Origin of the sequence: Microlunatus endophyticus (assembly GCF_014646195.1) — a bacterium.
Taxonomy (GTDB): Bacteria; Actinomycetota; Actinomycetes; order Propionibacteriales; family Propionibacteriaceae; genus Microlunatus; species Microlunatus endophyticus.
Window position 1 is genome coordinate 230687 of record NZ_BMMZ01000004.1, and the last position, 55762, is coordinate 286448.

The following is a 55762-nucleotide window of genomic DNA, read 5'->3' on the forward strand; positions in this document are numbered from 1 at the left end:
CCTGCGATTCACACCAGGCTCCAACCGGGCAGCACACGGTCTCGGAGCAGGCGGCCCGGGCACGCCGCGCGGCCCGCATCCTCGCCCGGGCCAACCGGGGCGCCAAGGACAACGCGCTGCACGAGATGGCGGACGCTGTCGACGACGCAGTACGGCAGATCCTCACGGCCAACGCCGAGGACGTCGCAGCAGCTGAGCAGGGTGGTACCTCTGAGGCGCTGGTCGACCGACTTCGGCTCACCGAGGAACGGGTCGCGGGGATGACCGCGGGCCTGCGTTCCCTGGCGGGCTTGCCGGATCCGGTCGGCGATGTCGTGCGTGGGTGGACCAATCCCAATGGGGTTCAGGTCCGCCAGGTCCGGGTCCCGCTCGGAGTCGTCGGGATCATCTATGAGGCCCGTCCCAACGTGACGGCCGACGCGGCGGGTATCTGCCTCAAGTCCGGAAACGCCGCTCTGCTGCGGGGATCGTCGTCGGCGACCCATTCGAACGCGGCGATCACCGAGGCGCTGCGTCGGGGCCTCACCCAAGCCGGGCTGCCGGCCGACTCGGTCCAACTCGTACGAGGCCCGCGTTCGGTCACCGACGAGCTGATGGCCGCTCGTGGCCAGGTCGATGTTTTGATCCCGCGGGGCGGGGCCGGGCTGATCAGCCATGTGGTCGCCAACAGCCAGGTGCCGGTGATCGAGACCGGTGTCGGCAACTGCCATCTGTACGTCGATGCGGATGCCGACCTCAGCATGGCCATCGACATCCTGCTCAACGCCAAGACGCAGCGCCCGAGTGTCTGCAACGCGGTCGAGACTCTGCTGGTGCACCGCGAGATCGCCGAGGATTTCGTGCCCGAGGCGCTCAAACAGCTCGCGGACGCCGGTGTGACCGTTCACGGCGACGCTCTGGTCGCGATCCACGCGAGCCCGGCAACGCCGGTCGTGCCGGCGACCGACGAGGATTTCGCGACCGAGTACAACTCGCTCGACATCGCGGTCGCCGAGGTCGACTCCCTCGACCAGGCGATCGCCCACATCCGTCGCTACGGGACGGGTCACAGCGAGACGATCATCACCGACTCGCAGCCGGCGGCCCAGCGGTTCGTGGCCGAAATCGACGCGGCTGCGGTCCTGGTGAATGCGTCCAGCCGGTTTGTCGACGGCGGCGAATTCGGATTCGGCGCCGAGATCGGCATCTCGACCCAGAAGCTGCACGCCCGGGGCCCGATGGCCCTGCCGGAGATGACCACCACGAAGTACGTGGTCACCGGTTCGGGCCAGACCAGGGCGTGAGGATAAACTCGCTTTTCATGACGCATGCCCTGCAGCTCGTGGCGCTGGAGACGCACAACCTGCCTGTCCCGGCGATCATCTTCGGACTGATCGCCTTCCTCTGTCTGCTGTCGATGATGGCGATCGTGTTGTCGATCGGTAAAGGTCGCCCGCACAGCTGACATCCGCTGTGAGGCGAGGAAGACCGAGTGACTGAACGAAGTGACTGAACGAACTGCCGGACTGGCACGTACCCGCCGATTTCGATCGGGGCGCCGTTACCGTCTGGGCGTGATGGGTGGCACTTTCGACCCGATCCACCACGGCCACCTGGTGGCCGCCAGCGAGGTGGCCAGCCGGTTTGCTCTGGACGAGGTCGTGTTCGTCCCGACCGGGCGTCCCTGGCAGAAGGAGGACAAAGAGGTCTCCGAGCCCGAGGACCGTTATCTGATGACGGTCATCGCGACGGCCTCGAATCCCCGCTTTACGGTCAGCCGGATCGACATCGACCGTCCCGGCCCGACCTACACGATCGACACCTTGCATGACTTGCGCACCGAACGCGGCGACGATGTCGACTTCTACTTCATCACCGGTGCGGACGCGCTCTCGCAGATCCTCACCTGGCGCGGTGTCGAGGAACTCTTCGACCTGGCCCACTTCGTGGGCGTCACCCGTCCCGGGCACGAGCTCACCGAACCGCCGATCGGTCAGGTGCCGGACGGCCAGCTGACCCTGATGGAGGTGCCAGCCCTGTCGATCTCGTCGACCGCCTGCCGGGTGCGCGTCGCTGCAGGAGAGCCGATCTGGTATCTCGTACCGGACGGCATCGTGCAATACATCGCCAAGCGCGGCCTCTACCAGCATGACGACGATCGTCAACAGTTCGAAGGCCACAGCGGCGCGGGTACGCTTCCGGCAAACCGGCTACCGGATATCGGCAAGTTCTTCGACGATCCGTACCAGTAATCCTGATGACACGAATCCTGATGACGCCAATCCTGACGAAGGGGACATCCTGACTGCCACCGAACGGGCGCTGGAGCTCACACGCGCCGCCGCCGAGGCGGCCGCCGACAAACTCGGCACCAACATCGTTGCGTACGACGTGTCCGAGCAGCTGGCGATCACCGACGTCTTCCTGGTCATCAGTGCGAGCAACGAACGCCAGGTCGCATCGATCGTCGACGGCGTCGAGGAGAAGCTTCGCGAACTGGATGCCAAGCCGGTCCGCCGCGAGGGGGAGCGGGAAGGACGCTGGGTGCTACTGGACTATCTCGATGTCGTCGTGCACGTTCAGCACGTCGAGGAGCGGACGTTCTATGCACTGGAACGGCTCTGGCACGACTGCCCGGAGATCGAGCTCGACATCGACGAGGCCCGATGACCGCCCGCCGGGTGATCGTCTGGCGGCACGGACGTACGTCCTGGAACGCGACCGGTCGCTACCAGGGCCAGGCCGACATCCCGCTCGATGATCTTGGACTGCAACAGGCCTCGGCCGCTGCCCAGGTGATCAAGGAGCTGAAGCCGGTCGCGATCTACAGCAGCGATCTGTCGCGGGCCGCGCAGACGTCGCAGGCGCTCGCTGACCTGACCGGGCTGGAGATCAACTACGACCGGCGGCTGCGGGAGATCAGCGTCGGCAGCTGGGAGGGCCTGACCCACGACGAGGCCGCACAGGTCGATCCCGGACTGGTCGCGGCGGTCGACGCAGGGGAGGACGTACGACGTTCGCTGACCGGTGAGACCAGCGGCGAGGTCGCCCGCCGGGCGGCGGCAGCCTTCGTCGACATCATCCACGCCATCGACGATGATGCGACCGTCGTGATCACCATGCACGGGACTGCCGGCCGCGTCGGCATCGGTCAGTTCCTCGGATTGGACTGGGACCGGCTCGGCAGCCTGCGCAACTGTGCGTGGGTGGTCCTGGAGCGCCATCCTCGTGGTCATTGGTTCATCGGCGCCTACAACGCGCATGCCGAGTTCGTCGTACCGGATGACGACCGGGTCGCCTGACTATCCGAAGATCTTCCGGACCTCCGCTGCCAGTGCGACACCCAGATCACGGTTGTTGTCCGGAGTGAAGTGCACCCCGTCCACGCCGTCGGTGCTGATCACCGAGCCGGCGTCGAAGAAGTGGGAGCGCCGGTGAACGCCGCCAGCGCGCGATAGATCCGCGGCAGTTCCCGTGACCTCTCCTGGGCGCCGGCGAAGATCTCGGTGAACCGGGGATCGGCGAGATCGGCAACCGGAGGCGGGGAGACCAGCAGCTGTGGCGCGGGCACTGAGACCTTCCTCGACGATCTCGAAGTCGCTGCCCAACTCCGTTCGCCAGCACTCCGGTCCAGCGCTCGTCCGGGCCGTAGCGATAGCTCGGTGCGGCACCGGCCACCGGCACCCAGCCCCAAGTCAGCGAATCGCCGAAACACATGATCCTGGTGGTCCCTGCTGGCATCCTGTTCCTCCTCGAACACCGAGTGGTCCTGCCGATTTCGTTTCACCGGGCTCGGCACGCTAGTATCGCATCCGCTGTTCACGCAGGGTTTGACGCTCTGCGAGAGCTGCGATGAGGGGCTATGGCGCAGTTGGTAGCGCGTTTCCATGGCATGGAAAAGGTCAGGGGTTCGAATCCCCTTAGCTCCACTTTTGTGATGAGTCGGGTCATCGCTGATCGGCGGTTGGTGGCCGATGTGCCACGCTGCCAGATGCACCACGGCGACGCAGTCCTCGACGGTTGCTCGGACATCGGTGTACGTTCGGGTGTCGCAGCGGACGAGATCGCCGGAGGCCGGGAATGCGTCGGGATCGGGCGGCCTCCTAATCCGGAGGCTCCGGTGATCAACACTCGGGTCAGGTGTGTCCTTTCAGCAATCAGGTGCAGAACCACGTCGTGACGGACTCATCCAGCCCGGTCCGGCCTCGACGTCTCGAACGTAGGTGAGCGTTACCGTTCCCGTGCCGCACGGCCCCGCCGCCGCCGATGACCTCGGTGGACGTAGGAATCTCCTAGCGGACTAACAGGTTCAGCCCACGGGCCTGACAAGGTATCAAGCCAGCCTTGTCGCATGACATCGCCTACCATGCCAACTCGTGGAGCCTTGCCGAGTGCACTGACAATCGGTTCATCGGATCGCGCTGTGCCCGTTGTGGATATCGTGATTCCGGTCTACAACGAGGAAGCGGCGTTGGAGTCCAGCGTCCGCCGGGTGTGTGCCTGTGCTGAGGAGGTCCTGCCCGTTGGTTGGCGGGTGACGATCGCCGACAACGCCAGCACGGACAGCACCCAGTCGATCGGCGAACATCTGGCCAGCGAGATCGAACCCGTTCGGTATCTGCGTCTTGATCAAAAGGGACGCGGTCGGGCTCTGCGGACCGCTTGGCTGTCGTCGGAATCGTTGGTGCTCGTCTACATGGACGTCGATCTGTCGACCGACCTGAGGGCGCTGTTGCCGTTGGTCGCTCCGCTGTTGACCGGGCACTCGGCGATCGCCGTCGGTAGCCGGTTGAGGCGCGGTGCTCGCGTGGTTCGCGGTCCGAAGCGCGAATACATCTCCCGGATCTACAACCGACTGCTCCGGGTCTCGCTGCGGGTCGGCTTCAGCGACGCCCAGTGTGGGTTCAAGGCGATTCGACGTGACGTTGCCCGTCAGATGCTGCCATCGGTCGCGGATCAGGGTTGGTTCTTCGACACCGAGTTGTTGGTCCTCGCCGAGCGGCTCGGTCTGCGCATCTACGAGGTTCCGGTCGACTGGACGGACGACCCCGACAGCAGAGTCCACGTGGTCGACACGGCGATGAAGGATCTGCAAGGCATGTGGCGGATCCGTAACCGCCGGACGCAGGTCGACTATTTCCGGCGATCCGTTGCAGAGATGGAGGAACCAGCGTCGGCGCCGCCGGCTGGTGACGCTATCCCCGCCGGGCGTGATCATCGCGGCTCGGCTGCTTTGGACACCTTCGGAGAGGCGGCATGATCATGAGCCATTCCACCGTATTGGAAGCGCCGGCGACGGCCTCCATCAGCACACCGGGCGGTTCCGTGTCCGACAACTCCGTTACTGAATCTGTTCCCGCCCGGCGGCGAGACCCGCGCTGGGTGTTGCCGGCGCTGGTGATGCTGCTGGTGGGTACCGGCGTGCTCTACCTGTGGAACCTCGGCTCCGAGGGCAACGCCAACTCCTTCTACGCCGCGGCGGTTCAGGCCGGGTCGGAGAGTTGGAAGGCCTGGTTCTTCGGGGCGATCGACAAGGCTGCCTCGATCACGGTCGACAAGCCGCCGGCCTCGTTGTGGTTGATGGGACTGTCGGCGCGGATCTTCGGCTACAGCACCTGGAGCATGTTGGTCCCGGAAGCGCTCGCCGGGGTGGCGTCGGTGTGGCTGCTGTACGCGACGGTCAAACGTGTCGCAGGACCCGTGGCAGGGTTGATTGCCGGAGGGTTGTTCGCCCTGACGCCGGCGGCAGTGTTGATCTTCCGATTCAACAATCCTGATGCGGTCCTGCTGCTGTTGGTCGTCGCGGCGACCTACGCGATGACGCGTGCGATCCAGGATGGCAAGACTCGATGGCTGGTGCTCGCCGGAGTCGCGCTGGGTTTCGGATTTCTGACCAAGAGTGGCCAGGCATTGCTGGTGCTGCCCGCTCTGACCGCCGCCTACCTGGTCGCTGGCCCGCGTCATCTCGTACGCCGGATCTGGCAGCTCGGACTGGCTGGAGCGAGTCTGGTGGCGTCGGCCGGGTGGTGGATCGTGGTCGTGCTGTTGTGGCCCGCGTCGAGCCGTCCCTATATCGGAGGCAGCACGAACAACAGCCCGCTCGAGCTGGCCTTCGGCTACAACGGCTTGGGTCGCCTGTTCGGCGGCACGGGCAACGGTGGTGGCGGTGCCGCCCAGGGCGGAGGTCCCGGGGGAGGCAACTCCAGCTTCGGTGGCTCGAGTGGCCTGCTGCGGCTTTTCAGGGATGAGTTCGGCCTGGAGATCTCCTGGCTGATCCCCGCCGCGCTGATTGCGATCTTCGGTTTGGTGTGGCTGACTGCCAGAGCCCGGCGGACCGATCAGCTGCGTGCGGCCACCATCGTCTGGGGTGGATCGTTCCTGGTCACCGGATTGACGTTCAGTCTCATGCAGGGGACCATCCACCCCTACTACTCGGTCGCGCTGGCACCGTCCATCGCCGCGCTGGTGGCACTCGCCGGCCGCCAGCTCTGGGAGCGGCACGACACGGCCTCCCACCTCATCATGATCGGCATGGTCGCGGCCACCGCCGGCTACGGCGCCTACACGCTGGCGCACAACGACACCAGCAGCTGGTACGTGATCCTGGCTGCCGGATTGGGAGCCGTCGCCGTGGCGGGGTTGGTGCTGCGTTGGACCGGGCGGAACCGGATCGCTCGGCTGGCTCCTCTGGTCGCTCTGCTGGCGGTTCTCGCGGTGGCGGTGCCGGTCGGGAACTGGGGCGTACGGACTGCGGCGACTGCGCACACGGGAAGCATCCCCACTGCGGTGGCCACCTCGGGTTCCGGCATGAGTGGGGTGGGTAACGCCGGCGGCGGTGCTCCGGGCGGGATGCAGGGTGCACCCGGCGGCTCCGAGGGAACCAGGACCGGGAACCGGCAGACCGGTAACCCACCGGAAGGAATGACTCCGGGTAGCAACTCGGGGTCCCGATCTGGTTTTCCTGGCGGTACCGAGTCAAGCGGCGGCAACGACACCATGAGCGGCACCATGGGTGAGGGCATGGGCGGTGACATCGGCGGTGCGACCAGTAGCAAGCTGATCAGTGCACTGAAGGCCACGACCACCACCTGGTCTGCGGCTACCGTCGGAGCGCAGGGCGCGGCAGAACTGGAATTGTCGACCGACACCTCGGTGATGCCGATCGGCGGCTTCACCGGCTCCGACAACGCTCCGACACTCGCCCAGTTCAAAGCCTGGGTCAAAGAGGGCAAGGTCACCTATTTCATCGCCGGCCAATCGGGCGGTGCCGGTGGGCCGGGCGGTGGATCGAGCGCAGCCAGCGCGATCACCTCATGGGTCGAGAAGAACTACACCACCACGACCATCGGCGGCACCACCGTCTACGTCCTGACCAAATGACCGGCCCCTGGCTCCGCCAGGGCCCGAGTTGTTCCTGTGAGCCGTCGGCGAACTCTTGAACTCCCGTTGGTCGAGGGCATGATGGACAGGCCGGCAGCCTGGGCTTCCGACGGTCGACGACGACCAGCATCTGTACACGGCAACGCAGTAGAGGGCCTCGTCATCGAATCCATGGACAAATCAGACGCCACTTCTCCCGGATCGGATCGCCATCGCTCCAGTCTCGACTCCCAGGACAGAACCGATGACACAAGCCGCCCACAGCCGCATCACCCGGATGTGACGACCGAGAGACCGAAGCTCCTCGATGTGTCTATGCCGCAACTGTTCGGTGGTGCGTTGGCTGCCATGACAGCTGCGGTAATCGGGTCTCGTCTCGGCGTCGCCGGCACTGTCGTCGGCGCCGCACTGGCCAGCATCTGTGCTGCGGTGCTGGGTTCGGTCTACACCGCTTCTATACGGCGAACCCATCAGCTTGCCCGGATAGCACTCAGCAGGACGCCGGGTCGTAGCACCCGAGAGACGCAGCTGCCCTCCTCGATCACCTTGCGGGAAACGGACGCCACACCGCACAGGCCGGCCCGGCAAGTCGACGGCTCTCTGGAGTCCGACGAACCTGTTTCGCCGTCAGTCCGCAGACCAAGGTCGCGTCGGCTGCTGATCAGTTCGCTGGTCGGCGGGATAACTGTCTTCGTGATCGCCTTCGGGGCTATCGCCGGTATCGAGCTGGCGACAGGCCGCACACTCGACGGTCAGCACGGAACCACGACCGCCAGCGAACTCGTCCATCGCACGCATTCGCATCGACCCGGTCATGACGGGTCCAAGGAGTCAGACGATCCCGCCGGCTCGAGTGACAGCGGTTCGCCCAGCCCGCAGCCTCATTCATCCGCCAGCGATCAAGACCCGTCATCCGCTGACCAGCCTTCCAGCCAGCCGACCGGTGGATCAGATCCCTCGGGCTCCAGCACTTCGGAATCAACCGACGCCCCATCGGACGATCAGTCGGCCGACAGCGATCCCTCCGACCAGAGCTCCAGCGGCCAGGATTCGAGCGGTACGGGCTCCACTGGCCAGGCCAGCAACTCCAGTACTGCCGGCTCTGGTTCGGGCACCTCCGGCTCTTCCGAAGGCTCGTCCCAATCCGATGGCTCCGGATCGTGATCGGCACCGAGAAAGCTCGGCCTGCGACGAGAAGTTCGCCGAGTCGTGGCACTTGAGCCGCTGGGCGTCGGCCCGCACGAGTTCCAAGGAGGCCTCGTCCTCGTCCAGACCGAAGCCGCGCACGATGGTGAGGATCTGCGCGCTCGCCCGCGTCTTGTCAATGCGTGGCGCTTGTGTGAACGTCGCCGTTCACGCCGTCCGGGAAGAAGCCACCCTTGGTCGCCTTTCCCGGATTCAGGTACACCACGTTCAGGACGGCACCAGGCGTTCGGCTGTAGGCGATCGCATGTCCACTGGTCGGGGTGATGTTCGACCCGCCGCTCCAGTGGATGCCTTTGTCGTCATCAGTCTTGCCGTCGAGACTGTCGCGCGCAGCGGAGATCTTCCGAGCGGGCAGGTACATCTCGCGTTCGTACAGTGACGTACGGATCGTGGCCGCATGATATGCCTCGACCGCGAGAATGCCGGCCGCTGCCTCCAGATAGGTCTTGTTGTTGATCAATGGCGCCGCACCCTTGTATGCGGTCACGCCGACGTCCTCGAAGATGTAGGCGCCGAGGAGGAAGTTGTCCTCATTGGCGAACGGATCGAAGTCCTGTCCCTTCTTGATCAGTCCCGCGGCCTGGGCAGCGGCGCTGAAGCTGGACCTCAGGTCCAGCGTCGGTTGGGCGACGCCGGCCGAACCCAACGCCTTACGCAGGAACTTGACGTGGTGCAGCTCGTCTCCGGCGATTTCCTCAGCGTACTGGCGGATGCGTTTGGTTTGGAACGGCACCTTGTGGCCACCGATGACCTTGCCGTGGGTGCCCTTGCCGTGAGTGAGTGAACTGTCAATCCCGTGTCCGTGAACGGCATGGGCGTAGAACTGTGCCTCCAGGTATTCCAGGTTGAGCGCGAAGTTCAGAACGGTTCCGTCATTCGGCGCCGCCTCCGCCAGATCGCTGCCGCTGCGCACTACCGCTGCGGCCCCGACGGCTCCCAGACCGGCGAGTCCCGCCGCTCGGAGGAACTTCCTCCGCTCACTAGGGTTCTCTGCACTCTGATCGACCATCGTGATCATCGTCTTGCGTCCGAACACCTCACACCTCTTCCGAGTCGATGCCCTGGGGCGTCTCGTCCCAGAGTTGTGAGTGGTTCGACGCCAACCGCACCTTGGATGGGACGAATCAGCAACATCTTCCTGTCCGGACGGCGATTGGCGCGTTTCCCGGCGTCTTGTCTGAGCCCGAGCTCGGTGCGCTGGGTAGGGTCAGATGATGCAGGGATCAGTGACACTGCCGATGAACGCCGATCCGAACCGGATCTGGGAACTGGTGAGCGATCCGACACGAATCGGCCGCTACAGTCCGGAGACGTTCGAAGGCGAATGGACCAATGGCGCCAGCGGACCTGCGATTGGCGCCCGTTTTCGAGGTCACGTACGCAGAAACGGTCGCGGACCGGTGTACTGGACGCCCTGTGTCGTGACCGCTTGCGAACCTGGTCGGCGGTTCGAGTTCACGGTCGGGCGAATCGATAGACCCGTTATGCGCTGGGGCTATGAAATCACCCCGACATCCCAGGGTGCCGATGTCCGCGAGTACTTCGCTGCCGTGCCGTCGAGGGTTCTGCGGCTCTATTGGGCGGTAGCCGGCCGAGCCCGGACGCGAACCAACATGCGCAATATGCGCTCCACGCTGGAGCGCATTCGCGACGAGGTCGAGTGATTGGCGGAAACAGCGTTCCAACGCCACTGGGGAGTGAAGTGGTTCTGGTCGCGTCCGGCCCGTATCCCCCGCCCGGTCGGACCACAGTCGGGGGTCTGGATCGACGACCGGGCGGGAGACGGGACGAGACACACAAACAGTGACGGGGGAGTCGTGCTGTGTCTCGTCGCTCGGGGTCCCTCGGCCCCATATTGGAAAGATACAGGCTCGCGCGGGTCAAAGTTACAGAAAGTTGGTATTCACGGTCTGCCGGGTATGGCCTGTTAATCGATTTAATCGATTTAATCGATCCACAATCCATGTTTGTTGTGGTAGCCGCAACGATCGTGAGGTGTTCTCGGTGGAATGCCCGTCGATCTCGGACTGGGCAGAGCACAGATCAGGAGAGCCGGAAGCTCATCACGGGATTTCCGGTCGGAGTCGATGATCCGCCTTGCTTTTCCACTGTGACTGCAACGCTGCGGGCGGTCAGGGCCGCCTGTGGCAAGGTCACAACGACGGTGGAATCGGTCGACGTAATCAACCCTGCAGACTTCGGCACGTCCGTGATCGTCCACAGCTGATAGACCTGGCTACCCGATGGCGCAGGCAGATCGGTTCCCACGAAGATGGCCTTCTGTTGCATCTCGGAGAAGATCACAGCACCGCGGCCTCCGCCTGGCGTCGATGCCGTTCGCGAGACGCTGTCCGGTGAACTGATCAGCCGCGAGATGAGCTGCTGCTGGCGGTCGGCACGGGCTGCTGTCCGGTACGACTGCCAACCCCAGAGACTTGCGGTGAACGCGATGAGAAGTGCCACAGCGGCCACAAGATAAGGGATTCTCCGCACCAGGACTGGTCGGCGTGTTCGCCTCCGCAGTTCGACGACCGCTCTGTGCCCGGGTCGTTGATCAACGGTTTCGTCCGCCGCGAAGTTGTCGGACACGTCGACCGAGGACCGCAGTGCGCTCGCGTCGGTTTGGTGGGGATCAGGCTCTTCTTGCGGGGTGCTGGCGATCCTTGTGAGGATCGATTCGCGCAGGCGGGCGGGCGGCGCAACCGGAATGCTCTGGGTCAAGAGGGTCGTCGCGTCGCGGGTCGACTGGAGTTCCGCCCGGCATCGAGGACAGTCGCGTAGGTGTGCCTCGAATCGCTCAGCCTCGTCGGCAGGGAGTGCCCCCACAGCGTAGAGCGGGGCATCTCGGTGGAGATCAGTCATCAGGTGCTCCTCCCCTCCAGCTTCCGGCGTAATTGTCGTAGCGCATCGCGTATCCGGGCTTTGGCCGTTCCCAGTGGGATGTCCAGGAGTTCGGCTACTTCGCGGTGGGTGCAGCCGCTGAAGTAGACGAGCTCGATCGCCTGACGTTGGGCAGCGCTGAGGGTGTCTACGGCGGACCGTGCCCGCCGCCATTCGTCTTGAAGCACCACCAGGTCCGATGGGTCTTCCACGTCGATAGCGACGGTGGCCGCTCTCTCGTCCCTGCGTGCCGCGCGCTCTGTCGAACGTACCCGGTCAACGGCCTTTCGGCGGGAGATGGTGCTCAGCCAGGTCAGCGATGAGCCGCGAGTGGGGTCGAACCGGGTCGCCTGCCGCCAGGCCTCGACGTAGACCTCCTGTGTGACCTCTTCAGCCAGCGCCGGATTGCGTACGACCCGCAGAACGATCCCGTACGCGATCGCCGACGTCGCGTCGTACCACGTCGCAAACGCCTCTTGATCACCGGCTGCGATGCGAGGCATCAGAGCATCGAGTGCCGCTCCGGACCCCGTCACGACCATTCACTGTGCCACATCGGAACAAGATCAGCGGACCGCAGCGCGATCTTGCTGGCGTCAGCACCAGCCGATCGGGGACGGGGACGCGGTTTCTCCCGTGTGCCGTCTGGTCTGGATGTCAGCCTGCCATTCAACACTCGCAGGTCGAAGGCCTCTTGCCTCATGCACGTGCTGTGGCGTCTGTGCTTCCGGCCCTCACTCGGGTGCTGTCGTACGGACGTCGTCGGATTCGCGCTCAGCCAGGGCTGCGTCGATTTCCCGGCGAATGGCGCGGAATGGGTCGTACCCGGCGATCGCCTCGCGCATATCGGCGGCATGCTCACGGAATGATGGATCGGCGAGGACGGCTTGGATCGCCTTCCGGAGCTGCGCCGAGCTGGGGCGGCCGGTTCGGAGATCGATGCCGACCCCGAAGTACTCGACGCGAGCAGCGACCTCCGGCTTGTCCTCGGCGGCACCGGCCACGACGAGCGGGACGCCGGCAGACAGCGCATTCATCGTGCCGCCGTAACCGCCGTTGGTGACCATCACGTTGCAGAGCGGCAGCAGCCTGTCGTAGGGCAGGAATTCCGCGACACGTGTGTTGGACGGGAGCGGACCGACCGATCGGATCGGCGCCCTGCCCGTGGAGACGATGACGTGGAGATCAAGATCTTCCAGTGCGTCGATCGTCGGCCGGATCACCATGCTGAGATCATGGTTGTCGAGGGTTCCCTGCGTGACGTGAACGACGGGACGACCGTCTGCCAGTTCGTCCCACCAGCCGGGAAGCTCGGTCCGGCTGGCCGCCGAACGGTAGGCAGGTAGCGTGCCGACGAACCGGACGTTTCCGGAGAGGTCACGGCGCTCGTATTCGAACTCGCGCGGCCCCAGTTGCAGGTACCTGTCAGGAAGACGAGAGAAGTCGATCACGAACCCCTGGGGCTTGCGACCTCCGGCTTCTCGGATGAGTTGACTGGCCAGGTGTTGGGCGTGGGCGAAGAACACCCGCTGTGCCGCGACATTCAGGACGCGGTTGCGCAACCGTGCAAGCTGGCCGGGGGCCATCCGGATGCGCGAGTTTGCCGGCGGTGTGTCGACGCTGAGTTGGGCGAGCGGCCCGATGCCGATCGCGATGACCGGCAGCCGGTCGGCAACCGGCTGTTGCAGGAGTGGCAGGGCGCCCGCGAACAGGCTGTCGATCAGCACCGCGTCGACGGACTCCGTCGCGAGGGTCGCCGACAGCGCCTTCCATTGGTCGGGGATCGGGCGGATGAAGGTCGACTCGACCTGATACTGCGAGAGCTTGAGTCCGCGGTATCGGTGTGCATCCGGCACGAAGGTGGCGGGGTCGCGTTCGTCGAAGTCGGCGACGCCACCGAAGGACCGGAACTCCAAGCCACTGTCGGTCGCGGATTCCCGGAAGCGTGAACCGGTGAGGAGAATGACGCGATCGCCACGAGCGAGGAGGTCACTACCGATTGCGAGCATTGGATTGACGTGGCCGTAGAGCGGGTTGGCGCACAGCAGAAAGGTCGTCATGGTCTTCCTTGTTCGGTGGGACTCGATTCGGCCGGACGATCGGCGGAGTTGAGGATGAGCCGGTCGATCGCGGAACGCAGCCAGGCCGAATACTTGGTGACCGGCCAGCCGAACTGCACGACGAGGTGCTCATAGACCTCGTGAGAGACAAGCACGGAAAGACTCGCGACGACGTCGTCCGCCTCAGCAGGGGTGATCAGTCGGTGCGCGACCAGCCACGGTCCAGCCAGCTCCAGGTCGGATCGGCGGCGGGCGAGGACCTCATCGAAGAGTCGCCGGATCTCGGGCTCAACGTCTGCGGCCGCGCGTGCGGTACGCCAGAGCCCGACCGATCGGGCGATCGAGGCGGACACCAGCTCTACGTAGCGATTCAGGGCGAGGTTCGGATCAGGCAGGGCGAAGACGGCCGCATAGGCCGGGTCCTCCGCCAACGGCCGATCGCCCTCCCGTCCTGTGAACGCGACCGTCATGGCCGTCGCTAGCAACGACGACTTCGATCCGGCCAGATAGACCGACTCCACTGACACTCCGGCGGTGATGGCGATCGCTTTCATCGTCGTCCCGGTATACCCCTGCGCGCTGAATAGCTCGGCCGCCGCGGCGATGATCGCCTCCCGGGTTCGCGCTGCATGCGCGGATCGCTTCGGATACCGGGCTGCATCAGGCATCACGCCTCCTTCATTTAATTACAGTCTAACTGTAACGAAGTCGAGAGATACGTCGGAATGATGAATCCGTAGTCGCTAGTTTTTCTAGTTTTATGGGGCGAGGCTCGGGTACCGCCGGGACTGAATCGTTCCTGACCGAGTTGGGGAGTGAGATCTGATGGCCGCACTTCGAGTCGTTTCCGGAGTTCATGAGCGGGGCCGAGGAGGTCGGGCAGTTCGATGACGCACCCTGCACTGAAGAGCGATCTGGCCAGGTTCAAAGCCCTCATCGAGTCTGGCGGTGGTGAAACCGGTGGCTGGAGAGACGAGGTTGAGTGAGGTGCAGGGCACCGGGATGAGCAGGCATGCCGGTGGCGGTACCGGCGCTCCGAACCGGGGTGAGGTGGACAGGAAGCGGAGAAGGGCACGCGCAGTACTGGTTCTGGTGAGTGGCCTGCTGATCGCGATCGTGGCGTTCTGCATGGTCGAGATCGCGACCGGCGCGCACGCGACCACGAGTCCCAGCAGCGGCTACGGCGCTGACGGAAGCAGCTATGTGAACCTGCCTCACGCCGCAATCATCTGGCTGGCGATCGCGATGACCAGCTTGATCGCGATCATGGCGCTCGGTATAGCTGCCGCCTTCTCCGACCAGCAATAGCAGCCGCGGTACGCGGGTCATGAGTGACCCGTTCGATCCATCCGATTGTGTGCCGGTGCCGAACAGGTGACGGTCTGGAATTTGGACGTGCCAGACCTGTCGACCCGGCGCCAGGTGCTGATGCGTTCACCCGCAACGCATGTGGAGGCCACCTCTCTGTCCGGGTTGAGCACCGTCGCATCGCTGGACAGGGTCGTCCAGTGATGCGACGGCCTGCTGCCGGCGAGCGGCGACTCGGGAAGGCAGGTGATTTCGGTGGGACGCATCCTGGTGGCGTCGACGCCGGTGTACGGGCACCTGGGCCCGCTGACGCGGATCGCGCGGGCCTTACAGGACGCCGGACATGAGGTGGTGTTGCTCGCCGGGGACACTCCGGGTCAGGGCGCGGAAGCACCTCGGCGCCCCCCGCCCGCTTCGGGCCGCGGCAGCGGCTCGGCTCCTTCGGCTCGGGGCACCGCTCGCTGGCGGCCGCGTTGGATCAAGGGGCGCGACGAGATCCTGGATACCTTCGTGGTCCCGTTACGTGCCCAGGCCGACGCGGTGGCCGGTCTGCTCCACCCGGTCGGACGTACGCCGCGGTTCGACGCTGTCGTCGCCGATGTCTCATTTCTCGGCGTCCAGCCTCTCCTGGCCTCCTGCTCGCCGGGCTTGCGGCCGCCGGTGATCGGGATCTCTGTGACGCCGATCATGTTGCCGAGCCAGGACTGCGCACCGTTCGGCACGGCCCTACGGCCCTGGGACGGGCCGGCCGGCCGAACGCGTAACCGTCAGACCGACTGGTTGTTGCGCAACGGGCCGCTGCGTGTCGTCCAGGCAACGATCGACACGATCGCCGCGGGAATAGGCGTCGGCCCGGGCGAGATCACGCTGTTCGGCGCCATCGCGCGGTTCGATCGCGTTTTTCAACTGGGGTTGCCGGAACTGGAGTATCCGCGGCGAGAATTGCCGGCTTTCGTGGAGTTTGTCGGGCCGCTTCCTGCGTCGTGCGGCTGCGGCAGCCATCTGATCCTCGATCAGCGCAAGCCGGTCGTACACGTGACCCAGGGCACCCTGGACAATGCTGATCCGACCAGGCTCCTGCTGCCGGCGATCCGAGCCCTCGCCGGGGACGAGCTGACCGTCATCGCCAGTACCGGCGGCGCCGACACGGCGATCACGTCGCTGGGAGCCCATGATCATCCCGGCGTGCAGGTCGTCGACTTCGCCTGCTACTGCTGGCTGCTGCCGCGAACCGACCTGATGATCACCAACGGTGGTTACGGCGGAGTCCAGCTCGCGGCTCGCGACGGCGTGCCGCTGATCGTCGCGGGCGACACCCAGGACAAGGCCGAAGTCGCCGCGCGGGTGGCCTGGAGTGGCATCGGCCTCGACCTTCGCAGCGGCCGGCCACGCCCGCGGCAGATCCGCAACGCGGTCCGCCGCGTTCTTGCCGATCGCCGCTGTGCCCTAAAGTCCGCGGCGCTCGCCGCCTCGGCCGCCGGGCTCGGCGACCCGATGGAGCGAATCGTCGCAGCGGTTGGGGCCGCGCTGTAGTCCGTGCCGCGGGCTGCGGTCTCAGATCGTCTGGGCAAAGCCCGTCAGCCGCGATACTGGACCTTCACGGCGACGGCGCGACCGTCTCGCCAGACGCCGCGGTGCATCTGTCCGATCGACGCCGCAGCCGCCTGCCCGACCTTCATGGCGCCGCCCTCGAGTTCGCCAGGACTCGGAACAGTTGGTCGGCTGCTTGTTGCCGCAGTTCCGCGTTGACCGATTCGGCCGATGCGCCGCGCAATCTCCGCCCGAGGGCCACGGTTCGACGTCCGGCGAGTCGAGCGGCAGTGAGGCCAGCTCCGCTCCGCGACGGAACGAAGAACGCTCCGGCTCGCCGTCTGCAGCAACCATCCAGCCAGCGGACGGGTCAGATGCTCAGGCAGCTAGATTTTCTAGTGTTTGATTCTCGGCGGTCTGGACGGCAGAATCCGGGTACAAGCTAGATATTCTAGTTTGATTCGATGGGGAGATGACCTAGGTCAATGGCTGATCGGCGAACCAGCATCGCAGTGTTCACGCGCGATCTTCGGGTCAACGACAACCCGGTCCTGACAGCGGCAGCGGCGGCCGAGTTCACGATTCCGATGTTCGTCCAGGACACGGTGATCGCAGACAGCTCCTTCAGCAACCGGCATCGGCAGCATTTCCTGAACGCGGGTCTGGCCGATCTCGATGCGTCGCTCCAGCAGCTCGGCGCAGCCTTGGTGATCCGTAGCGGCGATCCGGTCGAGGAAGTGGCGCGGATGGCCGAGCGATTCGACGTCGAATCGGTCCATATCGCAGCAGACGCCTCCGGCTACGCCCGCGCCCGGGAGCGACGGCTGCACCGGGTGCTGGCGTGCCAGCGCCGACGGCTCGTGGTGCACGAAGCGGTGATCACGGTGCACCCGCTGGGCGAGATCACGCCGTCCGGGTCGGATCATTTCAGCGTCTTCAGCCCGTATTACCGGCGGTGGCGAGACCAACGGCGGCGGCCGCTGGTGCCAGTTCCGGACCGGATCGACCTGCCCGAAGGGCTGAGCCAGGGCCGAGTGCCTGCCGGCGCGGCGGCGCACGACTGGCAGGGCGGTGAGACGGTCGCCCGACACCGCGCCAACGAGTGGTTCGCCGACGGGCTGGCCGACTACCTGGACCATCACGATGACCTCGCCGCCGATGGCACGTCCCGGCTGTCGCCCTACCTGCATTTCGGCAACCTGTCACCGGTCGAGCTGGCGAGCAAGGCCGACCAGCGGCCGAGCAGGGGATCGGAGGCGTACGTCCGGCAGCTCGCGTGGCGCGACTTCCATCACCAGGTACTGGCGGCTCGTCCCGCTGCGGCGTGGCAGGACTACCGGTATCGCGACGATCAGTGGAGCGATCCGGGTCGGTTGCTGGACGCCTGGCGGGCCGGGCAGACCGGGTTTCCGTTGGTCGACGCGGGGATGCGGGAGCTGATCGAGACCGGCTGGATGCACAACCGTTCGCGGCTGGTGACCGGCAGCTTCCTCACCAAGACCCTCTATCTGGATTGGCGGCACGGTGCCCGGCATTTCCTGGATCACCTGGTGGACGGTGACCTGGCGAACAACAACCTGAACTGGCAGTGGGTCGCGGGGACGGGGACCGACACGCGGCCGAACCGGGTCCTCAACCCGCTCCGGCAGGCCGAACGCTACGACCCCGACGCCCGCTACGTACGCCGATGGGTTCCGGAACTGGCCGACCTGCAGGATCCGCGGGATGTGCACGAGCCCTGGCGGCTGCCGGAGATCGAACGTAAGGCGCTGGGCTATCCGGAACCGATCGCCGATCTGGCTGCCGGCCGCGCGCACTTCCTGGCGACCCGGGGAGGCGGACAGTGACGACCGAGCGGACCTCGATGGAACCCATGTTGATCGGACCGATGGCGGCGCAGGGCGACGACGTCGTGCTCGTCGACGATCAGGCACGACCGATCGGACGACGGAAGCGGCTGGCGGTGCACGGCGCGGACACCCCCCGACACCTGGCGTTCTCCAGCTGGATCAGCGATCCGTACGGTCGGGTGCTGCTCACCCGCCGCGCACTGGGCAAGCGCGCCTGGCCGGGCGTGTGGACGAACTCCTGCTGCGGACATCCACGTCCCGGCGAGCCGGTGGAGGACGCGGTGTTGCGGCGGGTCAACGAGGAGCTGGGCGTCCGGGTGCAGCGGCTCCGGTCCCTGTTGCCGGAGTTCAGCTACCGGGCGGTCGACCCGAGCGGGATCGTGGAGAACGAGTTCTGTCCGGTCTACGCGGCGACGCTGGCCGATCCCGAAACCCTCGCGCCGGATGCAGACGAGGTGATGGACTGGGTCTGGACCTCTCCCGACGAGATCCGGGCAGCAGTCCGGCAGGCTCCGTACGCCTTCAGTCCGTGGGCGGTGGGCCAGCTCGCCCAGCTCGGACCGGACGCGTTCGGCGCCGGACCTGACGGTGCGGTGGCCCGATGTTGATCGACGGCCGGCGGCGGCCTCAAGGCGCCACGCTGACGTCGGGGAGCTCGGTGCGATCGCTGTCCCAGGAGCCGGCTTTCGGTGATCATCTGGCACGAGTGGATGCGTTGCTGCGCCAGGTTCTCGCCGACGCGACCATCGGCTGGCAATCCGATGATCTTGGTGCTGATGATCAAGCCGTCGATGATCAAGCCATTGATGATCAGGCCATTGATGATCATGGCCCGACTCTGGGCGACCTGCCGGAGCTGCTGGGACAGGTGCTCTTCTCCGGGGGTAAGCGGCTGCGGCCGATCGTCGGCCTGCTCGGTTTCCAGATCGCCGGCGGTAGGCCGGGCACAACGGCGGAGCAGGATCTGATCAGGGTCTGCGCGGCCCTGGAGTTGTTGCACAGTTTCGCCTTGGTGCAGGACGATGTGATGGACTCCTCGGTCTCCCGGCGAGGACGTCCGACGGCTCATGTGCTGCTCGCCGCGCGGCATCGCGATCATGGTGCGATCGGTCGTCCGGACCAGTTCGGCGAGAGTCTGGCCGTGCTCCTGGGCGACCTGGCCCATGCGGAGGCCGATCACTTGATCAACAGCTGCGCGCCGGAGATCGCCCGGCGGTGGCATCGGATGATCATCGAGCTGATCCGCGGCCAGGTGGGCGATCTGGTCGGCGCCGCCGTGGGGGAGAGACGTCCTCGCAGCGCCTTGGCGGTCGCGCAGCTGAAGTCCGGCGGTTACACGATCAAGCGGCCGTTGGAACTCGGCGCGGCCACGGCGGGCGCGGACCAGTCGACTCTGCGCAGGCTCGAGGTGTACGGCCACGAGGCGGGATCGGCGTTCGCCCTCCGGGACGACATCCTCGGAGTCTGGGGTGATCCGACAGTCACGGGGAAGCCGGCCGGTGACGATCTGATCGCCGGCAAGCCCACCGTGATCATCGCGCTGGCTCATCAGCGGCTGCCGCTCTCCGAGCGGCGGCTGCTGGACCGCGCGGGATCCGAGCTGACCAAGGACGATGTGGTCCGGCTGCAACAGGTGATCACCATCTGTGGAGTGCGGGCCGAGGTGGAGACGATGATCCAGCGGCACGTCGACTGCGCGACGTCCGCGGTCGCGCCGCTGGCCTCGGGCAACGGCCCCCGGGCCGGCGCGGCGAACGCGTTGATCAAGCTCGCCGGCCAGGTCGCTTGGCGGGACCGATGAGCAAGATCGTGATCGTCGGCGCCGGGCTGGCCGGGCTGTCTGCCGGCTGCCGGCTCCTCGGTCAGGGTCATGAGGTGACCGTGCTGGAGCAGTCGTCCCAGGTCGGCGGAGTGGCCGGCCGGCTGCAGCAGGACGGTTTCAGTTTCGATACCGGCCCGACGGTGCTGACCATGCCCAGCCTGATCGACGACACACTGCGATGTGTGGGCAGCCGGCTCGCCGATCGGCTGCCGTTACGACGCCTGGAGCCAGCCTATCGGGGCCGATTCGCTGACGGGTCGACCATCGACGTCCATACCGACCCGGCTGAGATGCTTGCCGAGATCGAGCGCAGCTGCGGGCCGCAGGAGGTCCGGCGATTCCAGCGGTTCGTCAGCTGGGTCACCCGACTCTACGAGCTCGAGTTCAGCACGTTCATCGATGTCAACTACCGGACACCGCTGGACCTGCTCCGGTCACCGGCGACTCTGGCCCGGCTGTTCGCGGCCGGCGGCTTCGGACGCCTCGGCCCGGCGATCGGCCGGCGGATCGCCGACCCGAGACTGCAACGGCTGATGAGCTTCCAGGCGTTGTACGTCGGCCTGTCGCCGTCCGAGGCGCTGGCGATCTACGCGGTGATCAGCTACCTGGACTCGATCTCCGGCGTCTGGTTCCCCGACGGCGGCATGCACGCCGTTCCGCGGGCACTTGCCGACGCCTTCGTCGACGCCGGCGGCGTGCTCGCCACCGGGCAGCCGGTCACCGGCTTGATCACCGACTCGCGCGGCCGGGTGGCGGGCGTTCGCACCGGTGACGACCGGCTGATGGCCGACGCCGTGGTCTGCACCGGTGACCTGTCGACGACCTACCGGAAGCTGCTGCCCATGCTCCGGCCGCCGCGCCGCCTCGGCTCCGGCCGCTACGCACCGTCGGCGGTTGTCTGGCATCTGGGCGTCCGCGGTCTTCCCGACGAGCGGGTGCGGCATCACAACATCCACTTCGGACGATCCTGGGAGGAGTCGTTCACGGCGATGCTGCAGCACGGCCGGCTGATGCCTGACCCGTCCCGTCTGGTCACCGTTCCCAGCCTCGACGACGCCGGCAGCGCGCCGGACGGCTGCAGCACGCTGTATGTCCTGGAGCCGGTTCCCAACACCGCGGCCGATATCGACTGGCAGGATCAGAGCGACTTCTTCCGGGACCGGCTCGGCGCATTCCTGAACTCCGCCGGCTATCCGTCCGAGGTGATCACCGAGAAGTTGATCACTCCACAGGACTGGGCCAATCAAGGGCATTCGCACGGCACACCGTTCGCGCTGGCGCACACCTTCGGACAGACCGGTCCCTTCCGGCCGGCGAACCATGATCATCGGGTCCCCGGGCTGTTCTTCGCCGGCTCCGGGACGGTGCCCGGGGTCGGGGTGCCGATGGTGATCATCTCCGGCCGGCTGGCGGCCCAGCGGGTCGGCGACTATCTGACCGGGCGGACGGCGCCGGTTCGCCGCCGGGAACCCCACGTCTCGGTGACCGGATGAGCGATCTACTCCGAGCCGGCTACCGGGAATGTGCCCGGCTCACCCGACGGCACGGCACCACCTACTACTGGGGCGCGGCGATCCTGCCGCGCACGCAGCGTCGCCAGGTGTACACCGTCTACGCGCTGTGCCGGCTCGCCGACGACATCATCGACGTCGCGGATCTGGATGCGGTCGGCCGAGGCCGCGAGCTGGACCGGTTCCAGGACCGCTTCAATGCCGCCCTGAACGGTCCCTGCGACGATCCCGTGCTCGCCGCGGTTGCCGACACGGTGATCCGTCGCAGCATCGATCGGGAGTGCTTCGACCGATTCTTCGGCGCCATGCGGATGGACCTCACTCGGTCGAGCTACCGGACCTGGGACGATCTGTGCGGCTACATGGAAGGGTCGGCCGCGGTGATCGGCGAGATGATGCTGCCGATCCTGGAGCCGACGTCCCGCCGGGCACGGGAGCCGGCCCGGGCGCTCGGGCTCGCATTCCAGCTGACCAACTTCCTGCGGGACGTCGGCGAGGATCTCGACCGCGGCCGGATCTATCTGCCCCAAGAGGATCTGGAACGCTTCGATGCCGATCCCGCCGAACGCCGGGTGACCCCCGGATGGCGTCGGCTGATGGCGTACGAGGTGGACCGCAATCGGGAGCTGTACGCCCGGGCGAGGCAAGGGATCGCCATGCTGCCGCCGGCATCGGCTCGCTGCGTCGCCACTGCCCAGGTGCTGTATGCCCGGATCCTCGAGCGCATCGAGGCCCGTGGGTACGACGTGTTCTCCGGACGTGCTGTCGTGCCGACCGCTGCCAAGGCGGCAACCGCCGGTCGCATCCTGCTGATCGGACCGCCGCGCATCGCCGTCGAGCCCAGGGAGGCCGCATGACCATCCGCCCGTCCGAACAGACCCGTACGGACCTGATCCGCCGGACGGTCCGGTCCCGGGTGCCGATCCGGCTGCGACCCCAACCGGGATACGACGACCTGCGGCCGACCTGGCGGGAGGCCAAACCCGCCAGGATCCGCGAGTCCCTGCGGCTGTCGCAGGAACGGTCCGCGGGTGGCTGGTATGTGGTCGGCCGGAGCGAGGATCTCGGACATTCGGCCAGCATCGCCCGGGTGATCGCAGGCCGGGAGATCACCTTGTGGCGCTCGGCAGACGGCGGGTTGCGCGCCGGACCGGGCGGTTGCCCGCATCTGGGTGCGCTGCTGGACGGCTGCCCTGTGCTGGAAGGGAATCTGGTCTGCCGGTGGCACGGCCTGATGCTCGGCGACGCCGGCTACGGCAACTGGAAGCCGTACGCCGCTCAGGACGACGGTGCTCTGCTGTGGGCCCGCGTCCCACCGGTGGCCGGCGATGGCGAAGATCTCGGCACGGACCCGGACGGCGATCGGCCGACCGCCGCTCCGGTCGTCGGTGACCGGCCGCCGCTGGCCCAGTCGGTGAGCGCGGTGATCACCCGCCGCGGCCGCTGCGAGCCGGTCGACATCATGGCCAACCGGCTCGATCCGTGGCACGGCGCCTGGTTCCACCCGTATTCGTTCAGCCACCTGCGGGTCGACGATGACGCCAGCACGCCGGAGCGGCTCGCAGTGGACGTCACCTTCCGCCTCGGGCACCGGTTGGGGGTGCCGGTCCGGGCGGAGTTCGTCTGCCCGGACCGCCGGACGATCGTGATGCGGATCATCGACGGCGAGGGCGTCGGCAGCGTCGTCGAAACGCACGCCACACCGATCACCGGACCCGGCGATCCGCAACCCGAGACCGTGATGACCGAGCTCACCGTCGCCTATTCCGACCGGCCCGGGTTCGTCACCGCTCGCAGGCTGGCCGGGCTGCTGCGACCCGCCATGCGGCACGTCGCGCGGCGGCTCTGGGTGGACGATCTCGTCTACGCGGAACGCCGCTACGCATTGCGGTGCCGAGGCGAATTCCCCGGCTGAAGCGGCTGGCGCCCGAGCAGCCGGCGCACGAGGAGATGGCGCAGGGCGCCGGGCCAGCGCTGCCGTGACTGCCGGGGCACGGTCCACAGATCGTGCCCGCGGACGCCCCAGCCGGCGAGCAGCTGATTGGCGGCCTGGAAGCCCGTCGTCGCCGCCCGCTCCATCAAGGCGACGGGCAGCTCGCAACGGATCGCGTCGCCGGCCAGCACCACCCGTGGATCCGGCGTGCCGACCGTCGGCCGGTCCGCCCACGGACCCGGACCGACCAGGACGCAGTCCTGATCGGTCCGCCACTCCTCGGCCAGCACCCGGGCCTCGGCCGTCTCGGGATACACCGCGGCCAGCTCCGTACGGAGCCGGGACTTGAGCTGGCCGGCAGCGGCCCGATGGCCGGGATCGGAACCGGACCAGCCGGATCCCCCGAGGGCGTACGCATGCAGTTCGACGACCGAACCGCCGCGCTCGGCCGCCCAGCGCGCCGAGCCGGCCTCGTAACGGTCGAGGACGCTGATGTTGTCCAGCGGGCCGTAGCCGCTGGTCGCCAGGAACGCCGGCCGCCCGGGTGCCACCGGACGGTCGAGCCAGAGCCGCCAGACGGCGAACGGAGGTGCCGTCCGGACCGCACCCAGCTGCCGGAGCCAGTCTGGATCGGCACCGGTGATTCCGCCGGTGATCCCGCCGGTGACTCCTGCAGTGACGCCGCGGGCCAGGCCGGCCAGGCCGCCGGGGTCGACGGCGATCACGACGGCATCGCAGGTCAGCTCTGCTCCGTCACCGACCGTCGATCCCGCGGGACGGTGGCGGACCCGTACGGTCTGCTCGGCGAGGTCGATGCTGTGCACGTCGGTTTCGAGCAGCAGGTCTGCGCCCTGATCGGCCAGTCGCCGGCTCAGCGGTCCCCACAGCGCGCTGTCGTAGTCGTCGTCGGGGACGTCGAACAACAGGCCTTCCGACGATCCGACGAAGTAGCTGTGGAACATCGCGAGCAGTTCGCCGGCCGCGAAGTCAGCGGGGTCGGCGAAGAAGCTGCGGGCGAACACCTCCAGAGCCAGGTGCCTGGCCTGCGCGGGAAACCGCAGCCGGTCCAGGAACTCGGCTGCGCTGACTCGGTCCCAGGCGCTGAAGGTGTCCGGGAAGTCGACGTCCAACAGACCGAGGGCGTGGCCGACGTCGACCCGGGCCAGGTCCCGGGCACGAATGCTGGAGCTGGTGAGGACGAAGCCGGCGATGCTCAACGGCGGCGTCCGGGGAATCCGGGCGAACGAGTCCGTCGGGCCGCCGGCCAGCCTGATCGGGTAGTCGCCCACCGGTCGTAGCCGATCAAGCCCGGGATCGGCGCGCCGGAGCAGTCCGCGGAGGTTGTAGTACTGCCGGAAGAAGGCGTGGAACCCGCGGCTCATCGTCACGCTGTCAGCTGCGTGACGGACCGGCCAGGCCCCGGCCCGACCGCCGAAATACGGCTGCCGCTCGAGCACCGTGACAGCTACGCCGCGTTCCAGCAGCGCCGTCGCGGCGGCGAGCCCGGCGATTCCGCCGCCGATCACGGCAACGGACCGGCCGTGGTCGGCGACCGGCCGGCCCGCGATCGCGGGAAGCAGCTCGGCCCTGCGATCCCTGCCAGGCCTCCAAGCCCGGTCCGTTCCGCGGCTCGTCGGTCGGCTCATCGGTCGGCAACGTTCTCAGAGCGGCGGCTGAGCGACTGCCAGATCATGATCGTCGACGTGACCAACGCGAAGCCGAAACCGAAATCCTCGATCGGGATGTCCCAGGGAAACCTGAGGCCGAGGATCTCCGACCGCCGGTAGATGACGATGGGATCGGACAGTTTGGTCAGCCAGCCGTCGACGGGGACCTGGAACGCCCACACGATGATCATGGTCAGCCAGTAGCGTACGGAGCCGAAGATCCCCGTCCGCAGCAGCAGCTCGACGAGCACCACGGCCAGCACGCTGATCACCGTCAGCAGCGTGTATTCAGGCATCCGGCACCGACGTCCCACCGCGTCTGCTCGGTGTTCGCCGGGGCAGCAGGCGCCCGAGCACCGAGTAGGCGAGCAGCCCGCACAGCGGGATGACGACGAAGAAGGCCAGCTCTTCGATCGGCAGCACACCGAAGATCCGCAGGCCGGTGATGTACGCCGGGTTGTAACTCCAATGATCACCGACCACACCGACGACATCCCAGGCAGAGAAGATCACCACGACCGGCAGCAGGGTGATCAACAGACGCCCGGGACGCCGGTAGACGCGAGCGCCGAGGAAGATCTCCAGGGGAAGGGTGACGAGCACGCAGAGTGCCAGCAGTGACAGGTACTGCAGATGTCCGGCGACGATGATCAGCACAACTGCCGGTGTCGCGGTCAGTGGTCCACCACCTGACGGTCCGGCGCCGCGCCGCGTCGGGCCAGCTCGGAGATATTGCGTTGCATCCCGCCGAACACGATGCCGTGGAACGGGACGATGGACCGCCAGTAGAGGTGACCGAGCAGTCCCTGGGGGTGGAAGATCGCCCGTTGACGGAAGACGGCACGGCCCTGGTCGTCGGTTTCGCTGATCAGCTCAAGCCAGGCCCGGCCGGGAAGCCGCATCTCCGCGCGCAACCGCAGCAGCGACCCGTGCACGATCTTCTCGACCCGCCACCAGTCCAAGGCGTCACCGGTCTGCAGGCTGAGCGGATCCCGGCGACCACGCCGCAGCCCGGGGCCGCCGGCGATCCGGTCCAGCACACCGCGAGTCGACCAGCCGAGCCGCCACGAATGCCAACCCTGCTTGCCGCCGATCTCCTCGATCACCCGCCACAACATCTCCGGTGTGGCGTCCACGACCGTGCACCGGTCGTCGACGTAGAGATCGCCGCCGGCCCAGTCGGGATCATCGGGAAGCGGATCGCTCGGCGCTTCGCCGTAGCTGGCCGAAGTCCATGTCGTCGAGACGTCGTAGTCCCGGATCTTCTGCAGTGCCAGCTCGACCGCCCGGTCAAAGCCGATCAGACCTTCCGGGGAGGGGATCAGCGCCTCCAGATCGTGCTCCTTGGCGGTGACCTCGTGGGTCAGCGACAGCACCAGCGGCTTGGCGATCCCGGCCGGCACCGGGGTGACCAGACCGACCCAATGGCTGGCCAGCCACGGGGTGAGGGCCGGGGTCGCCCGGATCAGCCGCGACGGCAGGCCGACGACTGCGGCGTACCGCTGAATCATCTCGCGATAGGTCAGCACGTCCGGGCCGCCGATGTCGAAGGCACGGTTGATCTGGCCGGGGAGGCCGGCCGCTCCGACGAGGTATCGGAGCACGTCTCGGATCGCGATCGGCTGGATCTTGGTATTGATCCAGGTCGGGGCGACCATTACCGGCAGCCGCTCGGTCAGATAGCGCATCATCTCGAACGACGCGCTTCCGGAGCCGATGATCACGGCTGCCTTCAGCACGATCGATCCGACACCGGATTGCAGGAAGATCTCGCCGACCTCGCGGCGGGATTCCAGGTGCGGTGACAACTCGCCGTCCAGCGGGTGCATGCCGCCGAGATACACGATCCGCCGGACGCCGGACTTCTTGGCGGCATCGGCGAAACCCAGCGCCACACGTCGGTCCATCGACTCGAAATGTGGTCCGGAACGCATCGAGTGGATGAGGTAGTACGCGACGTCGACATCCGCCAACGCCCGCAGCAGGTCATCGTGACTGTCGGCGTCACCGTCGACGATCTCGATCTGGTCGGACCAGCTACGGTCGGACAACGCCTGTGGCCGACGGGTCAGGGCCCGCACCCGGAACCCTGCCGCCAGCAGTTCCGGGATCAGCCGGCCGCCGACGTATCCGGTCGCACCGGTGACGAGGACCAGACCGTGCTGACTTCGGGACATGCGACGCCCTTCCTCGCAATGGAACTCTCGCAATGGAACTAGTAACTAGATATTCTAGCGTCGCGTCGTCATGAGAGATACTCCGGCCCCGACCGCGGCCGTCCTGACGCTACGATCGTGGGGTGAGCGAAGCGGATGCGTACGCCATAAGCCTGGCGGTGCGCAGGCTGCTTCAAGCGGGCCGTGAGATGCAGGCGATCGCCGCCCGCCAGCTGGGCCTTCGAGTCACGGATGTGCAGGCGATGGATCTCATCACCGCGGGTGGCGGCAATCTGAGCCCCGCGGAGTTGGCCGACAGGCTGGGCATTCGGACGGCCTCGGCCAGTGCGTTGGTCGACCGGCTTGCTGAAGCCGGTCATCTGGAGCGGTCCCGGGCCGAGGCGCGTGTTGATGTCGGCCGTGGTCGTACCCGGCTGACTGCAACAGAGCATGCCCGTGCTGAGATCCGCCAGACGCTCCGTGATGTCAATGACGGATTCCGGGAGCTCGGAACATCGTTGAGCGAGGAGGAGGCCTCGACCGTACTCGCCTTCTTGAACCAGGCGACCGACATCCTCAGAAGCTTCGCCGCTGTCCGCGAGTCGCGATCAGGTGGAGGGGCGGGCATCGACGAATCGACCAGTCGCAGTCGAAGCGGTATCCCGAGCGACGGAACGTAGGACGTGCGAACGCGTCGCACCCCCTGGGCGAATGAGGTCTTCCGGTGGCAGCCCCGCGTCCGGTTGCCCGAGCGAGCCCCTCGTCAGTGGTGGGGATCGGGGATCGGGATCGGCTTGTTGCGCTTGCCCTTCGGGCCACCGACCGACCTTGCCGCACGGAACACGTGACTGGGCGTCCACGGCCGGGTCCAGGGCTGTCGTCGTACGCCACCGAGTTGCGGGTCGCTGGTCAGGCCCGGACTGGCTTCAAGGCGTCCGGCCGCGGTGGTCACGAAGTCGGCGTCCGCAGCTGTGGTGACCCTCACGTCGTACCAGCCGCCGGTCGAGGTCGTCTCGACGCTGACCGTGACGCTGCGGCCGGCCGGGACCCGCACCGAGTGGTCGTGGCCGTACGCGTCGTCGATCTGTGCGGTCACCGCGCTGTGTCCATGGGGCGCGCTGAGCTCAAGCTCGATGGAGTGCGGGCCGCGCTGGCTCACCGCGACCTGCAGCGGTGAGGTCGGCGCGCCGGCGACCTGCCGGAAGAATCCGTTCGGACCGTGCAACTCGAGGTCGTAGACACCGGTGACCGGCCAGGCGTCGCTGAGGCTGTGCCCGGCGCCGATCGTGTAGCTGAAGGGCGCGTTAGGCACCGTCAGCGAACGAGCCTGGACGTGGACGCCGAGTGATCCCCGGTTCGTCAGGTCCAGCGTGAGCTGCCCGCGCTCGACGGCGATGTCCGCGGTCAGGTCGTAACCGAGACAACGGCTCGGCCGTACGCCGGGCTCCTGCTTGGGCAGCGCACCAGTCGTCGGCGGCGTCGGATGCTCCCAGCCGTTGTCGTCACCGGTCGGCTCGTACGCAGACGTGTCGGGCAGCCGCGGCACCCGTAGGCCGGTCTTGCCGAAGTCGAACGCCGAGGTCAGATCGCCTGAGACCGTACGTCGCCACGGCGTCAGATTCGGCTCCTCGACACCGAACCGCTTCTCGATGAACTGGATCACCGACGTGTGGTCGAAGGTCTGCGAATTCACCCAGCCGCCGGTGCTCCACGGCGACACGACCAGCAGCGGCACCCGGACACCCAGGCCGTACGGGCCGACGTGCTGGTTGGTGTCCAGGCCCCTGGTGGCGTCGAAATACTCGTTGTCGAGTGGCACCGTCGACTTGCCCGGCAGGTCGCCGACGTTGGGGAACGGCGGCACGACGTGGTCGAAGAAGCCGTCGTTCTCGTCGAAGGTGATGATGAAGGCGGTCTTGCTCCAGACCTCGGGATTGCTGGTCAGCGCGTCCAGCACGTTGGCGATGTACCAGGAGCCGTAACCCGAAGGCCACTGCGGATGCTCGGTGAACGCCTCCGGGGCCGCGATCCAGGAAACCTGCGGCAGCTTGTCCTGCAACACGTCGTCGCGGAGCTGGTCGAAGAGCTGTGGGGCGGCAGCGGCCTGGCCCTCGAAGTCCGCGCCGGCCGCGACCGTGGTCCCCGTACGAGCCTTGTCGTACAGCGGGTCGCCGGGCTTGGCGTTCTGATATTTCGTGAAGTAGAGCAGGGTGTTGTCGCCGTAGTTGCCGATGTAGGGGAAGTTCTCGTCCCAGCCCCACCAGTTGTCGATCACTGTGCCGTCGGACTGGGTGACGGTCTCGGCATCCAGCCCGTTGCCGGTGTCCTGGTAGATCTTCCAGCTCACCCCGGCCGCCTCGAGCCGCTCCGGGTAGGTCGTCCAGCCGTACCCGGCCTCCGAGTTGTTGACCATCGGGCCCTTGCCGTCCTTGCCGTCGTTGCCGACCCAGCCGGTCCACAGGTACGAACGGTTCGGGTCGGTCGGACCGAGCAGCGAGCAGTGGTAGGCGTCGCAGACGGTGAACGCGTCGGCCAGCGCGTAGTAGAAGGGCAGGTCCGCCCGCGTCAGATGCGCCATCGAGGTGGTGGTCTTGACCGGCACCCACTGGTCGTACTTGCCGCGGTTGAGCGTCAGCTGGCCGCCGGTGAAGCTGTGGTCCAGGTCCTCGATGAAATACAACGACAGGTCGTCGCCGGTGTCCGGCCGGAACGGCAGCACCTCGGTGCCGTCGACATCCTGCTGCTGGAAGACCGAGTTCCCGCTCGGCAGGGTAGCCGGATGTGGCTCGCCGAAACCGCGGACGCCGCGCATCGTCCCGAAGTAATGGTCGAAGCTGCGGTTCTCCTGCATCAAGATCACGATGTGCTCGACATCGGCGATGCTGCCGTGGGCCCGGTTCGGAGGGATCGCGGCCGCGTGGGTGATGCTGGCGTTGAGTGCGGCACCGGCAGCGGCGGTCCCGGCAAGGGTGAGAAACAGTCGGCGATCGAGCTGGGGCTGGGGCATCTGGCCCACCTTCCATGGAGCTGAGCTGGAATGATCTGCTCAGCCTGCTGGGACGGGCTTAACGCCAGGCGTCGGCTGGTTGACCGATCGCGGTATTCCTTGATCGTCTTCAGGATCGCCGCCCCTCGTCAGCCGGCCACGAGATCGCCCAGGCCCTGGTCGAGCGGCACCCGCGGAGACCAGCCGAGGATCCGTCGTGCCGCGCTGCTGTCGGCGGTGATGTGCCGTACATCGCCGAGCCGGTACTGCCCGGTGATCACCGGCTCTGGACCGTTCATGATCATCGCCATCCGGTCCGCAACCGCACCGATCGTCGTGACGTCACCGGAGCCGATGTTGAGCGCGGTCAGACCGGCGGGCACCGGCGCCTGCAGGGCAGCAACGGTTGCTGCGGCGACGTCGTCGACGTGGATGAAGTCCCGCCGCTGACGTCCGTCCTCGAACACCGTCGGAGCGCGCCCCGCGGCCAGGGCCGAGCGGAAGATCGCGGCAACACCGGCGTACGGGGTATCGCGCGGCAATCCTGGACCGTAGACATTGTGGTAGCGCAATGCCAGCGCCGATCCGCCGGTCTCCCTGGCCCAGATCGAGGACAGCTGCTCCAGGTGCACCTTGGTAGCGGCGTAGACATTGCGTGGATCGGCAGGACTGTCCTCGTCGACCAGCTGCGGATCGAGATCCGAGCCGCACTCCGGGCAGCGGGCCTCGAATCGTCCGGCGGCCAGATCCTGTTCGGTACGCGGCGGCACCGGTACCAACCCGTGCTGCGGACAACCGGCCCGGCCCTCCCCGTAGACCACCATCGAGGAGGCGAGCACGATCCGTCCGACCGATCCCTCGGCAGCTGCCCGCAATACGACCGCGGTACCAAGATCATTGTCGCGGGCGTATCCGTCGAGATCGGACAGATCGACGCCGAGTCCCACCTTGGCCGCCAGATGGATGATCATGTCACAGCCGCGCAGCGCCGCACCCAGCCGCGACAGATCCACGATGTCGTCGCGCAAGTCGACGGTTCGATCGTAGATCACGGGCTGGTGTCCGAGGTGCTGCAGACGGCTCACGACGGCGCGGCCGATGAATCCGGCGCCGCCGGTGATCATGACCTTCATCCGGCCGATCTCCCCGATGCGGGCAACTCGACATCGAAGCGGCATCCGTCGTCGGTGTTCCGGACGGCGATCCGACCCTGATGGGATTCGACCACGCCGCGAGCAATCGCCAGTCCCAGTCCGGCACCGTCGGCGCCGGTCCGGGACTGGTCTCCGCGCCAGCCGGCGTCGAAGACCCGGGACAGATCCGGTTCCGGAATCCCGCCGCAGCCGTCCGCCACCGCGACTCCGACGTCGCCGCCGGGACCGCGGCCCGCGGTGATGGCGACCATGCCGCCCGGCCCGGTGTGCCGTACGGCGTTGGTGACCAGATTGCCGAGCGCCCGGACCAGGTCGTCCGCGTCACCACTGATCGCCAGCCGGTCGTCCTGCGGTACGTCGACCCGCAATGTCACGCTCTCTCGCTCGGCGACGGTCTCCACCTCGTCGACCAGGTCGATGATCAACTCCCTGACCGACAGCAGCTTGTGTTCCCGGTCGGGTGGTCCGCCCTGGACCCGGGACAGCTCGAAAAGGTCGCCCACCAAGGAATCCATCCGTCCGACGGTGGCGCGGATCTGCCGCATCGCCAACCCGACATCGGTCACCATGCCGTCCTCCAACGCCTCGGCCATGGCGCGCAGCCCGGACAACGGTGTCCGCAGATCGTGCGACAGATGGCGGACCAGCTGCTGGCGCGCGTACTGCGCGGCCTGAGCTCGTTCCCGTGCCTCGGCCAACCGGATCCGGGTGCTGTCGAGCTCGGCCATCACTCCGGCCAGCTCGGCGGGCAGCGCCGTGTCCCCGGCGGCCGCGGGCCGACGCGGGGTGCCGGGTGCCAGATCGGTGATACCGGCGCCGACATGCGTCGCACCCACCACGATCCGTCGGGCCACCAGGAGTCCGAGCGCCGCAGCCAGCACCAGCGAGACGATCAGCGCGAGAATGATCACCCCGCTGTCATGGGCCGACAAGAACATGTAGCGGACGTTGATCACCACGGTTCCGGCGACCGCCAGCACCGGAGCGAACACGGCGATGATCACCTGGTAACGGATCGATGCCTTCCGGACCAGACGCAGTAACGCCCAGGCGACTCCGGCCACGACCAGACAGGTCAGGACGGTGATCCCGGTGATGATCAGGCGGTCATGCAGCATCTGGCTCATGCCAACTCGTCCTCCCGCGCCGCGCGATAGCCCTCCCGGCCGACCGTCAGCACCAGCCGGGGATCGGAGGCGTCGGCCTCGATCTTCTGGCGCAACCGTCGCACGTGCACCGTGACCGTGGAGTTGTCACCGAAATCCCAGCCCCAGACACGATTCAGCAGGGCCGACTTGCTGAAGGTCTCACCGGGATGGCCGGCCAGAAAGGCCAGCAGATCGAATTCCCTGCTGGTCAGCCCGAGCGGCTCTCCGCGCTTCGATGCGGTGCGGGCCGCGAGGTCGATCTCGGTGTCGCCCAGGACGATCGCCCGATCGCGCAGCCGGCTCCCAGTGAGTTGTTCGGCCCGCCGCAGCAGCGCTTCGGTACGCAGCACGATCTCCCGCGGGCTCAGCGGTTTGACTACGTAATCGTCGGCACCGACCTCGAGGCCGACCAGCCGGTCGGGCTCGTCACCCCGAGCGGAGATGATGATCACGGCCGCGCGGTCGCCCGCGGCGCGGCGGCGGCGCAGCACCTCCAGTCCGGAGAGCGTCGGCAACATCACGTCCAGCAGCACGACATCGGGAACGGTCCGCTGCCAGACCGTCACCGCCTCCGACCCGTCCCGGGCGAGCGTCACCCGGTGACCGGCCCTGGTCAGATAGCTGGCCAGCACGTCGGCGAGCATCTGGTCGTCCTCGACGATCAATACCTGGGCACTCACCCCGCCAGCGTACGAGTCCTCGCCCCGGATCGACCCCGATCCGGCGCTGTCCCGCATCGGGCGTAAGCGAACCGAAAGCGTTTGATCATGGTCTGCCACCTGCTGGCTGTCTAGGTTTTCGACCATGGAATCGGTCCAGGTCATCCTGCCCTGCCTGAATGAGGCCGCCGCACTTCCGGCGGTGATCGGGGCGATCCCGGCGGGCTACGGCGTTCTGGTGATCGACAACGGCTCCGCTGACGGCAGCGCCCAGGTCGCACGCCGCCTGGACGCGGCTGTTGTCGACTGTCCGCAGCGCGGCTACGGAGCCGCCTGCCACGCCGGCCTGATCGCATCAGAGGCAGACATCGTCGTCGTGATGGACGCCGACGGCAGCCTCGACGGCGCGCAACTGCCACGGCTCGTCGATCTGGTCGGAGACGACACGGTCGATCTCGCGATCGGCGTCCGGCGTCCGGTCGGTCGTGGCGCCTGGCCGTGGTGGCTGCGGTTGGCCAATGCCGAGCTGGCCCGGGAGCTGTCGGCGCGGACCGGACTCCGGATTCGTGATCTTGGTCCGATGCGGGTCGCACGCCGGGAATCACTGCTGGCCCTCGGCCTGCGAGACCGGCGCAGCGGCTATCCGGCCGAGACCGTCGTCGCGGCGGCAGCGGCTGGATGGCGGATCGGGCAGCTCGAGGTCGACTACCACCCACGGGTCGGACGATCCAAGGTCAGCGGTACGCCGATCGGGGTGCTGCGGGCAGTCCGTGATCTGCGCGGGGTGCTGGCCTCGCGATGACGGCTGCCGAGAAGCTGCCCGCTCTTGTCCTCGAGTCGCCATCCGAAGACGGTCATGCCGAGGCAGCTGCCGACCGCGCGGAAACGATCATCGTCATGGCCAAGGAGCCGGTACCCGGTCGGGTCAAGACCCGGCTGCAGTCGGTGTTCACGCCCGGTCAGGCGTCCCGGCTGGCTGCGGCCGCACTGGATGACACTCTCGAGGCCGTACGACATACGCCCGTACGCCGTCGGATCCTCGCCTGGGAAGGGAATCCGGCAGGACGGGGAGCCGGGTTCGAGGTGATCGACCAGGGCAGCGGCGGGCTCGGTGATCGCCTCGGCCGGGCCCTGGATCGGGCGTTGGCAGACAGTCCGGGGCCGATCATGGTGATCGCCATGGACACACCGCAGGTGACCCGGCAGTTGTTGCAGACGTCCTGGGACGGCGCGGACGCCGTCATCGGACTGACCGAGGACGGCGGCTACTGGACGATCGGCCTGCGCCGCGGGCCTGCGGCCGAGGTGTTCGCGGCGGTGCCGATGTCCACCGATCGGACCGGGGCCGCACAGCTGGCGCGGTTGCTGGATCTCGGCTACACGGTCAAGCTGCTGCCTCCGCTGCGCGACGTCGACACTCCCGGCGACGCAGCCGCGCTGGCGGATCAGTATCCGGATCTGGCTTTCTCCTGTACCCATCGGATGATCACCGCCGGGAATCCGACCGGGCTCGGCCCGGCCGAGGACCTCCGGATGATCTTCGACCATGCCTATGGCGGCCTCCCGCTGCGGGCGGCGACCGACGTCGGAGTCGACCCGCTCAGAGTCTCGGCCGATCTCTGGCGGCGTCCTGCGGACGCCGTCGACCGTTTGGTGGTGGCGCGCTGTCAGGCTCCGGTACTTGATCTCGGCTGTGGCCCGGGCCGAATGGTGGCCGCACTCACCGAATCCGGCCGCTCGGCGCTGGGGGTCGATCTCTCGGCTGCCGCGGTGGAGGCGAGTCTGCGGCGTGGCGCCCCCGCGCTGCGACGGGATGTCACCGGCCCGCTCCCCGGTGAGGGGCGTTGGGGGACCGTACTGCTGATGGACAGCAACCTCGGCCTCGGCGGTGACGCCGACGGGTTGTTGCGTCGCTGCATGTCCCTGGTCACGGCAGGCGGATTGATCATCTGCGAGACCGATCCCGAGCCCGCTGTCGATCGGACCCACCGGGTATTGCTGACCGCCGGATCGGTCTCAGGCTATGTCCGCTGGGCGCAGATCGGCGCCGATGCTCTGGGGGAGCGGGCGCGGCGGCTGAATCTGATGGTGAACGAACGATGGTCAGCCGGCGGCCGGACCTTCGTCGCGCTCCGGACGCTGTAGCCCGGCCACAAGCTCGGCGACCAGGATCACCAGGACCAGGACGCCTCCGGTGATCAACAGTGCCGGCAGCGGGGCAGTGACCTCGGCAGTCGGGTTCTTCTGGTGGGCCCGCGCGCCGACTGCTATCGCTGTCATGATCACCAGGCTGGCCAGCCCGAGCAGCCCGATGCGCAACGGCATCCGACGCCGCGGCGGCACCCGTCGCAGGACCGTCAGGCCGAGCAGCAGTGCGAGCGGCATCAGCACCAGATCGTTGATCATCCAGGCTGCCAGACCCCACCGCGCCAGCCGGAACCAGTCCGCAGGACTCACCCTGGTCAGCACCAGGACCAGGCCGTACGCCATCCCGCAGCCGCCGAGAACGGCCAGCGACCACCGGACGATCCGCTCGGTCACAGCACCTCCAAGCGCTCGACCCACTTGGTCTGCAGGGCACCGGGCCGATCGGGGGCGATGATCCGGGCCGGATAGCCGTGGTCGAGAGCCAGCACCTCGCCGTTGATCCTGATCGCCAGGATGCTGCGCGGGTCGGCAACGAAGTCGGCCGGCAACCGGGTCCGGGCATACCGCGAGCCGCGTTCCATCGACTGCACCCGAAGATCGCGACCGGCACCACCGACGAGATCGACCAGATCCTTGATCCGGACGCCCGACCACTCGGCGCTGACGCTCCAGCCCTCGACGCAAGCGATCGGCAGCCGGACCGTGGCCTGGGGCATTGCGGTCAACGTGTCCCTGTGCAGCGTGTGCTCGCCGCTGGGCCCGGTGATGGTCAGGCTCCAGCTGTCGATGCGGTCGACAACTCCGGCTTGTGCGGCCGTCCGGTTGATCGGAACCCCTTGCAGATTGACCGATCTCGGCCGGCGGGGCGAGAGCAGCGCCAGCCCGTTCAACGGCCCGATCGTCTGGCCGATGCTGAAGATCGTCAGCCCGCCGGCAACGCCCAGGACGCCGCCGATGAAGCCACGGCGCGCACCGGGTGAGTGCCGCTGCCCGGTCCGGCGACGCCGGCGGAGCGTCTCGATGATCGTCGGCAGCTTGGTCGCGACGTGGATCAGGATCGCGCCCATGGCTACCCAGGCGACCGCGTAGTGAACGGGTACGAAGTCGAATGTGAAGACGTACCACTGGAAGATGTTGAAGAGTCCGGTTGCGACCTGCACGATGCCGGCTGCGGTCAGGATGCCGATCAGCAGTCGGCCGGCGGCGAAGCGGATGATCACTGATGGCCCGCGCGCCGGGCCGTCGGGCCGGTCCAGGATCCGCGGATAGGCGGCGAATATCTTGGCCAGCAACAACGGTAGGCACGCGATGCCGGTGGCGACGTGGATGCCCTGGGTGAGGCGATACCCCCACACCGGCCACGGTCGCAGCAGCACACCGGTCGGGGACTGGGCGTTGTGGCTGATCAGGCCGGTGAGGAAGCAGACCCCGAAGGCCGGTCCGAGAAACAGTCCCAGGCGGGTGACGACGGCCGGTGACTGCACGGCGCCCGTCACGCTCGCGGGCGTCGGGATCCGGCGCCGGATCGATTGCAGCGGCCATCGCACCATGATCACGAGCCTAGGCAGCGCAGCCGGGTCGGGCCAGTGTCGACGCGATTACCGACCGGCTACGGATTCCCTGGCGGGCTGGGGAATCCGGTGATCACCACGAGAGCGTAGGGTCCATGACTTCTGCCGCCGTCGACGCACATGGCCACACGCGTGCCGTGCGGCCCCTGCCGTCGGCCCGGATCCTGGTGTCGGTCCTGATCATCCTCGGCAGCGAGCTGGCGATCATTCCGTTGCGGCAGCTTGATCACGCCCGACTTGGGGTCCTCGTCGCCGTTCTGCTCTTCGGCGCGTTGGGTGTGTGGTGCCGCTGCGCGATTCCCGCTCTCCGACCACCGGTCGTCGTGGCGATCGTCGCCTTGGCCCAGATCCCGGGCCTGTTGGCGCGTCCGCTGCTCAGCGACGACTCCTACCGCTACGTCTGGGACGGTCGGGTGCAACTGGCCGGGATCGACCCGTATCGCTACCCGCCCTTGAGTCCGGCGTTGGCACGGCTGCGCGACCCGTTGCTGTTTCCGCCCGGATCCTCGGTGCCGTTGATCAACCGGCCGTGGGTGCACACGATCTACCCACCGATCGCCGAGCTCTGGTTCACGCTGGTCGCCGCCGTGACACCGTGGCGGGCGGGTGTCCTGGGGTTGCAGCTCGGCTCCGCTGTCGCCGTGGTGATCACTACCGTCATGATCGGCAGGGTGCTGTCGGCGACCGGTTCGCAGCCGGGTTGGTCGTTGGCGTACGGTGCCTGTCCGGCAACCATGGTCGAGGCGGCCAACGGCGCTCACGTCGATGTCTTGGCGGCGCTGCTGCTGGTGATCATGGGGTGGGCATTGATCGGCGGCAGGCATCGGCTGGCCGGCATCATGCTCGGCCTCGCGGGAGGAGTGAAGCTGGTTCCGATGCTGTTGCTGCCGGTCTTCGTCCGCCGACAACCGCTTCGCACCGCGACGACCTCGGTCGTCACGCTCGCCGCGGGCTATCTCCCGCACCTGCTCGCGGTCGGTGGGCTGGTCCTGGGTTATCTACCCGGCTATCTCAACGAGGAGGGTTTCGAGGACGGCCGACGGCGGTTCGCGCTGTTGATCCTGTTGCCGGACCGTGCCCGGCTTCCGGTGGCCCTGATGATCGCTGCCGCCTGCGCGGTGGTGGCGATGGTCCGATCGCGTCGCGATCCGGTGCTGGTCACCTGCTGTTGGTTGTACGGAGCTGCGTTTCTGGTCGCGACACCGGCCTACCCCTGGTATCTGCTGCCGTTCATGGTCCTGGTGGTGCTAGCACGACGCTTCGAATGGCTGACGCTGTGGCCCGCGGCCTATTTCGGCTATCTCCACGACCACGACGCTGTCCTGCAGACCATCGGTTACGGCGCCGCCCTGGTCACGATTCTGATCGTCGCCGCCCTGCGCCGTAGCCGGGGGCGGCCGGATTGGGCGCTGACCGGCGGCGTCTGAGGGCGCGCTCAGTCGAGCAGTGGCCGGAGCCGGGCCCACTTATCGGCGAACGGAACGAAAGGCCCCGGCTCGAGGAAAATCCGCAGCCGGTCGTCGTCCCGGAGGTAGATGCCCTCCAGGACCCAGTGATCATGGATCCGGTTGTAGTTCCAGTTGCCGGCCGCCTGATCAAGATCGGCGATCGAGACCGGGCGCACCGTGCGGTAGCCGTCGATGAATGGGGCGCAGAGCTCGGGATCCAGCCGCAGCGCGAGGTCCAAGGTCCGTACGATCTCGGCCGGCGGCCAGCCTACATCGGCCTTGTCCCAGTCGATCACGTCGACCACCGTCCGGTACGGGTCGAAGAACAGATTCGACTCCTGATAGTCGCCGTGGACCAGTTGCAACTCGTCGCCCGGTGGGTCGCGCCAGATCGGTGGCGTGGCGGCCTGCAGCCAGGCGGCCTTCGTACGCAGCAGATCCGCAGCCCAGCGGTCCCGTTCGGACTGCTCACTGCGCCGGCCGATCCGTTGTAGCAGGTGATCGACCGCGACGGCCACCGGAGCAAGATCAGCGGGGTGTTCGCGGGCCGCCCGCGGTGGCACCGGAAAGTCAGCCAGTGCGAGATCCAGACGTGCCAGCATCTCGCCCATCGAGCGGGCGTGTGGCGCCGTCAATTCGCCGCGAGATACCTGCTGGCCACGGGCGAAGGCGAACAGCGAATGGAAGGCCCCATCATGATCGACGATCGCCTCGCCGTCCGGAGTACTGATCGCCGCCGGGGCAGGGATTCCGCGTGCCCGGGCATGGGCGATCACGGCATGCTCGAATTCCACCTCGTCGCGTACCGACCGTCGATGTCGCCTGAGCACCAGCCGCCGCTGTGCGGTCGAGACCAGATAGGTCTGGTTCATCACGCCGCTGGTCGCCCGTTCCACACCCGTCACCGGCTCGAGATTCCAATGACGCAGCGCGCCCTGGGTCGCTTCCATGATCATCTCGCGCATCGGGTCGGGGCACCCGACGAGGTCATCCTCAGTCGGTGAGAAGGCAGCGCCGGACATCGAGCGCGGCCTGCTCCCCGTACACCTCACCGATCCGGGTGACGAATGCGTGCCGGTCCAGGGTGAAGTCCTGCGGACCGACCGTCTGCAGCGCAAGGGCGGCGGTCGCACAACCCACCTGCGCGGCACGCTCGAGCGGGAACTGCTGGTCAAGGCCCCACAGGAAGCCGGCGCGGAAGGCATCGCCACCGCCGGTCGGATCGACGACCTGATCGACCGGAACCGAGCCGACGGTCAGGGCGGAGCCGTCCGTCGACTCGATCGAGACGCCCTGGGCTCCCTGGGTGATGATCCACAGGCCCACCTCGCCGAGGACCTCGTTCTTGGACCAACCCGTCTTCTGCATCAGCAGCTCGGACTCGTACTGATTGGTGAAGAGGTATTTCGCCCCGGAGACGAGTTTGCGGATTCCGTCGCCGTCCATGATCGCCAGCTGCTGGGAGACGTCGGCGGCGAAAGGGTAGCCGTTGCGAACGCATTCGGCGGTGTAAGTGATCATCGCGTCCGGATCGCTGGCGGCGATCACGACCAGGTCGAGCTGGCCGAGGCGGTCCTCGATCGGCTTCAACTCGATCTTGCCCGACTCCTGCATCGCCCCCGCGTAGAAGGTTGCGATCTGGTTCTGTGCCCGGTCGGTGGTGCAGACGAAGCGCGCCGTGTGGTGGGTGCTCGACACGTACACCGACTTGGTGTCGACCCCGTGCTCCTCCAGCCACGGCCGGTAGTCGATGTCGAAATCGGCACCGACGGCACCGGCCAGGATGGGTGACATCCCGAGGCAGCCGAGAGTGAAGCTGATGTTGGCAGCGACGCCGCCACGGTGGATGTCGAGCTGATCAGCCAGGAAGGACAGCGAGACCGTCTCCATCTTGCCGTCGACGAGGCTGTCGGTGAACCGGCCGGGGAATTGCATCAGGTGGTCGGTCGCGATCGATCCGGTAACAGCGATCTGCATGCCGTGCGCCCTTTCGAGGTGAGGTCGCGCATTCCGCGGTGAAGAAACGGTGCGTGAACGCGAACGCGATCAGACGTTACGCGCTTGCGCCGTCTTTCATACCATCCCGCGCCTACCGGCGGCGACTTCCTGATCCGGATGTCGCCCTGCCTCGTCCGAAGCATTGGCGGTGTCAATCAGGTTGTCGGTGTGAATCAGGTTGTCGGTGTGAATCAGGGGGAAGCCAGTCGAGCCCGCGGACCCGGACATCGTCCAGGTCCGCGGGCTCGACGGCTCACAGCGGTTCCGGGCCACTTCTCAACCCGGCAAGGTGCTGACCCACGACACTAGAAATAGAACTTTCGTGGTCCGATCTGGCGCCCTGCGGCGCCAAGGATCCACAGGATCGCCCCGATGACGATCAGGATGATCCCGATCGTCCACAGGATCGAAATGCTGAACACGAATCCCAGGATCAACAAGATGATGCCGAGAATGATCACAACGACTCCTTTCGCGGCGGGCCGTCGCCCGACTCTCGAATCGCTGTGAGGGTTACCCGTTACGCAACCCACCTAACAAAGCGTCCGGCACGACGTCTCCGTAACGCTCAGAAGTCCAGGTACTCCGGGTCCATCGCGGTCGCCAGCGACAGGTGCTTGTCCGCATCCGGGTGCCCGAGACGCTTCAGCGTCTTGCCCATCAGCAACTGCAGATAGGCGTCATCGGGCCAGCGCTCGAGCAGCTCGGCGAGTTTCGTCCGCGCCGGCTCGAGACTGGCTGAGGCCGCCAGGGCCCGTGCGGTAAGTGTCTCGAAACCACGGTCGCCGTCGTATTCGGGGCGTAGCGGAGCCAGCAGATAGAGCGAGCCCCGCGGATTCCTGGCCTCGAGCAACGATCGAGCCGCGCGCACCCGACGTACCTCCTCGGGTACTGGACTGACCGGCCGTCCGGCGAATTCGGCGATCCGCGCTGCCAACACTGTTGCTGACACGGCACCGACCTCGACGATCGTCTGATCGATGACGAAGGTCGGCGACTCGGTCACCCCGATCGCCTGTCCGAAGAGTTGCGCCTCCCGGGTGGCCCGCTCCAGCAGGTCGTCAGGCGGGAAGCCTGGCTGCAGGTAGGCGAGTGCCGACGCCGGGCCTGAGCCTTCGCGCTCGAGCCGTACGGGAGCCGGCAGCCGGTACTGCTCGGCCAGCGGCGCGAGAAGATCCAGTCCGTTGATGTCGCGCCCGGCCACGAAATGGGCGTTGAGGATCTCCTCGACCACCTCGTCCTGCGTCTGCGGCCCGTGTTCGAGTGCGGCCGCGATCAGCCGGTGCGCGGCCCAGCTGCTCGGCCGCCAGCGCGGGTCGGGCAGTTCGAGTCCCTCGTCCCGCGCAGCCTGCCCGGCCTCCAGGCGTCGGATCGCCGCACCGACGCCGGGCGCGGACTGCTGCAGGACACTGTCCATCAGCTCATCCCCGGGCACCAGCTCCTCCGAAGGACTGGGCGCGGTCGGGTCGATCAGGAAGGGTCTCCAGACCACGGTCGGCCGTACGGCCGGCAGGTCCGCCGCGGTGATCGTCTCCAGAGCGCGTTCAAGCCTCCGCCGGGCGATATAGGCCCAGACGTCGACCACATCCGCATAGATCTCGATGAGCATCTCCCCATGATGCCGCGATCTGATCGCCCGGATCCGTACGCTTTCGACCCGCGAGGTGCCAGGATCTTCTGACGATGTCAGATGCGCGGATCTCGACCGCGTCCGTACCGGCGGCGACCACCGACCGGGTGGGCGGACGCTGGATCGCGCTGTTCGCCATGACGTGGTTCGGGGTCTGGATCGCCCAGCTGACGCCGATCCAGCTGCTGCTGCCGGCGCAGGTCACCGACGTCTTGCACCTCGACCCGGATGCCTGGGTCCGCAATGTGGTCGCCTTCGGCGTTGTGTCGGGAATCGCCGGCGCGTGTGCGGCGATCGCCTACCCGCTCACCGGCGCGCTGTCGGACCGGACCACCTCGCGATGGGGTCGCCGACGTCCCTGGATCGTCGCCGGGGCGCTGATCTTCGCGGTTGCGCTGGTGCTGCTCGGCCGCCAACAGGCGATCGGCGGGGTCGCCGTCTTCTGGCCGCTCGCACTGGTCGGCTTCTGCGTGTTGACCGCCTCGCTCACCGCCGTGATCTCCGACCAGGTCCCGGTCGGCCAGCGGGCGACGGTCTCCGGATGGATGGCCGCGCCGCAGCCGGTCGGGGTGCTGCTCGGCGTCGCCGTCGTGGTCGCACTCGGACTGTCCAGGAGCACCGGCTACCTGGCGGTCGCGGTGGTGCTGCTGGTCGCCGCGGTCGGCTTCGTCGTGCGGATGCCGGACGAGGTGTTGGCCGCCGCGGCCCGTCCGCCGGTGACGGTACGGTCCTTCGTCCAGGGCTTCTGGATCTCGCCCCGGCGGTATCCCGATTTCGGGTGGACGCTGGGCAGCCGGGTGCTGGTCAACACCGCCAATGCGCTGACCACGACGCTGCTGCTGTACTTCCTGGAATTCGGCCTGGGCATGCGATCCGGTCCGGCGCAGACGATGCTGGTCGTGGTGATCGCGATCTACTCGGTCTGTTCGGCGATCGCGTCGCTGGTGGTGGGGCGGCTCTCCGACCGGGCCGGCCGGCGCAAGCGGTACGTGATCATCACCGCCGTCCTGCAGTCGGCCGCCGGGCTGATCCTGATCATCGCCCCAGGTCGGCCGACGGTGATCATCGCCGCGATCCTGTGCGGTGTCGGCTTCGGCGCCTTCCTGGCCGTCGACCAGGCACTCGCCACCCAGGTGCTGCCGGACGCCGCACATCGGGGGAAGGACCTCGGCATCATGAACATCGCGTACGCCATCCCGCAGGCCTTCGCGCCGCTGGCCGGTGCCGGTCTGGTGGTGCTGGCCGGCGGCTTCTGGCTGCTCTTCGGTTTCGTCGTCGTTTTCGCGGCGTGCGGCGCGCTGGCGCTGCTGCCGGTCCGGAAGGTGGCCTGATGGTCGATCTCGCCCGACACGATGATCAACGACCCTGGGACGATCCCGCCCGGTACTGGACAGGAATCGACACCGCGACCGCCGACCTCGATCCGCCACTGGCCGCCGGCCACCTCGGCGCCCTCCGCCAGAACCTGCACACCATGATCAGCCGCGCGTCCGGACGGCCGATCCGGATCGCCAGCAAGTCGCTGCGGGTCCGGGGTCTGATCGAGGCCGCGTTACGCGTGGACGGGGTCCACGGCGTGCTCGCCTACACCCTCGCCGAGGCCGTCTGGTTGTCCTCGAGCATCGATGATCTTGTCGTCGGCTATCCGACGACCGACCGATCTGCGATCGGTGATCTTGTCGGCGATGATCATGCCGTCGACCGGATAACGATCATGATCGACGATCCGGCGCAGCTCGACCTGATCGATACTGTCGCCGCGCCCGATCGGCGTCCGGCGATCAAGGTCGCGATCGAGTTGGATGCCTCGCTGGACGTCGCCGGGCAGCACCTCGGCGTCTATCGCTCGCCGCTGCATCATCCCGAGGACGTCATCGCGTTGGCTCGCCAGGTCCTCTCCCGTAAGGGATTCCGGCTGACCGGGTTGATGGCGTACGAGGCCCAGATCGCCGGCGTCGGTGACATCGTGCCCGGCAATCCGGCCAGATCGGCGGTAGTCCGGGCGATGCAGCGCAGATCGGCCGCGGAGTTGGCCGAGCGCCGGGCCCGTACGGTCTCCGCGGTCCGGTCACTGCTCGAGCAGGCGGGTGCGGATGACCTTGCCTTCGTCAACGGCGGCGGCACCGGGTCGATCGAGACCACCCGGTCGGATTCCTCGGTGACCGAGATCGCAGCCGGGAGCGGGCTGTTCGGGCCGCATCTCTTCGACCACTACCGGGCCTTCACGCCGGCACCCGCGGTCGCGTTCGCACTGCCGGTGGTCCGCCGGCCGCGGCCCGACATCGCCACTGTGCTGGGTGGCGGCTGGATCGCGTCCGGGCCACCCGCACCGGATCGGCTGCCCAAACCGGTCTGGCCGACCGGGCTCGAGTACCTCGGCACTGAGGCGGCAGGGGAGGTCCAGACTCCCTTACAGGGCAGGAATGCCTCCGATCTCAGGATCGGGGACCGGGTCTGGTTCCGGCATACCAAGGCCGGCGAGCTGAGCGAGCACGTGGCAGAGCTGGTGCTGCTCGACGGGGCCGACGAGCTGGTGATCAGCGATCGGCTGCCGAGCTACCGCGGCGAGGGCCGGGTCTTCCTCTGAGGGGCTGACCAGGAGCGCGCCGATCGCCAGGCGGCGGTGAAGTCGGCAACGCTGGGATACCGGTCCTGCGGTTCGGGCCGGATCGCGCGGTCGACGACCTCCCACAGCGCGGTCGGCCCGCAGAACCGGCCCGGATCCTCGGTCAGCCGGGTGCCGAAGTGGCAGACCAGCCGTCCGAGAGTGAAGACCGTCGTCCGTTCGTCCAGCGGTGCACCGCGCTCGAATTCCTCGGGCGCCATGAAGCGGGTCGACCCGAACATCCGTCCCATGTCGTTGCGACTCGGTCCACGCCGGTACGAGTCAAGATCGACAACGCGCAGCCTCATGGTGGCGAAGTCGACGATCAGGCAGCCGTCGTACAGATCGCCGGCCACCCAGCCGACGGCGGCCAGGGCGCGATGCAGGTCGATCAGCGTGTCGAAGACACCGAGTTGATCTTCGGCCGGCAGATGGGCGAAACGCTGGTAGGCCGATGCCGGATCGGCACGCCGTTCGGCGGCGGAGGCGCCGGGCGTGACGATTCCGATCAGCTCGCCCGGAACCGCTTCGTAGACGAGCATCGGACCGTCGGCGCTCTCGATGACGTTCAGCAACGTGGGCAGGGCTGGATGATCACAGGACTTGGCCAGCTCAACTGCGTTGCGCAGCAGCCCCACGCGGCCGGCACGGTCGAAATAGGGCGTGGTCGCGCCGCGTGGCGGACCATCGGTCCCGGCGGTCTTGACGAACAGGTGACCCTCGGGGGCGTCGACGATCCAGGAGACATTCCCGGAGTCCTGGGTGAGATAGGAGAATTCGGTCTCGATCCGGCCGTGCTGGGCAACGAAGTCGGCGGGTGCCTCATCGATGACGGTGGTGCTGAGGAAGACGGACACGGAGGACGACGCTAGCCCAGCACCGGCGGTGATCGCAGACTAATTCGCGGGCCCGGATTGTCGATCTGCGGAGGCGTCCTCGTTCAAGGGTGTGACCGCACCGAGGAGGACCCCGATGGACGACACCGTGACCCGAACGCCGCTCGACCAGGAACTGCTGGCCAAACTCGGCTGGACCCGGCGCCACGTACTGGCAGCGGTCGAGGGACTGGACGAGGAAGCGCTGCGGCGCAGCTATGTGCCGTCCGGATGGACACCGCTGTCCATGATCCGGCACCTCACCCTCGATGTCGAACGGATCTGGTTCGCGGGCGCAGTGGCGGGTGACGCCGGGGTCGCTCGCGGCCTGTCGGGCTTCCACGATCCGGAACCGCTGTCCGCGGCCGAGATCATCGCCGGCTATCGCGCCGAGTGCGACCGATCGGACAAGATCATCTCCGGACTGCCGGCGGCGAGTCCTACTCGGTGGCAGCCGTATCCGGATGCCCCCGCCGATCTCACCGCCGTCATCCTGCACGTCGTCGTCGAGACTGCGTGCCATGCCGGGCACCTGGATATCGTCCGGGAGAATCTCGACTCCCGGCAGTTCCTGGTCGTCGATCGCTGAGTCGTTGGTCGTCGGGCGGCCGATGTCCCGCGTCGTCCATTAGGGTGGCCGGCATCGTTGCTCACGGGTTGGAGCGAGGTGGCGGGATGGGGCGGAGGCCTGGCGCTCAACACGGGGTGTGGCGCACCTGGGGGCGTACGGAGCTAGCGACGCCGGAGCGGATTCTCGCGCCCTCCCATGCCTCGGAGATCCAGGATCTGGTCCGGGAGGCGGCCGAACGCGGCAGCACTGTCAAGCCGATCGGCGCCGGGCATTCCTTCACGGCGATCGGCGTGACCGAGGGCGTCCAGCTGCGGACCGATCGGCTGCACGGCCTGATGAGCGTCGATCGTGATCGCCGTCTGGCCACGCTCGGGGCCGGCACCCGGCTGGCCGAGGTTCCGCGGCTGATCGGCTACTACGGGCTGGCGATGGAGAATCTCGGCGACATCGACCGGCAGACCATCGCCGGGGCGATCTCCACCGGAACGCACGGCACCGGCAGCCGCTTCGGCGGCCTGGCGACCCAGGTCGCCGCGGTGCAGCTGATCACCGGGACGGGCGAGTTGATCACGATCTCGGCCACGGAGAATCCGGAGCTGCTGGACGCCGTCCGTGTCGGGCTGGGAGCGCTCGGTGTGCTGGTGTCGGTGACCTTGCGCTGCGTACCGGCCTTCACGCTGGCGGCCACCGAACGACCGGAGCCACTCGCCGCGGTGCTGGACGCCTTCGAGCAGCGCTGTGATGCCGCCGACCACTTCGAGTTCTACTGGTTCCCGCACACGACGACCGCCCTGACCAAGACGAATACCAGGCTGCCGTCCGACGCCGGGCTTGCGCCGCTGAAGCGGGGACAGCGGTTCATCGACGACACTCTGGTGTCCAATGAGCTCTACCGGGCGTTGTGCGCGGTCCAGTCCGGGATGCCGGCGATTACACCCATGATCAACCGGACCGCCGACAAGATCACCGGCAACCGGTCCTTCACCGACGTGTCGCACCGGGTCTTCACCACGCGGCGGACGGTGCGCTTCAAGGAGCTGGAGTACGCAGTCCCGCGGACCGCTGTGCCCGACGCGCTCCGCGCTGTCGGGCAGTTGATCAAGGACCGGGATCTGCGGATCTCGTTCCCGGTCGAGGTCCGCTCCGCCGCCGCGGACCAGCTCTGGCTGTCTACTGCTCATGATCGACTGTCCGGCTACATCGCCGTCCACCGATATCACCGCGATCGCGACACCCAGGCCTACTTCGACGCCGTTGAGGAGATCATGCTCGATCATGACGGGCGGCCGCACTGGGGCAAGCTGCACACTCTCACCGCTGATCAGCTGCGCCCGAAGTATCGGCACTTCGACGACTTCCTGGCCGTACGCGACCGCCTCGACCCGCACCGGGTTTTCGCCAATCCCCATCTGGACAGGGTTCTCGGCCCGTAGTTCGCTGCAGTTCGTACCGTCTCCGCTTCCCGGCGATGCGCCCGCTTCCGTTGCCCAGGAAGCGAGCGCATGGACCCGAAGCGGGGACGACACCACTGTCCGCGACCCCGAAGCGAGGAAGGGATACGAGGAAGGGGCTACTCGGGGTGCGCGACGACCAGGGTCGCCACCCAGTGCCGGGTCAGCAACCCGTCGGGACGCTCGGCCAGCAACCGCCGCACCCCGGCATACAGGTGCTCCCGCTTGTCGGCCGGCATCAGGATGTGGTTGGAGAAGGTGTCCAGCAATCTGAGGTAGGAATCCGCGTCGTAGCGCAGGCCCCAGACGAAGCGCCGTACGGTGTCGACGGCGTAGCCGTTCTCCCGGTACTCCGGCGACGGATCGGGCAGCTGGTCGGGAGGAGGCGGCGGCCAGCCCTCCTCGAGCCCTTCGCCGATCTCGTTGTAGACCTGCTGGATCTGGGTGAAGAACGGGTCGAACCCTTCGGGAAAGGCATGCCCGGCGCCGAAGACGGCCAGGTGACCGCCGTCGGCGAGGATGGAGGCGACTTTGGCCCAGCGGACCTGCGGGTCGACCCAGTGCCAGGCGGTCGCAGCGTAGACGAGCGCGTAGTCGTCGCGGTCCGGCTGCCAGTCCTCGAAGGTGGTGGTGAGCACCTCGCTCGTCGTCCCGGCGAGGTTGGTCCGGGCTTGCTCGGCGAGGTCCGGGCCGGGTTCGAGGGCGGTGATCCGGAAGCCGCGGGCGGCCAGGGGCACGGTCGCCTTGCCCGGTCCACAGCCGATCTCCAGGAGCCGATCGTCCGGCCGCAACCCGGCGGCGCCGATCAGCTCCGAGAACAGCGCCTCCGGGTATTCCGGTCTGCCGGACTGATAGCCGGCAGCCGCCCGGTCGAAGGCCAGCGCGAGATCATGGCGATCCGGGTTGCTCATCCCCCGATCCTGCCACCGGGAGCCGGGAGATAGCTTGTGAATATGCCAACGCTGCTGCAACTGGACTCCTCGGCCGATGCCACCGGCTCGGTCTCGCGGGCGGTGACCACGACCTTCGCCGACACCTGGACCGGGCTCGGCGATGATCATGTGATCATCCGCAGGGACCTGCACGCCGATCCGCTGCCGCACCTGGCCGACGCGTCCTTGCACTGGCCGGCCCGGCTCCGGTCTCCGGGTGCGACGCCGCCGGCTGACGCCGAGGCGTTGCAGCAGCAGATCATCCACGAGTTGATCTCGGTCGACGCGGTGGTGATCGGCGCTCCGATGTACAACTACTCGCTGCCCTCGGTGCTGAAGGTGTGGCTGGACTACATCCACATTCCCGGTGTCACGACTCCGTTCGACAACGACGCCCAGCCGATGGCGGGCAAGCCGGCCGTGATCATCAGCAGCCGTGGCGGCATCTACGATCCCGGTAGCGCGAACGCCGACTGGGATCACACGGTGCCCCCGTTGCAGATCATCCTCGGCAACGCGCTCGGCATGGACGTTTCGGTGATCAAGGTCTCCCGGACGCTCAGCGGGGTGGTCCCGGGCATGGCCGGCGAGGCTGACCGGGCCGCCGAGGAGCTGCGAGCGGGCCACCAGCGTGCGGCCGAACTGGCCCGCAAGATCGGCTAGCCCTGCGGGCCGGGGTTCAGTCGCCGACCGGTTCCTCGCGTCCGCCGGTGATCGTGATCAGCTGGGCGTAGCTCAGCGGGACGATGGTGTGGGGCGTCCCGCCGGCAACCCACAAGGGGTCGTAGTCGCTCAGACTGACGTCGATGATCGTCGGCACCGGCCGCGGATGCCCGGCCGGAGCAACACCGCCGATCGCCTGACCGGTTGCGGCCCGGACCTGTTCCGGATCGGCCCGGATGATCCGGGCCAGCCCGAGGCGTACGGCCAGGGCATCGGTGTCGACCCGGTGCCGGCCGCTGGTCATCACCAGCAGCGGCGATTGCCGGCCGTCCATGTCTTCTGCCATGAAGACCAGGCTGTTGGCGATGGCACCGACCTCGCAGTCCAGTGCCGCGGCTGCCAGAGCGGCCGTCTTCGCCGAGTCCGGCAGCACCCGGATCTCGGAATCCACGCCCGCCGACCGCAGCGCGTCCTGCACGATCCGGCTCCGCTGGGGCAGCTGCCCGTCTGCCGCGGTCACAGCGTCTTGTGGACCGCGGTCAGGTCCAGGTAGTCCTGGGCGTTGGAGATGACCTTGTCGACCTCGGCGTCGGAGAGCTCGCGGCGCACCTTGCCGGGCACACCGGCGACCAGGGATCGCGGCGGGATAACCGTGCCCTCCAGGACTACGGTGCCTGCGGCGACCAGCGACCCGGTCCCGATCTGGGCGCCGTTGAGCACGGTCGCCCCCATCCCGATCAGGACGTTGTCGGCGATCGTGCAGCCGTGGATCACTGCCAGGTGCCCGACGCTGACGCCGGAGCCGACCAGGCTGGGCCGGCCGAAGTCTGTGTGCACGACGACGTTGTCCTGGAGGTTGCTGCCGGTGCCGATCCGGACCTCGGCCATGTCGGCGCGGATCACCGCGCCGTAGTAGACCGAGGAGTCCGCCTCGAGGGTGGCGTCGCCGATGACCGTCGCATTGGGCGCCAGCCAGGCGGTCGGGTCGATCGTCGGCGACTTCCCGCGGTAGGAGAGCACCAGAGCCGACATCGTACGAACCGGCCCTGAACCGGGCTGCTGATCGGGCTGCTGATCGGGCCCGGCACTGGGGTCAACGCTTGCCATGCGCTTCATCCTCCCATCCGTCCCGGGTCGGGCCCGATCCACCTCGCGCCGACCCCGACTTGTCCCCGGTGACCCGTACTCTGACGACCATGATCACGCCGAAGCTCGCCGGCGGCCTCCGTCCGGCCGCCCGTGCCGCCGGTCGCCGGCAGGTGCTGTGGGTCCTGGCGGCGGCGTTCGCGGTGTGTTCGGTGCTCGACCTGGCGGCCGAGGCGTTCGGTTGGGACGCCTCAGCCGACGTCTTCCGTACGTTCGCGCTCCCGCTCCTGATCGGCTGTCTGGTCGCTGCCAGGCCGCCGATCAACCGGACGATCAGGTTGCTGGTCGGGGGACTGCTCTTCTCCTGGCTCGGTGACACCGTGGGCGAGATCGGGTTCATCGTCAAGATCGGCTTGTTCCTGGTCGCCCAGTGGTTCTTCATCGGTGCCTTCTGGCCGTATCGGGCCAGGAGCCTGCTGCGCAAGCCGATCGCGCTCGCCGGCTACGCCGTCCTGCTGGTCGTCCTGGTCGCGGTGCTGATCCGACCGGCGGGCGAGCTGGCTGTCCCGGTGATGGCCTACGGAGCGAGCCTGGTCGCCATGGCGATCCTGGCCAGTGGTCTGAACCGGTGGGGCACCGTCGGCGGTCTGTGCTTCGTGGTCAGTGACACGCTGCTCGGGATGGACCGGTTCTACGTGCTGGCGATGCCGGACCTGATGGACTTCCTGATCATGCTCAGTTACCTGGTCGCGGAGGTGCTGCTGGTCGTCGCGGCAGTCACGGCGGTCCGCAATCGCTACGATCACCGGCAACTGCCGGACTCCAGACCGTCCTGATCGGGTCATCCCGACCGGACGCCGTGACCGAATCGGAGGCACCATGCCGCTGACCTGGACCCTGAAGGGCGACGGCCGGACCGTTCCGGCCGACCAGATCGTCGCGCCGTACGAGCGGCTGAGCTGGCCGCGCACCATCGGCATCGGCGCCCAGCACGTCGTGGCGATGTTCGGCGCTACTTTCCTGGTGCCGGTGCTGACCGGGTTCCCGCCGAGCACGACGCTGTTCTTCTCCGGGATCGGCACGATCATCTTCCTGATCATCACCGCCAACCGGCTGCCCAGCTATCTCGGATCCTCCTTCGCCTTCATAGCGCCGATCACCGCCCTGAGCGCCGAGCACGGCCGCAGCGGCGTGCTGGTCGGCATCATCGCGGTCGGACTGCTGTTGCTGATCATCGGACTGATCGTCCAGCTCACCGGCACCCGCTGGCTGGAGGTGCTGATGCCGCCGGTCGTCGCCGGCGCGATCGTCGCGCTGATCGGACTCAACCTCGCGGGAACCGCCAAGAGCAACTTCGTCAAGCAGCCGGTGGTCGCGGTGATCACGCTGCTGGCCGTGATCCTCTCCGCTGTGGTGTTCCGCGGCCTCCTGGGCCGGCTGTCGATCTTCGTCGGGGTGGCGATCGGCTACGTCGCCGCGGTGATCGGCGGCGACGTGGACTTCAGTGCGGTCTCCAAGGCCGCCTGGCTCGGGCTGCCCGACTTCACCGCTCCGACCAATCCTTTCTCCCATCCCGAGTTGTGGGGCATCCTGCCGGCGTTCCTGCCGATCGTGCTCGCCCTGGTCGCCGAGAATGTCGGACACGTCCGCGGAGTCGCCCAGATGACCGACCCGAGCGTCAACCGGCTGACCGGGCGGGCGTTGATGGCCGACGGTCTGTCGACCATGCTCGCCGGTGCCGGCGGCGGTTCGGGCACCACCACCTACGGCGAGAACATCGGGGTGATGGCGGCCACCAAGGTCTACTCGACCGCCGCCTATTGGGTCGCCGCACTGGTGGCGATCATCCTCGGCATGTCACCCAAGATCGGCGCCGCGATCAACACCATCCCTGCCGGCGTGCTCGGTGGCGTGACGACAGCCCTCTACGGCCTGATCGGGATCATCGGCGTCAAGATCTGGATCGACAACCGAGTCGACTTCTCCCGACCGGCCAACCAGTTGACCGCCGCAGTCGCGTTGATCATCGGCATCACCGATCTCACCTTCCACGAGGGCCAGGTGACCATCGGCGGCATCGCACTGGGCAGTATCGCGGCTGTGCTGATCTACCACCTGATGAAGATCATCGGCCGGTGGCGGGGGACCGATCCGGGCCGGCCCGCAGAGCCGGACATCCGTGCCGACCTGGAACCGGCCGACGAACCGAGACCGCGCCGCGGGCTGTGAGGTCGGCGGGTGATTGTCGGGGAGGAAATTGTCGGACGGGGATTGTCAGCGCCGGCCGTGCAGCACTCTGGCCGCGACCACGCCGCCGACCGCGCCACCCAGATGCGCCTGCCAGGAGATCCCGGCCTGGCCGGGGAACACACCCCAGATCAGCCCGCCGTAGAAGAACAACACGGCAACGCCCAGGATGATCCGTCCCGGTCGCCGGTCGAAGAACCCGCGGGTGATGACGTAGGTCAGCCAGCCCATGATGAGCCCACTGGCACCGAGCACGATGGTGCCCGCGGGCGTCAGCAGCCAGGCGGCCAGCCCGGAGAAGATCACGCAGATCAGCGACGCCTTGACCCAGCGGGCGAAGCCGCCCAGCGCGGTGATGAAGCCAAGCACCAGGAACGGCAGCGAATTGCCCTGCAGGTGCTCGAAGCTGCCGTGCAGGAACGGGGCGCTGAAGATCTCGGGCAGCCCGGTGACCTCTCGGGCATGGATACCGTATTGGTCGAGCGAGTTGCCGGTCGCCTGGTCGTAGAACTCCAGCAGCCACATGAATCCGAGCACGCCCAGCACCAGCAGGCCCGCCGCGATCGGATTCATCCGGTCCCGTCCGCCGCGGTGCAACGGCACACCGGGCGCCCGCGCAGGGCCGTACGGCCGGTACGACTGCGGGGCCGCGTCTGGTCGCCGCCAAGTCATGGTCGCTGCCCATTCATGGTGCTTCGAGAGTATCCGGGGCGGTCAACCTCGCCGGATCCGCTCCCGCTGCCGCTCGTGACTGCTGCTCCGCCTCTAGAGTCGGGTCATGACGCTTCCGGTCGACCCCGACCTGAGACCCGTTTCCGTCGCGACCGCGGACGGGTCCGGAGCCCACTACTGGGTGTGGGGTGATCCGGCGGCGACCACCACCGTCGTCGCGGTGCACGGCTTCCGGGGCGACCATCACGGGCTGCTGCCGATCGTCGTCGGACTGGACGACGCCCGGGTGGTGACGCCCGATCTGCCGGGTTTCGGCGTATCGGCCGCCTTCGACTCCGGCCCGCACGATGTGGACGCGTACGCGGCCTGGCTCACCACGTTCTGCCGGCAACTGCATCGGACCGGCGACCGGTTGGTCGTCGTCGGACACTCATTCGGCTCGGTGATCGGTGCCGCCGCGGTGGCCGGCGGCCTGTGTCCGGATGCGCTGGTGCTGATGAATCCGATCGCGGCTCCCGCACTTGCCGGCCCCCGCGCGGTGCTCTCGACGATCGCACTCGGCTACTACCGCGCTGGTGCGCGGCTGCCGGAATCGCTCGGCAATGCATTGCTCACCAACCCGGTGATCGTCCGTGCACTCAGCGAGGTCATGGCCCACACCGCCGATCCCGCTCTGAGGTCCTGGATCCATGATCAACACCGCCGCTACTTCTCCTCGTTCGCCGACCGCCGGGTGGTTGTCGAAGCCTTCGAGGCATCCGTGTCGCACGACATCGGCGAGTACGCCGCACGGATCAGTGTGCCCACCCTGCTGATCGCAGGCGATCGTGACGACATCGTCCCGGTCGCCGCCGTGCAGCGGCTCGCCGGGGAGCTCACCGACAGCCGGTTGCTGGTGCTCGCCGATGTCGGGCACTTGATCCACTACGAAAGGGCCGAGCCTGCCGCGGCGGCGATCAACGAATTCCTTGCCCGCCGGCTGGGGGGATCAACTTCCGGTAGGCCGTGATCAACTCGGCCGCATGGTGCTCGGGACTGAAGGCCTGCCGGACGGTCGCTGCCGCCCGCGAGGCGGCGATCACCGGCGCCGGGTCGGCGGCGAGCCCGACCAGCGTTGCGGCCAGCCCGGCCTCATCCGATGGCGCCAGGATCCCCGGGCCGTCGAGACCTTCCTGCAGGGCCGGGTCGCAGTAGAGCACCCCGCGCAGCGCCATCACCGCCTCGACCACTGTCATCGGCTGGTTGTCGAAGCCGTACGACGTCAGCACGGCCAGTTGCGAAGCCGTCAGCAGCTCGGCCACGTGATCATGGTTCTGCCTGCCCAGGAAGGAGATCCCGGGCCGGCCGGCCGCAATTGCGATGGCGTCTTCCAGCTGTGGACCGGCACCGACAACGGTGGCCTCGATCGCGCCCGGACCGAGCTGGTCGATAGCCGCGACGACTGCCCGGACGAAGACCAGGATGCGCTTCTCGGGAACGCACCGGCCGATCCAGATGATCTTGAGCGGACCGTCGACCGACGTCAGTACGGTGGCAGCGGGCACGCGGGAGACCGTGTTCGGCAGGACGGCGACGTTGTCGAGGCCCGCTCGCCGCAGCCGCTCGGCCTGGTGTGCTGATCCGGACAGCACCAGGTCGGCCCGCCGGGCGATCGTCAGCGTCATATTCCGCAGCGCGTTGTCAGCCGGTCGGTCGGCAAGGTCCGCGGTGGTCGGCGGCATGCCGGTGATCAGCTGGTGGAAGCGGCGTACCGCCGGTGCCAACAGCCGCTGACCTCTCGGCGGCGCCTGCCAGAAGAACGTGTGCACGGTGTGGACCACCGGAAGCCCGGCCTCGGACGCAGCGGCGGCGGCCGCGGTCGCCAGCCCGAATTCGGATTGCAGGTGGACGACCTGGATCCGCCGGTCCGCCAGGAGGCGCGCGATCCGAGTCCGCGATCGACGGCTGTTGACCACGATCGGGAGGCCGAGCGCGGGAAGCGTGAAGCCGGACCGGATCCGTACGTGCTGGATCGCGGCGGCGGGCCGCACCCGTTCCCAGACCTCTTCCGGTGACGGCGACAGCAGCAGGACCGTGGCGCCGGTGGCGGCGAGCGCGGCAGCCTCCTGCAGCAACGCGGTCTGGGCGCCGCCGAGATAGCCGAGGCTGTAGTCGCAGACCACCGCGACGCGGAGGCCGTCGCCCACCTGCACGGCATCGGTCGGGGCATTCATGGTGGTTCAGCATGGCAGACCCGATCAACCCGCTGAGCAACGATTCAGGCTTGTGTGCCCGCTCAGTTCTGAGCAGTGGCTCAGCAAGTCAGGAGCCTGACCTGTCCGAGCGGTTCACTGGCGCTGTCAATCAGACCAGGGTGGGATCTTCGCGCTGCAGCCGTCCACCCAGAGTCTGTTCCGGATAACCCGACAGGACACAAGGTGGCTCACCACATCGCCAGCAACCCGCCCGGATGTCACGGTTGATCCATGCACAGCCACACGAGTCGATGCCAGCTGGAGTGCCGATGATCGGACACGGCATGGCGACCGCGATCGCGATCACGCTGGCGGTGATCGACTCGAGTTGTTTCGCCGCGGCCGCGGTCTACCAGCAGCGGGCCGTCCGGAGGACCGTCCGGCATCGGCTCACGGTGCGGG

General features: G+C 67.5%; 56 protein-coding genes and 1 tRNA gene (2 of these 57 cut by a window edge). 30 read left to right on the forward strand and 27 right to left on the reverse strand.

Annotated elements, in window-relative coordinates; translation table 11 throughout:
- The 5 genes in view from IEY07_RS10060 to IEY07_RS10080 are tightly spaced (at most 49 nt apart) and all read left to right on the forward strand, a layout consistent with a single transcriptional unit that may run on beyond the window.
- Positions 1-1283, forward strand: partial view of a glutamate-5-semialdehyde dehydrogenase gene (locus tag IEY07_RS10060; RefSeq protein WP_188895107.1) — the 3' portion only. 49 nt of this gene lie to the left of the window's left edge; the window shows 1283 of its 1332 coding nt (coding positions 50-1332); the start codon falls outside the window, past its left edge; it ends in the stop codon at positions 1281-1283.
- A gap of 17 nt (positions 1284-1300) precedes the next feature.
- Complete coding sequence (locus IEY07_RS10065; RefSeq protein WP_188895109.1) at positions 1301-1444, forward strand: hypothetical protein; 144 nt, start codon at positions 1301-1303, stop codon at positions 1442-1444.
- Positions 1445-1484: 40 nt separating this feature from the next.
- Positions 1485-2231, forward strand: coding sequence for a nicotinate-nucleotide adenylyltransferase (nadD, locus tag IEY07_RS10070; RefSeq protein WP_373288824.1), 747 nt, complete (start codon positions 1485-1487; stop codon positions 2229-2231).
- 49 nt (positions 2232-2280) lie between these two features.
- Positions 2281-2649, forward strand: a complete 369-nt coding sequence (gene rsfS / locus IEY07_RS10075) for a ribosome silencing factor (RefSeq protein ID WP_188895427.1) — start codon at positions 2281-2283, stop codon at positions 2647-2649.
- Entirely contained in the window at positions 2646-3281 is a 636-nt protein-coding gene (locus IEY07_RS10080) for a histidine phosphatase family protein (protein WP_188895111.1), read from the forward strand. The genes rsfS and IEY07_RS10080 overlap by 4 nt, the downstream gene beginning before the upstream one ends.
- A 98-nt stretch (positions 3282-3379) precedes the next feature.
- Here the strand turns inward: IEY07_RS10080 and IEY07_RS24095 are convergent, their stop codons facing one another.
- Positions 3380-3550 carry an SGNH/GDSL hydrolase family protein gene (locus IEY07_RS24095; protein WP_229669921.1) on the reverse strand — a complete coding sequence of 57 codons (171 nt, stop codon included), beginning with the start codon at positions 3548-3550 and terminating at the stop codon, positions 3380-3382.
- A gap of 285 nt (positions 3551-3835) precedes the next feature.
- Here IEY07_RS24095 and IEY07_RS10090 point away from each other — a divergent pair.
- From IEY07_RS10090 to IEY07_RS10100, 3 genes are all read left to right on the forward strand, one after another.
- Positions 3836-3908, forward strand: a tRNA-Ala gene (locus IEY07_RS10090).
- Between the two features lie 494 nt (positions 3909-4402).
- On the forward strand, positions 4403-5239 hold the full coding sequence (locus IEY07_RS10095; protein ID WP_229669922.1) for a dolichyl-phosphate beta-glucosyltransferase: 837 nt from the start codon (positions 4403-4405) through the stop codon (positions 5237-5239).
- A 2-nt stretch (positions 5240-5241) separates the two neighbouring features.
- Positions 5242-7359 carry an ArnT family glycosyltransferase gene (locus tag IEY07_RS10100; RefSeq protein ID WP_188895428.1) on the forward strand — a complete coding sequence of 706 codons (2118 nt, stop codon included), beginning with the start codon at positions 5242-5244 and terminating at the stop codon, positions 7357-7359.
- Between the two features lie 1321 nt (positions 7360-8680).
- Here the strand turns inward: IEY07_RS10100 and IEY07_RS10105 are convergent.
- Positions 8681-9574 carry a ferritin-like domain-containing protein gene (locus IEY07_RS10105; RefSeq protein ID WP_229669923.1) on the reverse strand — a complete coding sequence of 298 codons (894 nt, stop codon included), beginning with the start codon at positions 9572-9574 and terminating at the stop codon, positions 8681-8683.
- 205 nt (positions 9575-9779) lie between these two features.
- Between IEY07_RS10105 and IEY07_RS10110 the strand changes: the two genes are divergently transcribed.
- The gene (locus IEY07_RS10110) at positions 9780-10229 is read left to right on the forward strand and encodes an SRPBCC family protein (protein ID WP_188895115.1); all 450 of its coding nucleotides are present in this window, start codon (positions 9780-9782) and stop codon (positions 10227-10229) included.
- 379 nt (positions 10230-10608) lie between these two features.
- Here the strand turns inward: IEY07_RS10110 and IEY07_RS10115 are convergent, their stop codons facing one another.
- The 4 genes from IEY07_RS10115 to IEY07_RS10135 all read right to left on the reverse strand — a co-directional run bounded on the left by IEY07_RS10115 (position 10609) and on the right by IEY07_RS10135 (position 14173).
- A complete protein-coding gene (locus tag IEY07_RS10115) occupies positions 10609-11427 on the reverse strand; it encodes an anti-sigma factor (protein ID WP_460809286.1) in 819 nt (272 codons plus the stop codon).
- Entirely contained in the window at positions 11427-11948 is a 522-nt protein-coding gene (locus IEY07_RS10125; protein WP_229669924.1) for a sigma-70 family RNA polymerase sigma factor, read from the reverse strand. The genes IEY07_RS10115 and IEY07_RS10125 overlap by 1 nt, the downstream gene beginning before the upstream one ends.
- Before the next feature lie 231 nt (positions 11949-12179).
- Entirely contained in the window at positions 12180-13505 is a 1326-nt protein-coding gene (locus IEY07_RS10130) for a glycosyltransferase (protein WP_188895117.1), read from the reverse strand.
- Positions 13502-14173 (reverse strand): TetR/AcrR family transcriptional regulator, encoded by a 672-nt coding sequence (locus IEY07_RS10135; RefSeq protein WP_188895118.1) that lies wholly within the window; start codon positions 14171-14173, stop codon positions 13502-13504. The genes IEY07_RS10130 and IEY07_RS10135 overlap by 4 nt, the downstream gene beginning before the upstream one ends.
- Before the next feature lie 310 nt (positions 14174-14483).
- Between IEY07_RS10135 and IEY07_RS10140 the strand changes: the two genes are divergently transcribed.
- Positions 14484-14813, forward strand: a complete 330-nt coding sequence (locus tag IEY07_RS10140; RefSeq protein WP_188895119.1) for a hypothetical protein — start codon at positions 14484-14486, stop codon at positions 14811-14813.
- Positions 14814-15068: 255 nt separating this feature from the next.
- Positions 15069-16346 carry a nucleotide disphospho-sugar-binding domain-containing protein gene (locus tag IEY07_RS10145; RefSeq protein WP_188895120.1) on the forward strand — a complete coding sequence of 426 codons (1278 nt, stop codon included), beginning with the start codon at positions 15069-15071 and terminating at the stop codon, positions 16344-16346.
- A gap of 44 nt (positions 16347-16390) precedes the next feature.
- Here the strand turns inward: IEY07_RS10145 and IEY07_RS24690 are convergent, their stop codons facing one another.
- Positions 16391-16492 carry an AarF/UbiB family protein gene (locus IEY07_RS24690; RefSeq protein ID WP_373288825.1) on the reverse strand — a complete coding sequence of 34 codons (102 nt, stop codon included), beginning with the start codon at positions 16490-16492 and terminating at the stop codon, positions 16391-16393.
- Between the two features lie 336 nt (positions 16493-16828).
- Here IEY07_RS24690 and IEY07_RS10155 point away from each other — a divergent pair, with 336 nt between their 5' ends.
- The 6 genes from IEY07_RS10155 to IEY07_RS10180 are packed head-to-tail and all read left to right on the forward strand — an operon-like array spanning position 16829 to position 23441.
- Positions 16829-18190: a cryptochrome/photolyase family protein gene (locus IEY07_RS10155; protein WP_188895122.1), complete on the forward strand. Its 1362-nt coding sequence runs from the start codon at positions 16829-16831 to the stop codon at positions 18188-18190.
- 17 nt (positions 18191-18207) lie between these two features.
- Positions 18208-18801 carry an isopentenyl-diphosphate Delta-isomerase gene (gene idi, locus IEY07_RS10160; RefSeq protein WP_373288832.1) on the forward strand — a complete coding sequence of 198 codons (594 nt, stop codon included), beginning with the start codon at positions 18208-18210 and terminating at the stop codon, positions 18799-18801.
- 50 nt (positions 18802-18851) lie between these two features.
- Positions 18852-19994 carry a polyprenyl synthetase family protein gene (locus tag IEY07_RS10165; protein ID WP_188895124.1) on the forward strand — a complete coding sequence of 381 codons (1143 nt, stop codon included), beginning with the start codon at positions 18852-18854 and terminating at the stop codon, positions 19992-19994.
- Positions 19991-21508, forward strand: a complete 1518-nt coding sequence (crtI, locus tag IEY07_RS10170) for a phytoene desaturase family protein (protein WP_188895126.1) — start codon at positions 19991-19993, stop codon at positions 21506-21508. Before IEY07_RS10165 ends, crtI begins: the two co-directional genes overlap by 4 nt.
- The gene (locus IEY07_RS10175) at positions 21505-22383 is read left to right on the forward strand and encodes a phytoene/squalene synthase family protein (RefSeq protein WP_188895128.1); all 879 of its coding nucleotides are present in this window, start codon (positions 21505-21507) and stop codon (positions 22381-22383) included. The genes crtI and IEY07_RS10175 overlap by 4 nt, the downstream gene beginning before the upstream one ends.
- Positions 22380-23441 carry a Rieske (2Fe-2S) protein gene (locus tag IEY07_RS10180; RefSeq protein WP_188895130.1) on the forward strand — a complete coding sequence of 354 codons (1062 nt, stop codon included), beginning with the start codon at positions 22380-22382 and terminating at the stop codon, positions 23439-23441. The genes IEY07_RS10175 and IEY07_RS10180 overlap by 4 nt, the downstream gene beginning before the upstream one ends.
- On the opposite strand, the gene IEY07_RS10185 is transcribed toward IEY07_RS10180, so the two are convergent.
- From IEY07_RS10185 to IEY07_RS10200, 4 genes are read right to left on the reverse strand one after another with little or no spacing between them, the layout of a single operon-like run.
- On the reverse strand, positions 23405-25105 hold the full coding sequence (locus IEY07_RS10185; protein WP_188895132.1) for an FAD-dependent oxidoreductase: 1701 nt from the start codon (positions 25103-25105) through the stop codon (positions 23405-23407). The genes IEY07_RS10180 and IEY07_RS10185 overlap by 37 nt on opposite strands.
- Entirely contained in the window at positions 25102-25422 is a 321-nt protein-coding gene (locus IEY07_RS10190; protein ID WP_188895134.1) for a lycopene cyclase domain-containing protein, read from the reverse strand. Before IEY07_RS10190 ends, IEY07_RS10185 begins: the two co-directional genes overlap by 4 nt.
- Positions 25415-25783 carry a lycopene cyclase domain-containing protein gene (locus IEY07_RS10195; protein WP_229669926.1) on the reverse strand — a complete coding sequence of 123 codons (369 nt, stop codon included), beginning with the start codon at positions 25781-25783 and terminating at the stop codon, positions 25415-25417. The genes IEY07_RS10190 and IEY07_RS10195 overlap by 8 nt, the downstream gene beginning before the upstream one ends.
- A gap of 17 nt (positions 25784-25800) precedes the next feature.
- Entirely contained in the window at positions 25801-27303 is a 1503-nt protein-coding gene (locus IEY07_RS10200) for an SDR family oxidoreductase (protein ID WP_188895136.1), read from the reverse strand.
- Between the two features lie 122 nt (positions 27304-27425).
- Between IEY07_RS10200 and IEY07_RS10205 the strand changes: the two genes are divergently transcribed.
- Entirely contained in the window at positions 27426-27962 is a 537-nt protein-coding gene (locus IEY07_RS10205; RefSeq protein WP_229669927.1) for a MarR family winged helix-turn-helix transcriptional regulator, read from the forward strand.
- Between the two features lie 83 nt (positions 27963-28045).
- On the opposite strand, the gene IEY07_RS10210 is transcribed toward IEY07_RS10205, so the two are convergent.
- From IEY07_RS10210 to IEY07_RS10225, 4 genes are all read right to left on the reverse strand, one after another.
- Entirely contained in the window at positions 28046-30289 is a 2244-nt protein-coding gene (locus tag IEY07_RS10210) for a phosphocholine-specific phospholipase C (RefSeq protein WP_188895137.1), read from the reverse strand.
- A gap of 128 nt (positions 30290-30417) precedes the next feature.
- On the reverse strand, positions 30418-31401 hold the full coding sequence (locus IEY07_RS10215; protein ID WP_188895139.1) for an NAD-dependent epimerase/dehydratase family protein: 984 nt from the start codon (positions 31399-31401) through the stop codon (positions 30418-30420).
- The gene (locus tag IEY07_RS10220) at positions 31398-32549 is read right to left on the reverse strand and encodes a sensor histidine kinase (protein WP_229669928.1); all 1152 of its coding nucleotides are present in this window, start codon (positions 32547-32549) and stop codon (positions 31398-31400) included. The genes IEY07_RS10215 and IEY07_RS10220 overlap by 4 nt, the downstream gene beginning before the upstream one ends.
- The gene (locus IEY07_RS10225) at positions 32546-33250 is read right to left on the reverse strand and encodes a response regulator transcription factor (RefSeq protein ID WP_229669929.1); all 705 of its coding nucleotides are present in this window, start codon (positions 33248-33250) and stop codon (positions 32546-32548) included. The genes IEY07_RS10220 and IEY07_RS10225 overlap by 4 nt, the downstream gene beginning before the upstream one ends.
- A 124-nt stretch (positions 33251-33374) precedes the next feature.
- On the opposite strand from IEY07_RS10225, the gene IEY07_RS10230 reads away from it, so the two are divergent.
- Both IEY07_RS10230 and IEY07_RS10235 read left to right on the forward strand, forming a co-directional pair.
- The gene (locus IEY07_RS10230) at positions 33375-34031 is read left to right on the forward strand and encodes a glycosyltransferase family 2 protein (RefSeq protein ID WP_188895143.1); all 657 of its coding nucleotides are present in this window, start codon (positions 33375-33377) and stop codon (positions 34029-34031) included.
- The gene (locus tag IEY07_RS10235) at positions 34028-35374 is read left to right on the forward strand and encodes a DUF2064 domain-containing protein (RefSeq protein WP_188895145.1); all 1347 of its coding nucleotides are present in this window, start codon (positions 34028-34030) and stop codon (positions 35372-35374) included. The genes IEY07_RS10230 and IEY07_RS10235 overlap by 4 nt, the downstream gene beginning before the upstream one ends.
- Here IEY07_RS10235 and IEY07_RS10240 read toward each other — a convergent pair.
- Positions 35333-35770, reverse strand: coding sequence for a hypothetical protein (locus IEY07_RS10240; RefSeq protein WP_188895147.1), 438 nt, complete (start codon positions 35768-35770; stop codon positions 35333-35335). The genes IEY07_RS10235 and IEY07_RS10240 overlap by 42 nt on opposite strands.
- Complete coding sequence (locus IEY07_RS10245) at positions 35767-36927, reverse strand: molybdopterin-dependent oxidoreductase (RefSeq protein WP_188895149.1); 1161 nt, start codon at positions 36925-36927, stop codon at positions 35767-35769. Before IEY07_RS10245 ends, IEY07_RS10240 begins: the two co-directional genes overlap by 4 nt.
- A 116-nt stretch (positions 36928-37043) precedes the next feature.
- Here IEY07_RS10245 and IEY07_RS10250 point away from each other — a divergent pair, with 116 nt between their 5' ends.
- Positions 37044-38375, forward strand: coding sequence for a glycosyltransferase family 87 protein (locus IEY07_RS10250; RefSeq protein WP_188895150.1), 1332 nt, complete (start codon positions 37044-37046; stop codon positions 38373-38375).
- A gap of 8 nt (positions 38376-38383) precedes the next feature.
- Here the strand turns inward: IEY07_RS10250 and IEY07_RS10255 are convergent, their stop codons facing one another.
- The 4 genes from IEY07_RS10255 to IEY07_RS10270 all read right to left on the reverse strand — a co-directional run bounded on the left by IEY07_RS10255 (position 38384) and on the right by IEY07_RS10270 (position 42003).
- On the reverse strand, positions 38384-39352 hold the full coding sequence (locus IEY07_RS10255) for a phosphotransferase enzyme family protein (protein ID WP_188895152.1): 969 nt from the start codon (positions 39350-39352) through the stop codon (positions 38384-38386).
- A 37-nt stretch (positions 39353-39389) separates the two neighbouring features.
- Positions 39390-40373 carry a carbohydrate kinase family protein gene (locus tag IEY07_RS10260; RefSeq protein ID WP_188895154.1) on the reverse strand — a complete coding sequence of 328 codons (984 nt, stop codon included), beginning with the start codon at positions 40371-40373 and terminating at the stop codon, positions 39390-39392.
- A gap of 326 nt (positions 40374-40699) precedes the next feature.
- Entirely contained in the window at positions 40700-40855 is a 156-nt protein-coding gene (locus IEY07_RS10265; protein ID WP_188895156.1) for a hypothetical protein, read from the reverse strand.
- Between the two features lie 107 nt (positions 40856-40962).
- A complete protein-coding gene (locus IEY07_RS10270) occupies positions 40963-42003 on the reverse strand; it encodes a DsbA family oxidoreductase (protein WP_188895159.1) in 1041 nt (346 codons plus the stop codon).
- A gap of 74 nt (positions 42004-42077) precedes the next feature.
- Between IEY07_RS10270 and IEY07_RS10275 the strand changes: the two genes are divergently transcribed.
- Positions 42078-43355, forward strand: a complete 1278-nt coding sequence (locus tag IEY07_RS10275; protein ID WP_188895161.1) for an MFS transporter — start codon at positions 42078-42080, stop codon at positions 43353-43355.
- On the forward strand, positions 43355-44611 hold the full coding sequence (locus tag IEY07_RS10280; RefSeq protein WP_188895163.1) for an amino acid deaminase/aldolase: 1257 nt from the start codon (positions 43355-43357) through the stop codon (positions 44609-44611). Before IEY07_RS10275 ends, IEY07_RS10280 begins: the two co-directional genes overlap by 1 nt.
- Here IEY07_RS10280 and IEY07_RS10285 read toward each other — a convergent pair.
- On the reverse strand, positions 44581-45486 hold the full coding sequence (locus IEY07_RS10285) for a serine/threonine-protein kinase (RefSeq protein WP_188895165.1): 906 nt from the start codon (positions 45484-45486) through the stop codon (positions 44581-44583). The two genes, IEY07_RS10280 and IEY07_RS10285, sit on opposite strands and share 31 nt — an antisense overlap.
- 115 nt (positions 45487-45601) lie before the next feature.
- Here IEY07_RS10285 and IEY07_RS10290 point away from each other — a divergent pair, with 115 nt between their 5' ends.
- Together IEY07_RS10290 and IEY07_RS10295 are read left to right on the forward strand one after the other, a co-directional pair.
- Entirely contained in the window at positions 45602-46093 is a 492-nt protein-coding gene (locus tag IEY07_RS10290; RefSeq protein ID WP_188895167.1) for a mycothiol transferase, read from the forward strand.
- 86 nt (positions 46094-46179) lie between these two features.
- Positions 46180-47508: a D-arabinono-1,4-lactone oxidase gene (locus IEY07_RS10295; protein WP_188895169.1), complete on the forward strand. Its 1329-nt coding sequence runs from the start codon at positions 46180-46182 to the stop codon at positions 47506-47508.
- Positions 47509-47645: 137 nt separating this feature from the next.
- On the opposite strand, the gene IEY07_RS10300 is transcribed toward IEY07_RS10295, so the two are convergent.
- Positions 47646-48437 (reverse strand): class I SAM-dependent methyltransferase, encoded by a 792-nt coding sequence (locus IEY07_RS10300; protein ID WP_188895171.1) that lies wholly within the window; start codon positions 48435-48437, stop codon positions 47646-47648.
- A gap of 42 nt (positions 48438-48479) precedes the next feature.
- Here IEY07_RS10300 and IEY07_RS10305 point away from each other — a divergent pair, with 42 nt between their 5' ends.
- Positions 48480-49121: an FMN-dependent NADH-azoreductase gene (locus IEY07_RS10305; protein ID WP_188895173.1), complete on the forward strand. Its 642-nt coding sequence runs from the start codon at positions 48480-48482 to the stop codon at positions 49119-49121.
- A gap of 16 nt (positions 49122-49137) precedes the next feature.
- Here IEY07_RS10305 and IEY07_RS10310 read toward each other — a convergent pair whose 3' ends face one another.
- Positions 49138-49641 carry a YbaK/EbsC family protein gene (locus IEY07_RS10310; RefSeq protein ID WP_188895175.1) on the reverse strand — a complete coding sequence of 168 codons (504 nt, stop codon included), beginning with the start codon at positions 49639-49641 and terminating at the stop codon, positions 49138-49140.
- On the reverse strand, positions 49638-50228 hold the full coding sequence (locus IEY07_RS10315; RefSeq protein ID WP_229669930.1) for a gamma carbonic anhydrase family protein: 591 nt from the start codon (positions 50226-50228) through the stop codon (positions 49638-49640). The genes IEY07_RS10310 and IEY07_RS10315 overlap by 4 nt, the downstream gene beginning before the upstream one ends.
- Positions 50229-50317: 89 nt before the next feature.
- Here IEY07_RS10315 and IEY07_RS10320 point away from each other — a divergent pair, with 89 nt between their 5' ends.
- The gene (locus IEY07_RS10320; protein WP_188895177.1) at positions 50318-51043 is read left to right on the forward strand and encodes a lysoplasmalogenase; all 726 of its coding nucleotides are present in this window, start codon (positions 50318-50320) and stop codon (positions 51041-51043) included.
- Positions 51044-51086: 43 nt separating this feature from the next.
- Positions 51087-52436 (forward strand): uracil-xanthine permease family protein, encoded by a 1350-nt coding sequence (locus IEY07_RS10325; RefSeq protein WP_188895179.1) that lies wholly within the window; start codon positions 51087-51089, stop codon positions 52434-52436.
- 45 nt (positions 52437-52481) lie between these two features.
- Here IEY07_RS10325 and IEY07_RS10330 read toward each other — a convergent pair whose 3' ends face one another.
- A complete protein-coding gene (locus tag IEY07_RS10330; protein ID WP_229669931.1) occupies positions 52482-53126 on the reverse strand; it encodes a rhomboid family intramembrane serine protease in 645 nt (214 codons plus the stop codon).
- Positions 53127-53232: 106 nt separating this feature from the next.
- On the opposite strand from IEY07_RS10330, the gene IEY07_RS10335 reads away from it, so the two are divergent.
- Complete coding sequence (locus tag IEY07_RS10335; RefSeq protein ID WP_188895181.1) at positions 53233-54135, forward strand: alpha/beta fold hydrolase; 903 nt, start codon at positions 53233-53235, stop codon at positions 54133-54135.
- Here IEY07_RS10335 and IEY07_RS10340 read toward each other — a convergent pair.
- Positions 54083-55339, reverse strand: coding sequence for a glycosyltransferase family 4 protein (locus IEY07_RS10340; protein ID WP_188895183.1), 1257 nt, complete (start codon positions 55337-55339; stop codon positions 54083-54085). The two genes, IEY07_RS10335 and IEY07_RS10340, sit on opposite strands and share 53 nt — an antisense overlap.
- A 290-nt stretch (positions 55340-55629) precedes the next feature.
- Here IEY07_RS10340 and IEY07_RS10345 point away from each other — a divergent pair, with 290 nt between their 5' ends.
- Positions 55630-55762 carry the beginning of a hypothetical protein gene (locus tag IEY07_RS10345; RefSeq protein WP_188895185.1) on the forward strand. Its footprint extends 815 nt past the window's final position, so 133 of the gene's 948 nt are visible here — the first part of the coding sequence; its start codon is at positions 55630-55632; its stop codon lies beyond the right edge, outside the window.

Bases quoted from the DNA above. Each gene is read 5' to 3' on its own strand.
- IEY07_RS10065 (WP_188895109.1), top strand. From the start codon at position 1,301: ATGACGCATGCCCTGCAGCTCGTGGCGCTGGAGACGCACAACCTGCCT.
- IEY07_RS10080 (WP_188895111.1), top strand. From the start codon at position 2,646: ATGACCGCCCGCCGGGTGATCGTCTGGCGGCACGGACGTACGTCCTGG.
- IEY07_RS10100 (WP_188895428.1), top strand. From the start codon at position 5,242: ATGAGCCATTCCACCGTATTGGAAGCGCCGGCGACGGCCTCCATCAGC.
- IEY07_RS10105 (WP_229669923.1), bottom strand. From the start codon at position 9,574: ATGGTCGATCAGAGTGCAGAGAACCCTAGTGAGCGGAGGAAGTTCCTC.
- IEY07_RS10110 (WP_188895115.1), top strand. From the start codon at position 9,780: ATGCAGGGATCAGTGACACTGCCGATGAACGCCGATCCGAACCGGATC.
- IEY07_RS10115 (WP_460809286.1), bottom strand. From the start codon at position 11,427: ATGACTGATCTCCACCGAGATGCCCCGCTCTACGCTGTGGGGGCACTC.
- IEY07_RS10125 (WP_229669924.1), bottom strand. From the start codon at position 11,948: ATGCCTCGCATCGCAGCCGGTGATCAAGAGGCGTTTGCGACGTGGTAC.
- IEY07_RS10130 (WP_188895117.1), bottom strand. From the start codon at position 13,505: ATGACGACCTTTCTGCTGTGCGCCAACCCGCTCTACGGCCACGTCAAT.
- IEY07_RS10135 (WP_188895118.1), bottom strand. From the start codon at position 14,173: ATGCCTGATGCAGCCCGGTATCCGAAGCGATCCGCGCATGCAGCGCGA.
- IEY07_RS24690 (WP_373288825.1), bottom strand. From the start codon at position 16,492: ATGAAGGTCGGGCAGGCGGCTGCGGCGTCGATCGGACAGATGCACCGC.
- IEY07_RS10155 (WP_188895122.1), top strand. From the start codon at position 16,829: ATGGCTGATCGGCGAACCAGCATCGCAGTGTTCACGCGCGATCTTCGG.
- idi (WP_373288832.1), top strand. From the start codon at position 18,208: ATGGAACCCATGTTGATCGGACCGATGGCGGCGCAGGGCGACGACGTC.
- crtI (WP_188895126.1), top strand. From the start codon at position 19,991: ATGAGCAAGATCGTGATCGTCGGCGCCGGGCTGGCCGGGCTGTCTGCC.
- IEY07_RS10175 (WP_188895128.1), top strand. From the start codon at position 21,505: ATGAGCGATCTACTCCGAGCCGGCTACCGGGAATGTGCCCGGCTCACC.
- IEY07_RS10180 (WP_188895130.1), top strand. From the start codon at position 22,380: ATGACCATCCGCCCGTCCGAACAGACCCGTACGGACCTGATCCGCCGG.
- IEY07_RS10185 (WP_188895132.1), bottom strand. From the start codon at position 25,105: ATGAGCCGACCGACGAGCCGCGGAACGGACCGGGCTTGGAGGCCTGGC.
- IEY07_RS10190 (WP_188895134.1), bottom strand. From the start codon at position 25,422: ATGCCTGAATACACGCTGCTGACGGTGATCAGCGTGCTGGCCGTGGTG.
- IEY07_RS10200 (WP_188895136.1), bottom strand. From the start codon at position 27,303: ATGTCCCGAAGTCAGCACGGTCTGGTCCTCGTCACCGGTGCGACCGGA.
- IEY07_RS10210 (WP_188895137.1), bottom strand. From the start codon at position 30,289: ATGCCCCAGCCCCAGCTCGATCGCCGACTGTTTCTCACCCTTGCCGGG.
- IEY07_RS10215 (WP_188895139.1), bottom strand. From the start codon at position 31,401: ATGAAGGTCATGATCACCGGCGGCGCCGGATTCATCGGCCGCGCCGTC.
- IEY07_RS10220 (WP_229669928.1), bottom strand. From the start codon at position 32,549: ATGAGCCAGATGCTGCATGACCGCCTGATCATCACCGGGATCACCGTC.
- IEY07_RS10230 (WP_188895143.1), top strand. From the start codon at position 33,375: ATGGAATCGGTCCAGGTCATCCTGCCCTGCCTGAATGAGGCCGCCGCA.
- IEY07_RS10235 (WP_188895145.1), top strand. From the start codon at position 34,028: ATGACGGCTGCCGAGAAGCTGCCCGCTCTTGTCCTCGAGTCGCCATCC.
- IEY07_RS10245 (WP_188895149.1), bottom strand. From the start codon at position 36,927: ATGGTGCGATGGCCGCTGCAATCGATCCGGCGCCGGATCCCGACGCCC.
- IEY07_RS10250 (WP_188895150.1), top strand. From the start codon at position 37,044: ATGACTTCTGCCGCCGTCGACGCACATGGCCACACGCGTGCCGTGCGG.
- IEY07_RS10255 (WP_188895152.1), bottom strand. From the start codon at position 39,352: ATGATCATGGAAGCGACCCAGGGCGCGCTGCGTCATTGGAATCTCGAG.
- IEY07_RS10260 (WP_188895154.1), bottom strand. From the start codon at position 40,373: ATGCAGATCGCTGTTACCGGATCGATCGCGACCGACCACCTGATGCAA.
- IEY07_RS10270 (WP_188895159.1), bottom strand. From the start codon at position 42,003: ATGCTCATCGAGATCTATGCGGATGTGGTCGACGTCTGGGCCTATATC.
- IEY07_RS10275 (WP_188895161.1), top strand. From the start codon at position 42,078: ATGTCAGATGCGCGGATCTCGACCGCGTCCGTACCGGCGGCGACCACC.
- IEY07_RS10280 (WP_188895163.1), top strand. From the start codon at position 43,355: ATGGTCGATCTCGCCCGACACGATGATCAACGACCCTGGGACGATCCC.
- IEY07_RS10290 (WP_188895167.1), top strand. From the start codon at position 45,602: ATGGACGACACCGTGACCCGAACGCCGCTCGACCAGGAACTGCTGGCC.
- IEY07_RS10295 (WP_188895169.1), top strand. From the start codon at position 46,180: ATGGGGCGGAGGCCTGGCGCTCAACACGGGGTGTGGCGCACCTGGGGG.
- IEY07_RS10300 (WP_188895171.1), bottom strand. From the start codon at position 48,437: ATGAGCAACCCGGATCGCCATGATCTCGCGCTGGCCTTCGACCGGGCG.
- IEY07_RS10305 (WP_188895173.1), top strand. From the start codon at position 48,480: ATGCCAACGCTGCTGCAACTGGACTCCTCGGCCGATGCCACCGGCTCG.
- IEY07_RS10315 (WP_229669930.1), bottom strand. From the start codon at position 50,228: ATGGCAAGCGTTGACCCCAGTGCCGGGCCCGATCAGCAGCCCGATCAG.
- IEY07_RS10320 (WP_188895177.1), top strand. From the start codon at position 50,318: ATGATCACGCCGAAGCTCGCCGGCGGCCTCCGTCCGGCCGCCCGTGCC.
- IEY07_RS10325 (WP_188895179.1), top strand. From the start codon at position 51,087: ATGCCGCTGACCTGGACCCTGAAGGGCGACGGCCGGACCGTTCCGGCC.
- IEY07_RS10330 (WP_229669931.1), bottom strand. From the start codon at position 53,126: ATGACTTGGCGGCGACCAGACGCGGCCCCGCAGTCGTACCGGCCGTAC.
- IEY07_RS10335 (WP_188895181.1), top strand. From the start codon at position 53,233: ATGACGCTTCCGGTCGACCCCGACCTGAGACCCGTTTCCGTCGCGACC.
- IEY07_RS10340 (WP_188895183.1), bottom strand. From the start codon at position 55,339: ATGAATGCCCCGACCGATGCCGTGCAGGTGGGCGACGGCCTCCGCGTC.